The organism is Halalkalicoccus tibetensis, assembly GCF_037996645.1.
GTDB classification, from domain to species: domain Archaea; phylum Halobacteriota; class Halobacteria; order Halobacteriales; family Halalkalicoccaceae; genus Halalkalicoccus; species Halalkalicoccus tibetensis.
The window spans coordinates 480,782-536,408 of record NZ_JBBMXV010000001.1 but is presented as its reverse complement, the minus strand read 5'-3'; the positions used below and the strand labels follow the sequence as shown (position 1 = coordinate 536,408).

The 55,627-nt window shown below is 68.4% G+C and carries 56 protein-coding genes, 1 tRNA gene and 1 pseudogene (1 of these 58 only partly in view); 36 read left to right on the top strand and 22 right to left on the bottom strand.

Going from position 1 to position 55,627, the window contains the following annotated elements; genetic code table 11:
• Nucleotides 1-1,156: the 3' portion of an aspartate aminotransferase family protein gene (locus tag WOA58_RS02980; protein ID WP_340602674.1), read on the top strand. Its footprint begins 188 nt before the window's first position; 1,156 of the gene's 1,344 nt are visible here — the last part of the coding sequence; its start codon lies off the left edge, out of view; it ends in the stop codon at nt 1,154-1,156.
• Nucleotides 1,157-1,342: 186 nt separating this feature from the next.
• Here WOA58_RS02980 and WOA58_RS02975 read toward each other — a convergent pair whose 3' ends face one another.
• On the bottom strand, nt 1,343-1,669 hold the full coding sequence (locus WOA58_RS02975) for a hypothetical protein (protein WP_340602673.1): 327 nt from the start codon (nt 1,667-1,669) through the stop codon (nt 1,343-1,345).
• A gap of 52 nt (nt 1,670-1,721) precedes the next feature.
• Nucleotides 1,722-2,482, bottom strand: a pseudogene (locus WOA58_RS02970) (SDR family NAD(P)-dependent oxidoreductase).
• A gap of 249 nt (nt 2,483-2,731) precedes the next feature.
• Here WOA58_RS02970 and WOA58_RS02965 point away from each other — a divergent pair.
• Complete coding sequence (locus WOA58_RS02965) at nt 2,732-3,241, top strand: DoxX family protein (protein WP_340602672.1); 510 nt, start codon at nt 2,732-2,734, stop codon at nt 3,239-3,241.
• Nucleotides 3,242-3,246: 5 nt separating this feature from the next.
• On the opposite strand, the gene WOA58_RS02960 is transcribed toward WOA58_RS02965, so the two are convergent.
• Nucleotides 3,247-4,239, bottom strand: a complete 993-nt coding sequence (locus tag WOA58_RS02960) for an AI-2E family transporter (RefSeq protein WP_340602671.1) — start codon at nt 4,237-4,239, stop codon at nt 3,247-3,249.
• A gap of 109 nt (nt 4,240-4,348) precedes the next feature.
• On the opposite strand from WOA58_RS02960, the gene WOA58_RS02955 reads away from it, so the two are divergent.
• The 15 genes from WOA58_RS02955 (at nt 4,349) to WOA58_RS02885 (ending at nt 20,917) form a co-directional block, all read left to right on the top strand.
• Nucleotides 4,349-5,245, top strand: coding sequence for an HhH-GPD family protein (locus tag WOA58_RS02955; protein WP_340602670.1), 897 nt, complete (start codon nt 4,349-4,351; stop codon nt 5,243-5,245).
• 30 nt (nt 5,246-5,275) lie between these two features.
• Entirely contained in the window at nt 5,276-5,863 is a 588-nt protein-coding gene (locus WOA58_RS02950) for an NADPH-dependent FMN reductase (RefSeq protein WP_340602669.1), read from the top strand.
• Between the two features lie 72 nt (nt 5,864-5,935).
• Nucleotides 5,936-6,523, top strand: coding sequence for a thymidine kinase (locus WOA58_RS02945; protein WP_340602668.1), 588 nt, complete (start codon nt 5,936-5,938; stop codon nt 6,521-6,523).
• Nucleotides 6,524-6,530: 7 nt separating this feature from the next.
• Nucleotides 6,531-7,142: a YIP1 family protein gene (locus WOA58_RS02940; RefSeq protein ID WP_340602667.1), complete on the top strand. Its 612-nt coding sequence runs from the start codon at nt 6,531-6,533 to the stop codon at nt 7,140-7,142.
• Nucleotides 7,143-7,213: 71 nt separating this feature from the next.
• Nucleotides 7,214-9,397 carry an OB-fold nucleic acid binding domain-containing protein gene (locus WOA58_RS02935; RefSeq protein WP_340602666.1) on the top strand — a complete coding sequence of 728 codons (2,184 nt, stop codon included), beginning with the start codon at nt 7,214-7,216 and terminating at the stop codon, nt 9,395-9,397.
• A 45-nt stretch (nt 9,398-9,442) separates the two neighbouring features.
• Entirely contained in the window at nt 9,443-11,098 is a 1,656-nt protein-coding gene (locus WOA58_RS02930; RefSeq protein WP_340602665.1) for a tRNA uridine(34) 5-carboxymethylaminomethyl modification radical SAM/GNAT enzyme Elp3, read from the top strand.
• A 179-nt stretch (nt 11,099-11,277) separates the two neighbouring features.
• Nucleotides 11,278-11,652: a hypothetical protein gene (locus tag WOA58_RS02925; RefSeq protein ID WP_340602664.1), complete on the top strand. Its 375-nt coding sequence runs from the start codon at nt 11,278-11,280 to the stop codon at nt 11,650-11,652.
• 168 nt (nt 11,653-11,820) lie between these two features.
• A complete protein-coding gene (locus WOA58_RS02920; RefSeq protein WP_340602663.1) occupies nt 11,821-12,522 on the top strand; it encodes a DUF4013 domain-containing protein in 702 nt (233 codons plus the stop codon).
• Between the two features lie 53 nt (nt 12,523-12,575).
• Entirely contained in the window at nt 12,576-13,088 is a 513-nt protein-coding gene (locus WOA58_RS02915; RefSeq protein WP_340602662.1) for an HVO_2922 family protein, read from the top strand.
• A gap of 68 nt (nt 13,089-13,156) precedes the next feature.
• Entirely contained in the window at nt 13,157-13,627 is a 471-nt protein-coding gene (locus tag WOA58_RS02910; RefSeq protein WP_340602661.1) for an SHOCT domain-containing protein, read from the top strand.
• Nucleotides 13,628-13,821: 194 nt separating this feature from the next.
• Nucleotides 13,822-16,062, top strand: coding sequence for a glycoside hydrolase family 3 N-terminal domain-containing protein (locus tag WOA58_RS02905; RefSeq protein WP_340602660.1), 2,241 nt, complete (start codon nt 13,822-13,824; stop codon nt 16,060-16,062).
• A gap of 44 nt (nt 16,063-16,106) precedes the next feature.
• Nucleotides 16,107-18,197, top strand: coding sequence for a ribosome rescue protein RqcH (rqcH, locus tag WOA58_RS02900; protein WP_340602659.1), 2,091 nt, complete (start codon nt 16,107-16,109; stop codon nt 18,195-18,197).
• A 37-nt stretch (nt 18,198-18,234) separates the two neighbouring features.
• Nucleotides 18,235-19,167: a DUF4013 domain-containing protein gene (locus WOA58_RS02895; RefSeq protein WP_340602658.1), complete on the top strand. Its 933-nt coding sequence runs from the start codon at nt 18,235-18,237 to the stop codon at nt 19,165-19,167.
• Nucleotides 19,164-19,805, top strand: coding sequence for a DUF4013 domain-containing protein (locus WOA58_RS02890; RefSeq protein ID WP_340602657.1), 642 nt, complete (start codon nt 19,164-19,166; stop codon nt 19,803-19,805). Before WOA58_RS02895 ends, WOA58_RS02890 begins: the two co-directional genes overlap by 4 nt.
• Nucleotides 19,806-19,849: 44 nt before the next feature.
• Nucleotides 19,850-20,917, top strand: coding sequence for an mRNA surveillance protein pelota (locus WOA58_RS02885; protein WP_340602656.1), 1,068 nt, complete (start codon nt 19,850-19,852; stop codon nt 20,915-20,917).
• Nucleotides 20,918-20,929: 12 nt separating this feature from the next.
• On the opposite strand, the gene WOA58_RS02880 is transcribed toward WOA58_RS02885, so the two are convergent.
• Nucleotides 20,930-21,664 (bottom strand): MBL fold metallo-hydrolase, encoded by a 735-nt coding sequence (locus WOA58_RS02880; RefSeq protein WP_340602655.1) that lies wholly within the window; start codon nt 21,662-21,664, stop codon nt 20,930-20,932.
• A gap of 101 nt (nt 21,665-21,765) precedes the next feature.
• On the opposite strand from WOA58_RS02880, the gene WOA58_RS02875 reads away from it, so the two are divergent.
• On the top strand, nt 21,766-24,495 hold the full coding sequence (locus WOA58_RS02875) for an ATP-dependent helicase (RefSeq protein ID WP_340602654.1): 2,730 nt from the start codon (nt 21,766-21,768) through the stop codon (nt 24,493-24,495).
• Here WOA58_RS02875 and WOA58_RS02870 read toward each other — a convergent pair.
• Genes WOA58_RS02870 through WOA58_RS02860 form a run of 3 tightly spaced genes read right to left on the bottom strand, consistent with a single transcriptional unit; the run spans nt 24,492 to nt 28,182 of the window.
• Complete coding sequence (locus WOA58_RS02870; RefSeq protein ID WP_340602653.1) at nt 24,492-24,950, bottom strand: DUF6789 family protein; 459 nt, start codon at nt 24,948-24,950, stop codon at nt 24,492-24,494. The two genes, WOA58_RS02875 and WOA58_RS02870, sit on opposite strands and share 4 nt — an antisense overlap.
• A gap of 30 nt (nt 24,951-24,980) precedes the next feature.
• Entirely contained in the window at nt 24,981-27,710 is a 2,730-nt protein-coding gene (locus WOA58_RS02865; protein ID WP_340602652.1) for an AAA domain-containing protein, read from the bottom strand.
• Between the two features lie 37 nt (nt 27,711-27,747).
• Nucleotides 27,748-28,182 carry an NUDIX hydrolase gene (locus WOA58_RS02860; protein WP_340602651.1) on the bottom strand — a complete coding sequence of 145 codons (435 nt, stop codon included), beginning with the start codon at nt 28,180-28,182 and terminating at the stop codon, nt 27,748-27,750.
• Nucleotides 28,183-28,283: 101 nt separating this feature from the next.
• Here WOA58_RS02860 and WOA58_RS02855 point away from each other — a divergent pair, with 101 nt between their 5' ends.
• From WOA58_RS02855 to WOA58_RS02845, 3 genes are read left to right on the top strand one after another with little or no spacing between them, the layout of a single operon-like run.
• The gene (locus WOA58_RS02855) at nt 28,284-28,832 is read left to right on the top strand and encodes a hypothetical protein (protein ID WP_340602650.1); all 549 of its coding nucleotides are present in this window, start codon (nt 28,284-28,286) and stop codon (nt 28,830-28,832) included.
• A gap of 30 nt (nt 28,833-28,862) precedes the next feature.
• Nucleotides 28,863-29,234, top strand: a complete 372-nt coding sequence (locus WOA58_RS02850) for a nuclear transport factor 2 family protein (protein WP_340602649.1) — start codon at nt 28,863-28,865, stop codon at nt 29,232-29,234.
• Nucleotides 29,235-29,245: 11 nt separating this feature from the next.
• Nucleotides 29,246-29,431, top strand: coding sequence for a hypothetical protein (locus WOA58_RS02845; protein WP_340602648.1), 186 nt, complete (start codon nt 29,246-29,248; stop codon nt 29,429-29,431).
• Here WOA58_RS02845 and WOA58_RS02840 read toward each other — a convergent pair.
• Together WOA58_RS02840 and WOA58_RS02835 are read right to left on the bottom strand one after the other, a co-directional pair.
• Nucleotides 29,428-30,381, bottom strand: coding sequence for a zinc-dependent metalloprotease (locus WOA58_RS02840; RefSeq protein WP_340602647.1), 954 nt, complete (start codon nt 30,379-30,381; stop codon nt 29,428-29,430). The genes WOA58_RS02845 and WOA58_RS02840 overlap by 4 nt on opposite strands.
• A gap of 40 nt (nt 30,382-30,421) precedes the next feature.
• On the bottom strand, nt 30,422-30,832 hold the full coding sequence (locus WOA58_RS02835; protein WP_340602646.1) for a hypothetical protein: 411 nt from the start codon (nt 30,830-30,832) through the stop codon (nt 30,422-30,424).
• A 79-nt stretch (nt 30,833-30,911) separates the two neighbouring features.
• Here WOA58_RS02835 and WOA58_RS02830 point away from each other — a divergent pair, with 79 nt between their 5' ends.
• From WOA58_RS02830 to purF, 4 genes are all read left to right on the top strand, one after another.
• Nucleotides 30,912-31,967: a M20/M25/M40 family metallo-hydrolase gene (locus tag WOA58_RS02830; protein WP_340602645.1), complete on the top strand. Its 1,056-nt coding sequence runs from the start codon at nt 30,912-30,914 to the stop codon at nt 31,965-31,967.
• Between the two features lie 41 nt (nt 31,968-32,008).
• Nucleotides 32,009-32,194, top strand: coding sequence for an LSM domain-containing protein (locus tag WOA58_RS02825; RefSeq protein WP_340602644.1), 186 nt, complete (start codon nt 32,009-32,011; stop codon nt 32,192-32,194).
• The gene (locus WOA58_RS02820; RefSeq protein WP_340602643.1) at nt 32,191-32,367 is read left to right on the top strand and encodes a 50S ribosomal protein L37e; all 177 of its coding nucleotides are present in this window, start codon (nt 32,191-32,193) and stop codon (nt 32,365-32,367) included. Before WOA58_RS02825 ends, WOA58_RS02820 begins: the two co-directional genes overlap by 4 nt.
• 147 nt (nt 32,368-32,514) lie before the next feature.
• The gene (gene purF, locus WOA58_RS02815; protein WP_340602642.1) at nt 32,515-33,966 is read left to right on the top strand and encodes an amidophosphoribosyltransferase; all 1,452 of its coding nucleotides are present in this window, start codon (nt 32,515-32,517) and stop codon (nt 33,964-33,966) included.
• A gap of 7 nt (nt 33,967-33,973) precedes the next feature.
• On the opposite strand, the gene WOA58_RS02810 is transcribed toward purF, so the two are convergent.
• On the bottom strand, nt 33,974-34,537 hold the full coding sequence (locus WOA58_RS02810) for a DUF420 domain-containing protein (RefSeq protein WP_340602641.1): 564 nt from the start codon (nt 34,535-34,537) through the stop codon (nt 33,974-33,976).
• Between the two features lie 205 nt (nt 34,538-34,742).
• On the opposite strand from WOA58_RS02810, the gene WOA58_RS02805 reads away from it, so the two are divergent.
• Nucleotides 34,743-35,981 carry a polysaccharide deacetylase family protein gene (locus WOA58_RS02805; protein ID WP_340602640.1) on the top strand — a complete coding sequence of 413 codons (1,239 nt, stop codon included), beginning with the start codon at nt 34,743-34,745 and terminating at the stop codon, nt 35,979-35,981.
• 118 nt (nt 35,982-36,099) lie between these two features.
• On the opposite strand, the gene WOA58_RS02800 is transcribed toward WOA58_RS02805, so the two are convergent.
• A complete protein-coding gene (locus WOA58_RS02800; protein WP_340602639.1) occupies nt 36,100-37,263 on the bottom strand; it encodes a D-glucuronyl C5-epimerase family protein in 1,164 nt (387 codons plus the stop codon).
• Between the two features lie 292 nt (nt 37,264-37,555).
• Nucleotides 37,556-37,640: transfer RNA gene (locus WOA58_RS02795), tRNA-Leu, on the bottom strand.
• A gap of 124 nt (nt 37,641-37,764) precedes the next feature.
• Between WOA58_RS02795 and WOA58_RS02790 the strand changes: the two genes are divergently transcribed.
• Genes WOA58_RS02790 through WOA58_RS02775 form a run of 4 tightly spaced genes read left to right on the top strand, consistent with a single transcriptional unit; the run spans nt 37,765 to nt 41,328 of the window.
• Nucleotides 37,765-38,262 carry a helix-turn-helix domain-containing protein gene (locus tag WOA58_RS02790; protein WP_340602638.1) on the top strand — a complete coding sequence of 166 codons (498 nt, stop codon included), beginning with the start codon at nt 37,765-37,767 and terminating at the stop codon, nt 38,260-38,262.
• 30 nt (nt 38,263-38,292) lie between these two features.
• The gene (locus tag WOA58_RS02785; protein ID WP_340602637.1) at nt 38,293-39,567 is read left to right on the top strand and encodes an alanyl-tRNA editing protein; all 1,275 of its coding nucleotides are present in this window, start codon (nt 38,293-38,295) and stop codon (nt 39,565-39,567) included.
• 37 nt (nt 39,568-39,604) lie between these two features.
• Nucleotides 39,605-40,723, top strand: coding sequence for an acyl-CoA dehydrogenase family protein (locus WOA58_RS02780; RefSeq protein WP_340602636.1), 1,119 nt, complete (start codon nt 39,605-39,607; stop codon nt 40,721-40,723).
• 53 nt (nt 40,724-40,776) lie between these two features.
• On the top strand, nt 40,777-41,328 hold the full coding sequence (locus WOA58_RS02775; protein ID WP_340602635.1) for an HAD family hydrolase: 552 nt from the start codon (nt 40,777-40,779) through the stop codon (nt 41,326-41,328).
• Nucleotides 41,329-41,336: 8 nt separating this feature from the next.
• On the opposite strand, the gene WOA58_RS02770 is transcribed toward WOA58_RS02775, so the two are convergent.
• Nucleotides 41,337-41,567, bottom strand: a complete 231-nt coding sequence (locus tag WOA58_RS02770; protein ID WP_340602634.1) for a DUF5822 domain-containing protein — start codon at nt 41,565-41,567, stop codon at nt 41,337-41,339.
• Between the two features lie 91 nt (nt 41,568-41,658).
• Between WOA58_RS02770 and panB the strand changes: the two genes are divergently transcribed.
• On the top strand, nt 41,659-42,465 hold the full coding sequence (gene panB / locus WOA58_RS02765; protein WP_340602633.1) for a 3-methyl-2-oxobutanoate hydroxymethyltransferase: 807 nt from the start codon (nt 41,659-41,661) through the stop codon (nt 42,463-42,465).
• A gap of 603 nt (nt 42,466-43,068) precedes the next feature.
• On the opposite strand, the gene WOA58_RS02760 is transcribed toward panB, so the two are convergent.
• A complete protein-coding gene (locus tag WOA58_RS02760; protein ID WP_340602632.1) occupies nt 43,069-43,836 on the bottom strand; it encodes an alpha/beta fold hydrolase in 768 nt (255 codons plus the stop codon).
• 141 nt (nt 43,837-43,977) lie between these two features.
• On the opposite strand from WOA58_RS02760, the gene WOA58_RS02755 reads away from it, so the two are divergent.
• Together WOA58_RS02755 and WOA58_RS02750 are read left to right on the top strand one after the other, a co-directional pair.
• Nucleotides 43,978-44,226: an Hsp20/alpha crystallin family protein gene (locus tag WOA58_RS02755; protein ID WP_340602631.1), complete on the top strand. Its 249-nt coding sequence runs from the start codon at nt 43,978-43,980 to the stop codon at nt 44,224-44,226.
• On the top strand, nt 44,223-46,505 hold the full coding sequence (locus WOA58_RS02750) for a CDC48 family AAA ATPase (RefSeq protein WP_340602630.1): 2,283 nt from the start codon (nt 44,223-44,225) through the stop codon (nt 46,503-46,505). The genes WOA58_RS02755 and WOA58_RS02750 overlap by 4 nt, the downstream gene beginning before the upstream one ends.
• A gap of 16 nt (nt 46,506-46,521) precedes the next feature.
• On the opposite strand, the gene WOA58_RS02745 is transcribed toward WOA58_RS02750, so the two are convergent.
• From WOA58_RS02745 to WOA58_RS02725, 5 genes are all read right to left on the bottom strand, one after another.
• Nucleotides 46,522-47,145, bottom strand: coding sequence for a hypothetical protein (locus WOA58_RS02745; protein ID WP_340602629.1), 624 nt, complete (start codon nt 47,143-47,145; stop codon nt 46,522-46,524).
• Between the two features lie 159 nt (nt 47,146-47,304).
• Entirely contained in the window at nt 47,305-47,805 is a 501-nt protein-coding gene (locus tag WOA58_RS02740) for a hypothetical protein (RefSeq protein WP_340602628.1), read from the bottom strand.
• An 84-nt stretch (nt 47,806-47,889) separates the two neighbouring features.
• Nucleotides 47,890-48,789, bottom strand: a complete 900-nt coding sequence (locus WOA58_RS02735; protein ID WP_340602627.1) for a DNA replication complex subunit Gins51 — start codon at nt 48,787-48,789, stop codon at nt 47,890-47,892.
• 145 nt (nt 48,790-48,934) lie between these two features.
• Entirely contained in the window at nt 48,935-50,107 is a 1,173-nt protein-coding gene (gene priS, locus WOA58_RS02730) for a DNA primase small subunit PriS (protein WP_340602626.1), read from the bottom strand.
• Nucleotides 50,108-50,147: 40 nt separating this feature from the next.
• The gene (locus WOA58_RS02725) at nt 50,148-50,624 is read right to left on the bottom strand and encodes a GNAT family N-acetyltransferase (RefSeq protein WP_340602625.1); all 477 of its coding nucleotides are present in this window, start codon (nt 50,622-50,624) and stop codon (nt 50,148-50,150) included.
• A gap of 80 nt (nt 50,625-50,704) precedes the next feature.
• Here WOA58_RS02725 and WOA58_RS02720 point away from each other — a divergent pair, with 80 nt between their 5' ends.
• Entirely contained in the window at nt 50,705-51,118 is a 414-nt protein-coding gene (locus WOA58_RS02720; protein WP_340602624.1) for an archease, read from the top strand.
• A 7-nt stretch (nt 51,119-51,125) separates the two neighbouring features.
• On the opposite strand, the gene WOA58_RS02715 is transcribed toward WOA58_RS02720, so the two are convergent.
• Nucleotides 51,126-52,355, bottom strand: a complete 1,230-nt coding sequence (locus WOA58_RS02715) for a cation:proton antiporter (protein ID WP_340602623.1) — start codon at nt 52,353-52,355, stop codon at nt 51,126-51,128.
• Nucleotides 52,356-52,445: 90 nt separating this feature from the next.
• Between WOA58_RS02715 and WOA58_RS02710 the strand changes: the two genes are divergently transcribed.
• Together WOA58_RS02710 and WOA58_RS02705 are read left to right on the top strand one after the other, a co-directional pair.
• Nucleotides 52,446-53,033 (top strand): hypothetical protein, encoded by a 588-nt coding sequence (locus WOA58_RS02710; RefSeq protein ID WP_340602622.1) that lies wholly within the window; start codon nt 52,446-52,448, stop codon nt 53,031-53,033.
• An 82-nt stretch (nt 53,034-53,115) separates the two neighbouring features.
• The gene (locus WOA58_RS02705) at nt 53,116-54,753 is read left to right on the top strand and encodes a potassium channel family protein (RefSeq protein WP_340602621.1); all 1,638 of its coding nucleotides are present in this window, start codon (nt 53,116-53,118) and stop codon (nt 54,751-54,753) included.
• A gap of 94 nt (nt 54,754-54,847) precedes the next feature.
• Here WOA58_RS02705 and WOA58_RS02700 read toward each other — a convergent pair whose 3' ends face one another.
• On the bottom strand, nt 54,848-55,141 hold the full coding sequence (locus tag WOA58_RS02700; RefSeq protein WP_340602620.1) for a DUF7521 family protein: 294 nt from the start codon (nt 55,139-55,141) through the stop codon (nt 54,848-54,850).
• Between the two features lie 2 nt (nt 55,142-55,143).
• Nucleotides 55,144-55,551, bottom strand: coding sequence for a helix-turn-helix domain-containing protein (locus tag WOA58_RS02695; protein ID WP_340602619.1), 408 nt, complete (start codon nt 55,549-55,551; stop codon nt 55,144-55,146).
• Nucleotides 55,552-55,627: the final 76 nt, after the last annotated feature.

Genomic DNA, 55,627 nt, shown 5'->3' with positions numbered 1-55,627 from the left:
GAGCCACGTCGCGGCTGCCCCGCTGGGCTACAACAACCCCCTGCTGCGCGAGCGCTTCGCCGAGCTCGACCTCCCCGACCCGACGAAGATCGCCGGCCAGGACTTCTACGCCGGCTCGCCCGGCTCCCCGACCGACCCCGAGTTTCCCGGCCCAACCCAGCTCATGGACCGGCTGGTCGAGATCACGGGCGAGTACGGGATGGACCGGGTCTTCCTCTCGAACTCCGGGGCTGAGTCCGTCGAGAACGCGATCAAGATCTGCTACGACGCTTCGGGAGGAACCCGCGGAATCGTCTTCGAGGGCGGCTTTCACGGCCGCACGCTGGGCGCGCTCAGCCTCAACCGGTCGAAGTCCGTCCAGCGAAAGGGCTACCCCGAGATCTCGGGGCTCACCGACGTGCCGTACTGTTCGGACAGGAACTGTACGCCGGAGACGTGTGGCTGTGGGTTCTTCCGCGAGGACGGGTCGGCGCTCGCGAGCAAGCTCGATCCCGAAACGGGCCACGTTCCCCTGGAGGACCTCGCGTACCTCGTCGTCGAGCCGATCCAAGGCGAAGGGGGCTACCGGATCCCGAGCGAGTCGTTCATGCGCGAGATCCGGGAGGTGTGTGCCGAACACGACGTGCTGCTGATCGCCGACGAGATCCAGACGGGCCTCGGACGCACGGGCGAGATGTGGGGCTCCGATCACTTCCCGATCGAGCCCGACGTGATCTCGTGTGCGAAGGGACTCCGCGTGGGCGCGACGATCTCCCGCTCGGACGTCTTCCCCGACGAGGACGCCCGGATCTCCTCGACGTGGGGTGCCGGCGACGTCGTCGCCGCGATGCAGGGCGCGCTGACCATCGACGCCATCCGCGAGGAAGGGCTCCTGAAGAACGCCCGAGAGCGCGGCGAGCAGACCAAGGAGCTGCTTCGGGACGCCGAGCCCGAGGGAGTCGTCGACGTCCGTGGAAGGGGGCTGATGCTCGCCGTCGAGTTCGATTCCAAGAAACGGCGCGAGGCGGTCATCGAGGCCGCGCTGGAGCGGGGGCTGCTGACGCTGGGCTGTGGCTACAAAACCCTTCGACTGCTCCCGCCGCTCGGCGTCACCGAGCGGGAGATCGAGATCGGGATCGACCTGCTCTGTGAGGCGATCGCGGCCGCCGAAGAGTGACCAATCGAGTCGGATGTGGTCGCGGTGGCCGGCGCGAACGAAGCCGCCACTTCCGGCGGCTTTGTTCGCGGGGCGGGGAAAGGCTGGTCTGTTTAGCGAGGAGTTCGAACCCGAACTCCTCGCAACGCGGCCTGGCGGACATGAAAAGGGCGAGAAATTCGCGCCAGCGAATTTCGAGGGCTTTCGTTAGAACTGGTAGCGCCGCTCCTTGTCGTCGGGCTGGCTCGGCGAGACCCCGCCGCTCATCTCCTCGTAGGTCATCCCCGAGAGGTACTCGTCGTAGGTCACGTCGTAGTTCCGCCGGAGGTGCATGTCGAGCTGGCCGGAGTCCGTCGTCGACTGAAAGAGCAGATGAACCGCCCGGCGCACGAGGTCGTCCGTACTTTCGGGGCCGAGGGTAGCACTCAGAACGGCGAGCTCGTTTTTCGTCTGGCTGTCGAGGCTCACCGACAGCTCGTCGTCGAGCTCCGAATAGGCCGATTCGACGTCGGTCGTGAAGTCGTCGAGGCTCATACCCCCGGTCGGGCCGGTGGCGGAATACGGGTTTCGACTTCCCGCGTGCTCGCTACAGCTCCTGTCGGGTGGGTCGGATCAGCAGCTCGTTGATGTCGACGTGGCTCGGCTGGCTCACCGCGAAGCGGATCGATCGGGCGATGTCCTCCGGCCGCAGCGGCTCCATCTCGTTCATCATCCCTTCGATCATCTCCTGCTGGTCCTCGTCGGGGATGTGTTCCGCGAGCTCGGTGTCGACGACGCCGGGCTCGATCGTCGTGATCCGGATGTCGCTGTCGACGACCTCCTCGCGCAGCGACTCGGAGAAGGCCGTCACGCCGAACTTCGAGGCGTTGTAGCCGCTCGACCCGGCGTAGGCCTTCCGACCGGCGATCGACGAGAGGTTGACGATGTCGCCCGCGCCCTCCTCCTGCATGTGACCGAGGGCGGCCTGCGAGGCGACCATCAGCCCCTGGACGTTGAGATCGAGCATCCGCTGCCAGTTGTCGGGGTCGGCCGTCGCGACCGGTTCGAGCAGCATGACGCCCGCGTTGTTCACGACATGTCGAGCCCGCCCAGCTCCTCGACGGTCGTGTCGACCATCTCGCGGACCTGCTCCTCGTCGGTGGCGTCGGTCGGCACGACCAGCGCCTCCCCGCCCTCGTCCTCGATCTCGTCGGCGAGCTCCTCGAGGCGCTCCTCGCGACGGGCCGCAAGCGCGACCGAGGCCCCCTCCTCGGCGAGCGCGCGTGCGGTCGCCGCGCCGATGCCCGAGGAGGCGCCGGTGACGAGCGCGGCCTGTCCTGCCAGCTGACCGTCAGAAGTGGTTGCCATCGCCCGGGATAGCGCACTGCGACGTAAACGGGGCCGGGTCGAAGCAAGGCTGTCCGTTTTCGCTCGCTCGACGCCTCCCTCTTCGGCGAGGAGCCGATCCCGCCGTGTCTCCAAGAAACCATACATTCGTGGTCGGGGCCAGTGATCCCCCGAACCGAGTCACCATCCCTGAAAACGCTTCGGGTACTTATCGGACCATAGGAACCGTGCCGCCCCTCTATTTTATCCGCGCACCCAGGTGAAAACGCAATGGACCTCAGAGAGCTGTTCCGAACCGAGACGTCGCCGTGGGCGTTCCTGATCCGCTTCGCGGTGGGGTTCGTCTTCCTCACCGAGGGGCTGAACAAACTCATCAATCCTGCGGAGCGTGGGGTTGGTCGGTTCGAGGGACTCGGCCTCCCCGCCCCGGAACTTTTCGCCGGTGGCGTCGCGGGCATCGAGATCGTCGCCGGGACGTTGCTCATCGCGGGGCTGTTCACGCGGGCGGCTGCGCTCGTACTGGCGGGGGTCGCGCTCACCGCCATCGTCCTGACGAAGCTCCCCGTGTTGCTCGGGACGGGGTTCCTGACGTTCGGGGGTGTGGACGCGAGCTTCTACGGCCTCTGGGGGTTCCTCTACGAGTGGCGTCTCGACTTCGCGATGTTCGTGGGGTCGATCTATCTGGTCCTCGCCGGCCCGGGCAAGGGCTCGTTCGACGAACGCCTCTTCGGTCAGGATCCGGTCCTCGATCGGGTTCGGAACGCGGTGCGAACCACCTAGTTCCGTCAGAGTCGGCTGTAATCGTTCGTGAACGTCGAGAGGGTCGCGCCCAGGATCCCGAGGACGATCGGGCCGACGAACAGGCCGACGAAGCCCAGTGAGTAGATTCCGCCGAAGACGCCGACCAGCACCACGCCGGGGTTGAGGCTCGCGCGCGAGTCGATGACGATCGGGCGGACGTAGTTGTCGATCATGCTCACGACGACGACCCCGTAGACGAGCAAGAAGAGTCCGGCGGAGGGGTGGCCGACGAGCAACAAGTAGACGCCGGCGGGCGCCCAGACGAGGAAGGCCCCGATCAGCGGCAACAGCGCGAGCAACACCATCACGGCCGTCCAGAAGACGGGGCTGGGGACGCCAGCGATCAACAGCCCGATCCCGCCGGCCATCCCCTGGACGAACGCAACGAAGATGTGCCCGACGATCACCGCCCACGTGGTCGCGTCGATCCGGCAGTAGAGCCGGTCGGTCACGTCCGGGGGCAGCGGCGTCGCCTCCTTCAGCCAGGCGACGAAACACGCCCCGTCCTTCAGGAGGTAGTAGAGCAAGAAGAGCACGAGCGCGAGCCCGAACGTCGCCTTGAGCGCCACGCTGAACAGCTCGGAGAGACCGTTGAACGTCGCATCGAAGACCGTCTCCGCCCCGGCCATCGCCAGTCCCTGGAGGTCGACCGAGCGCCCGGTGTAGGCCGCGATAGTTCCCTCGACCTCGTCGATCCGGAGGCCGCTCTCGCCCGCCGCGATCGCCCGGAGGTCGCGCACGAGCGCGGCCGACACGAGGGCGAAGGGGAGGACGATCGCCGTCCCCGCGAAGGCGATCAGCGCGATCGGGGAGAGGCGCGGCCCGAGCCGGGGGACGAGACGGACGTGTAGGGGATGGAGGGCGTACGCGAGCAGGACCGCCGCCAAGACGTACTCCGCGAAGGGCAACACGACGTATAGCCCGAGCAGGCCCGAAAGCCCGACCGCGAGGAGGAGGAAGCCCCGTTGTTTGTTCATACACATTATTATATCTCAACAAACATATATTTTATTACACTATTTGGCGATACGAATCGTGGCGATCGGGATCGCGGGGACTAAACTGCGCGGGGGCGTTTCCCGGGTGATGAGTGGGTCGGAAGCGCTGCCAACGGAGCTCGGGGAGGTACGCGAGTCGCTGATCGGGTGGTACGAGGCCGACCATCGGGAGTTCCCGTGGCGACGGACCGACGACGCCTATGAAATCCTCGTCAGCGAGGTGATGAGCCAGCAGACGCAGCTGGAACGGGTCGAGGAGGCCTGGAGCGAGTTCCTCGAGCGCTGGCCCGACCCGGAGAGCCTCGCGGCGGCCGACCGCTCCGAGGTCGTGGGGTTCTGGACCGACCACAGCCTGGGCTACAACAACCGCGCGAAGTACCTCCACGAGGCCGCCCGGCAGGTCGTCGGGGAGTTCGACGGGGAGTTCCCCGAGGAGCCCGAGGGGCTCCAAGAGCTCCAGGGCGTCGGCCCCTACACCGGAAACGCGGTGGCGAGCTTCGCGTTCGACAACGGCGACGCGGTGGTCGATACGAACGTCAAGCGCGTGCTCTACCGCGCGTTCGACGTGCCCGACGACGACGCGGCCTTCGAGGCGGCGGCGCGGGAGCTCATGCCCGCCGGCGAGTCGCGCGTCTGGAACAACGCGATCATGGAGCTGGGCGGGGTCGCCTGCCGGAAAACGCCGAAATGTGACGAGGCGGGCTGTCCCCTCCGGGAGTGGTGCTCGGCCTACGAGACCGGCGACTTCACCGCGCCGGACGTGCCCACCCAGCCGAAGTTCGAGGGCTCGCGCCGGCAGAAACGAGGGCGGGCGATTCGGGTGCTCAAGGAGTACGAGGAGCTCCCGCTCGACGAGCTCGGTCCCCGGGTACGGGTCGACTACGGCGGCGAGGACAGCGAAGAATGGCTCCGCGGGCTCGTCTCGGACCTCGCCGACGACGGGCTGGTCGAGATCGAGGGCGACCGGGTGCGCCTCAGACGGTAGTTTTTCTTCGGCCTCGCCCCTCGGTTCGGTATGGCGGATCCACCACACGTCGCCGCGGTCGTCGGCAGCCTACGCGAGCGCAGCCACACGCGGATGGCCCTGAACGAGGCGCTCCGCGGCGTCGAGGAGGCCGGGGGAACCGGGGAGCTGCTCGACCTCCGCGAGTACGACCTGCCCGTGTTGAACGTCGACGACGAGGAGACCGAGGACGTCGAGGCGTTCACCGAAGCGGTGCGAGAGGCCGACGCCGTGATCCTCGGAACGCCGATGTACCACGGCTCGTACTCGGGCGTGCTGAAGAACGCGCTCGACCACTGCGGCTTCGACGAGTTCGAGGACAAGACCGTGGGACTGCTCGCGGTCGCCGCCGGGAGCTTCCCGATCACCGCGCTCGAACACCTTCGATCCGTCTGTCGGGCGCTCGACGCGTGGGTCCTCCCGCATCAGGCGGCAGTTCCCCGGGCGAGCAGCGCCTTCGAGGACGGCGAGTTCGTCGAGGAGAAGAGCGCAGAGCGGGTGCGCGTGCTCGGCGAACGGGCGGTGGAGTACGCGAACATCGAACCGGATCCGAACTGTTTGGAGAGCGAGCAGAACGTCGGGGCGAGGACCACCGACTGAATCCGACGGGACCGGATCACACACCCGCCGGGATGAGAAACGGTTTTACTCGCCGGCCGAGCCCCTAGCGCCGTGCACGCGATAACCCGTAGCGGCTGGGTGGAGGTGATCGCCGGCTGCATGTTCGCCGGCAAGACCGAGGAGCTCCTCCGGCGGCTGCGCCGCGCGGAGATCGCGGGCCAGGAGGTCGCCGTCTTCAAACCCGCCACCGACGACCGCTACGGCGAGGCCACGGTCGGCACGCACAACGGTCGCCAGTGGGACGCCGACGTGATCGAGACCGACGCCGAGGGGGTCCGGGGGATCCCCGACCGACTGAACGGCGAGCAGGTCGTCGCGGTCGACGAGGCGAACTTCTTCCCGCCCGCGCTCGTCGGCGTCTGCGAGGAACTGGCGGACGACGGCCGCCGAGTGATTGTCTCGGGCACCGACCAGACGTTCCGGGGCGAGCCCTTCGAACCCCTACCACAGCTGCTCGCGATCGCAGAATACGTCGAGAAGCTCCAGGCGATCTGTTCGGTCTGTGGCGAGCCCGCGAGCCGGAACCAGCGGCTGGTCGACGGCGAGCCCGCCCGCCGCGAGGACCCCACGATCATGGTCGGGGCCGAGGAGTCCTACGAGGCGCGATGTCGCAACTGTCATGTCCTGCGTGGCGACTAGTCGGGACGTGACACAGTGGGTGGCCGATCCGAAGGGCGGGCGCGATCGCGGGCCACGGGCGGTCGCCCGCGCGTGGGTCGAAGTGATGGTCCGTCCCCGTCGGTTCTACCGGGCGGGGGTCGCCCCGGGCGATCAGGCGCCCGGCTTGTTGTTCGCCGTGGGCGTGGTCTCGCTTGCCTCCCTGCTGCGGCTCGCGCTCTCGGGCGAGACGGTCGTCGGCGCGCCCTATCCCACGTTCGGCGACCAGCGGCTCCTCTCGGTCGCGCTGGTGTTCTCGGTGATCGTCGCGCTGGTCGCTCCCCTGGTCCTCCACCTCGTTGCGGCGCTCCAGACGCTCCTGTTGCTCCCGTTCGCCCCCGACCGGGCGGGCGTCAGCGAGACCGTCCAGGTGATCGGCTACGCCACCGCGCCCTGCGTGTTCGTCGGCGTGCCGGTACCGACGGTGCAGGCGTTGGCGGCCGGCTACGGGGCGGCCCTGTTCGTCATTGGGGCGAGCGTGGTCCACTCGGTCTCGCTCCCGCGCGCGGCGGCGCTCTGTGCGCTGCCGGCGGCGGCGACCTTCGGGATCGGGTTCGGCGGGTTCGAGGCGGTAGAGACGCTGTTCTCGGGCGGCGTCTGAGGACCCGGCCAGCGCCGGGGCGAGCGACGTTTCGACAACCGTTTTAGTGCGGGACCACTCTGGCCTCGTAAATGGGTCAATGTATCATCTGCGGCACCTCGGTCGACGGGGTCGTCTGCCGTTCGCACCAGGAGGACGTCGCGTTCCGATTCACGGGGAACCGCCCGGAGCAGCTCACCAACGGCCGTTTCTACGAGGGTAGCGTCGACGGGTTCGCCGACTTCGGCGTCTTCGTCGACATCGGCGACTCGGTCACCGGCCTGCTGCACCGAAGCGAGCTCGACCGCCGCCTCGAGAGCCTCGACTGGGACGAGGGCGACACCGTCTACGTCCAGGTCACGGGCGTCCAGGACAACGGCAACGTCGATCTCGCGTGGTCGATCCGCCAGTCCCCGCGGGAGTTCCGCGGCGAAGTGATCGACAGCCCCGAGGGGGATCACCTTCCGGATGACGAGGGAAACGGGAGCGGGGCGACCGAACCGGAGCCTGAGGAGGCGCCCCCCACCGAGGTCGACGACGAGCCGGCGGCCGAGCCCGGCGACGAACCGGAGGCCGAAGCCGACGTAGAAGCCGGTGGCGAGCCGGAAGGCGAAGTCGAAACGGATGACGAGGCCACGGTCGAAGCCGACGACGAACCAACCGCCGAACCGGAATCCGAGTCCGACGGCGAACCGGCCGACGCTTCGGCCAACGGCGGGACGGATTCGGTCGGCTCCGCCTCGACGACCGCCGAGCCGATCGAGACGGGTCCTCCCGAGCGGGTGACCGTCGAGGGGCTCGAGGAGTCGATCGGCGAGCGGATCCGCATCGAGGGGCGGGTCGTCGACGTCCGGCAGACGGGCGGCCCGACCATCTTCGAGGTCCGCGACGAGACCGGCGTCGCCGAGTGCGCGGCGTTCAAGGAGGCCGGCGTCCGGGCCTACCCCGAGGTCGAGAGCGGCGACCTGATCCGTCTCACGGGGGAAGTCGAACGCCGCCGTGGCGGGGTCCAGGTCGAGACCGAGTCGCTCAAGCCCCTGGTCGAGGCCGACGCCGAGGCAGTCGTCCAGCGCCTCGACGACGCGCTGGACGCCGAGGCCCAGCCCGACGGGATCGAGGTCCTCGCCGAGGACCCGACGGTGGCTGACCACCGCGAGGAGATCGCCGACGCTGCCGGCGCGATCCGGCGGGCCGTCATCGAGTCCCGGCCGATCGTGCTGCGCCACAGCGCCACCGCCGACGGCTACGTCGCCGGCGCGGCGATCGAGCGGGCCGTCCTACCGCTGGTCCGCGAGCAACACGACCGCGACGACGCGGTGTATCACTACTTCGACCGCCAGCCCCTCGAGGACGAGGACTACGACATGGGCGCCGCAACCAGCGACGTCACCCGAATGCTCGACAACCGCGAGCGCCACGACGAGAAGCTCCCGCTCGTGGTGCTGGTCGACACCGGCAGCACCGCCGAGTCCCGCGACGGGATCGAGCTGCTCGACGTCTACGACGTCGAACACCTGGTGATCGACGCCGACGCCGGCTTCGAGACGAGCGATCTCACCGAGGGCGTCGTCCCCGGGGCGGACGACGACCGGGTCACGACGACCGTGCTGGCGGCGAACGTCGCCTGCGGCGTCGGCGACGTCCGTGAGGAGATCGCCCACCTGCCCGCGGTGAGCTACTGGGAGGAGGCCCCCGAGGCGTACGCCGAGCTCGCGAGCGAGGCGGGCTACGACGCCGACACCGCCCGCGAGCTGCGCGAGGCCGTCGCCCTGGAGGCGTACTACCAGTCCTACGAGGACAAACGCGAGCTCATCGCCGATCTGCTCTTTGCCGGCGACGACGACGTCCGCAGCCTCGCTTCGCACGTCAGCGAGCAGTTCCGCGCGAAGCTCGACGAGGAGCTCGAGACGGTGCGCCCGCACCTCGAGACCCACGAGCTCGAGGGGATCACCGTCGCGACCCTCGATACGGATGCCTTCACCCACCGCTTCGACTTCCCGCCGACCGAGCTGCTGCTCGACGCGCTGTTCCGCGACCTGCATGGGGAGGCCGACCGGCTGGCCGTCGTCGGGCTCGACGAGGCCGACCTCCAGGTCCGAAGCACCGAGACGATCGACGTCCGCGAGCTGGGCGAGCGGGTCGCCGAGCGCGTCCCCGAGGGCGGCGTGCTCACCGCCGGGGTCCGCCGCGGCCGGCTGTCCTTCCTGATCGGCGAGCGCGAGTCCGTTCGCGAGGCGACCGTCGAGGAGGCCGCCGCGCTGGCCGCCGACGCGTAGGCCGACATCCTTATTCCGTCCAACCGCCGACGTTCCGACGATCGAATGAGTACCGACGTCGAGCCCACGGAGTCCGAGGCCTTCGAGCGTGTCTGCGAGGAACTGATCTCCCGCGTGCTCTCGGGCGAGCTCGAGCGCGAGGACGTCGAGTCCGCGAAGCTGGAGGTCTGTTCGGAGTTCTCCGCGCCGAAGGTGCCGACCAACGGCGAGATCCTCGCGCAGGCGCCCGACGACCGCCGCGAGGAGGCCGAGGCCGTCCTTCGCAGGAAGCCCGTCCGCACCGCCTCGGGCGTCTCGCCCGTGGCGATCATGACCTCGCCGCACATGTGCCCCCACGGGAAGTGTCTCTACTGTCCCGGCGGGCCCGCGAGCGAGTTCGACAGCTCCCAGAGCTACACGGGCCACGAGCCCGCCGCCGCGCGCGGCCAGCAGAACGACTACGACCCCTACGGGCAGGTCACCCTCCGGCTCGCCCAGCTCAGAGAGATCGGCCACCCCGTCGACAAGGTCGAGCTGATCCTGATGGGCGGGACGATGACCGCCCGGAGCCACGACTACCAGGAGCACTTCGTCAAGCGGGCGCTGGAGGCGATGAACGACTTCGATCCAGAGGATCCGCCGGAACCCGTCGAGGGCGAGAGCTTCGCCCAGAGCGAGGAGGAGTACGAATTTTCGTACTTGGAGGACGTGATCGCCGAGAACGAGACGAACGACGTGCGGAACATCGGCACCACCTTCGAGACCAAGCCCGACTGGTGCGATCCCGAGCAGATCGACCGGATGCTCCGGCTGGGCGGGACGAAGGTCGAGGTCGGCGTCCAGACGACCTACGAACGCATTAATAGAGAAATGCACCGCGGGCACGGCGCGGGGGCGAGCATCGACGCCAACCGGCGGCTGCGCGACGCGGCGTTCAAGGTCGGCTTCCACATGATGCCGGGCCAGCCCGGCATGAGCCTCGACATGTGCGAGGAGGACTTCCGCCAGCTGTTCGAGGACTCGAACTGGCGGCCCGACTACCTCAAGATCTACCCGAACATCGTCGTCCGGGGCACCCGAACGTACGACCAGTGGCGCCGCGGGGAGTTCGAGCCGCTGACCAACGAGCAGGCCACCGAGCTAGTCGCGAAGGTCAAGTCGATGCTCCCGAAGTACGTCCGTCTCCAACGGGTCCAGCGGGACATCCCCGCGGATTTCATCGACGCGGGCGTCTGGAAGTCGAACCTCCGCCAGCTCGCGCGACAGCGCATGGAGGAACACGGCTGGAGCTGTGACTGCATCCGTTGTCGCGAGGTCGGGATGAACGACACCGAGCCCGAATCCGTCGAGCTCGACGTGATGAGCTACGAGGCCGCCGGCGGGACGGAGAAGTTCATCAGCTTCGAGGACCCCGACAACGACCTCCTGATCGGGTTCTGCCGGCTGCGGTTCCCCAAGGACCCGGTTCGCCGCGAGCTCGAGAACGCCGCGCTGATCCGCGAGCTCCACGTCTACGGCAACGAGCTCGGCATGGGGATCGCGAGCGACGCCGACTGGCAGCACAAGGGCTACGGCCGCCGACTGATGGAAACTGCCGAAGACCTCGCCGCCGATGCCGGCTTCGGGAAGGTCAGCGTCATCTCAGGGATCGGCGCCCGCGAGTACTACCGGAACAAGCTCGGCTACCGCCAGGACGGCCCGTACGTCTCGAAGCAGCTCTGAGTGGTTTCGATACTCCCTGGTGTCCGACCGAACCAACGTTCCGTACCACGGGTTTTTGGTGCAGGTTTTTACGAGCGTAGCGAGGAAAAAGTGCGACTGGCCCGTACGTACCGAATCATCTCGGAGGTTGCGAGTTCCGGGCGCGTGCTTTTGAGTCCGTAACCGCTACGTGCAAGTATATGATCAGCCGACGACGAACGCTCGAACTGACCGGAGCGGCGCTGGGAATCGCGCTCGCGGGCTGTACCGACGAGGGCGAGGACGAGGAGCCCGGAACGGGCGAGGGAACCGAGAGCGGGGACGAGCCCGACGAGCAGGACTACGTCCCGGAGGACTCCGACGGCAACGGGGGCGGAACCGGTGGCGGCACGCACGACGACGGCGAGGGCCCCGATGACGAGGCCGAAGGGGAGCCCGGCGCCACGGAAGGCGACGCCGACGAGGAAGACGAGCAGGACCCCCACGACCAGTTCGAGGACGGGGACGAACAGCCCGACGAGGAAACCGGGGAGGGCGAGGACAACGAGGACGACGGGGAAGAGACCGACGGCTGAAGGCCCGAAGGAACAAATTTCAGATATTTTAACGTGCAATTAGTTAAGCTCCCGGAGAGCGAGTAGTAGATACTGAACTCTCACTCCGTGAGCGGTCAGTGGGGAAACCATGACGAAAACGACGACGATCGATAGTGGGTATTGCGATCCGAACGGCGGTGACTGGCGGTGATCTCGGAGGCGGTCGGCTATCTGAAGGGGAGCGACGACGCGGTCACCACGGTGATCCTCGGCGCGGTCATGACGCTCTTTGCGTTCCTGATCGTGCCGTTGTTCGCCGCGATGGGCTACATGGTCCGCGTACTGGATCGCACGGCCCGGGGCGACGGCGAGCCGCCGGTCTTCGAGGACTGGGGCGAGCTGATCGTCGACGGTGCGAAGGCCACGGCCATCGCCTTCGTCTACGCGCTGATCCCGACGGCCGTCCTAGTCGCGTTCGTCGTGAGCGGCGGGCTGCTGGGTGCGAGCGGTAGCGACCTGCTGGGTACCATCGGCGGGATCGGGATCTTCGTCGGGTTCGTGGTCTGGCTCGCGCTGACCCTGGCCGTCGCCTACGCCGTGCCCGCGGCGCTCGCGAACTTCGCGGAGACCCGCCGTCTGGGCGCGGGCTTCGACTGGGCGACCATGCGCCGTGCGCTGGCCGACAGGGCCTACGCCACCGGCTGGCTGACCGCCTTCGTCATCGTCGTCGCCGGCGGGGTCGTCGGCGGGCTGCTCAACGCGGTGCCCGTCATCGGGTTCATCGCGAGTGCCTTCGTGGGCTTCTACACCGCCGTGGCGGCGTACTACGTGATCGGCCACACCTGGGGCGAGCTCCGGCACACCCCCGTCACGGAACGGCCCGTCGTCGACGGCCAGCCCGGTATCTGACCGGCGACGCGATCTGAACTGCCTTTTTGTACGTCCCTCGCCTACCGATAGCCATGACAGAGGACACCCTCTTCGAGTTCGAGTCCGAGCGCGAGCGCGGCGAGATCGCGGCCTACCTCCGGGCGCTCGCCGGCGAGCTGGACGGCGACGGCCCCGTGACGTTCCGCGACGGCGAGTACGCCGTCGAGGTGACGCCGCCCGAGCGCGCGGAGTTCGACGTCGAGGTCGAACGCGACGGGGAGGATGACGGCGGCGAGCTGGAGATCGAGCTGGAGATCGAGTGGTCCGAGGTCGAGGGGGCGGACGCAGAGCGGATCGAGGAAGCCCCGGAACCCGACGTGGGGATCCAGTTCGCGCCCGGTTCGAAGGAGGTCCCCGAGCCGAGCCAGGGCCGCTTCGAGGTCTACCGGGACCGGGCCGACGAGTGGCGCTGGCGGCTCGTCCACCGCAACGGCAACATCATCGCCGACGGCGGGGAGGGGTATTCGAGCAAGCAGAGCGCGATCAAAGGACTGCGGAGCGTTCAGCACAACGCCCCCGGCGCGCGGGTCGAGGAGCTCGAATGAGCGGGCTCGCCGGCTCGGACTCGGACCCAGGCCCGAAGGGTTTTGACACCTACCGACGGAGTGAGGACATGAGCGCGGACAGCCCGAGGGAACGGCTCGAGGAGAACGCCGTCGGCGTGGCGTCGCTGCTCGTTACCGGCCTCGGACTCCTGGCACTGTTCGCCGGGGCGAGCTGGTTCTGGCTCGTCTTCCTCCTCGGCTTCATGGTCGTCGTTCCGCTGGTCGCCTTGCTGTTCGGCGACGAGGAGGAACGCGCGGAGTGGTGGGACGACTGGTGGGGCGACGAATCCGACTGGGAGGAGTGGTTCGGGACGAAGGAGGACTGGCTCGGGTCCTCCTCCGACGAACCCGAAGCTGAGCCCGAAGCCGCTCGGGAGCCCTCGAACCGCGACGCCCTCGCTACCCTCCGCTATCGCTACGCGCAGGGCGACCTCACCGACGAGCAGTTCGAGCGCAAGCTCGAGCGGCTGCTCGAAACCGAGACCATGGAGGACCTCGAGGACCGCGAACGAGCGCGCGAACGGCTCTACGAGCGATAGCCACAGCCCGATTTCTTTTGTCTCGATCCTACATAATGAAGCGGTGATAGTACATAGTATTACGCCTAACCACCCGGCTCTACCGCCTCACGAATCATTAACTATCTTTGTGGTGATTTCGGATCGTGGCGACGGGCCACGGATACGCGATGGAAGGAGATCACACCACGATAGACGGTTCGCGGCGACGGTTCATGCAGCTCACCGCCGGCATTGCGGGGGCAGCGGCGGTCGGCGGCTACGCCGCCGCGGACACGGAACTGGACGACGAAACGAACGAGGAGATCGACGAGCGGGTCGCGGGGATGAGCCTCGCGGAGAAGGTCGGGCAGATGACCCAGCTCGACCTCGCGCGCCTCTCGGGCGAGGACCCCTGGGACGGGGGCGAACTCAACGAGGAGCTCCTCGAAACCGCCTTCGAGGAGAACCACGTCGGGTCGATCCTCAGCGGCGGGGGCTCGACTCCGGTCGAGAACACGCCCGAGGCGTGGGCCGAGACGACCAACGAGATCCAGGAGTACGCGATCGAGGCCACCGGCGTCCCGATCATCTACGGGATCGACGCCGTCCACGGTCACAGCAACGTCGTCGACGCGACGATGTTCCCCCACGCAGCCGGCGTCGGCGCGACCTGGGAACCCGAGTATGCGGAGGAGATCGGCGATCACACCGCCGAGGTCGTACGCGCGACCGGCATCCACTGGAACTTCGGGCCGGCCGCGGACCTCGCGCGGGACCTCCGCTGGGGCCGCTACTACGAGTCCTTCAGCGAGGACCCGGTCCACACCTCGATCATGACCGCCGCCGAGACCCGCGGGCTCCAGGGCGAGGACGGGCCCGACGGCGACTCGATCGCGGCGACGGTCAAACACTTCACGGGCTACTCCGAGCCCTTCGGCGGGCTCGATCGCAACCCGGCACACATCCCCCAGCGGCGGCTCCGCACCCAGCACCTCCCGCCGTTCCAGGCCGGCCTCGACGCCGGCGCGGCGACGGTGATGATGAACAGCGGCTCGCTCAACGGCGTGCCCGCCCACGCTTCGGAGTACCTGATCCAGGAGCTCTTGCGCGAGGAGATGGGCTTCGACGGCGTGATCGTCTCGGACTGGGAGGACATCCACCGGCTGCGCTCGATCCACGAGGTCGGCGAGTCGATCAAGGACGCCGTCCGGCTGGTCATCGGCGCGGGCGTCGACATGTACATGGTCCCCTACGAGATCGACGACTTCGTGCCGAACCTCATCGAGCTCGTCGAGGAGGGCGAGATCCCCGAGGAGCGCATCGACGCCTCGGTTCGCCGGATCCTGAAGCTGAAACACCGCCTCGACCTCTTCGACGACCCCTACGTCGACCCCGGGGTGGCCGAGGAGGCGGTCGTCGGCGCGGACCGCGACCTCGCACACGAGTCGGCCGCCAAGTCGATGACGCTGCTCGAGAACGACGGCACGCTGCCGCTGTCGGGCGAGGAGTCGCTGCTGGTCACCGGGCCGGCCGCGACCGACGTCGCGATCCAGATGGGCGGCTGGACCGTCGAGTGGCAGGGCCTCGACGACGCGGAGGAGGAGCCACCGGCAGTGACCGTTCTCGAGGGCCTCGAGGACGCGGCCGGCGACGTGACCCACGTCCCGTGGGACCGCGAGGAGCCTGGCGACGAGGACGAGCTCGAGTCGGCCGCCGAAGGCGCCGACGTCGCGGTGGTCTGTGTCGGCGAGGGCTCCTACGCCGAGGGGCCCGGCGACGACCAGTCGCCGAGCCTCGCCGATGCGCAGGCCGACCTGATCGAGCAGGTCGCTGGGACCGACACCCCCGTGGTCTGCGTGATGCTCTCGGGGCGGCCGCTGACCCTGGAGGGCGTCCACGAGCACATCGACGCGTTCGTCATGGGCTACCTGCCGGGCACCGAGGCCGGCACCGCGGTCGCGGACGTCCTGCTGGGCGAGGAGAACCCCGGCGGGCGCCTGCCCTTCACCTGGCCGCGCCACGTCGGCCAGGCGCCGATCTACTACAACCACTACCCCGGCGAGGGCGAGTTCGACCCGCTCTACGAGTTCGGCGACGGCGAGAGCTACACCGACTTCGAGTACGAGATCGCCTCGGTCGACCCGGGGACGGTGAGCGATCCCTCGCCCGACTCGACGGTCGAGCTCACCGTCGAGGTCGACAACACGGGCGAGCACGACGGCGACGACGTCGTGCTGGTCTTCGGGGACCGGGAGTTCACCAGCGGGCCGCTGATGCTGCCCGACCGCCAGCTGCTCGCGTTCGAGCGGTGTCACGTCGAGAGCGGCGGCTCGACGACCCTGACCCTCGAGGTACCGCTCGGCCCGCTCGCGCTCGTCTCGGGTGACGTCCCCGACGACGGCGAGCGCTACGTCGAGTCCGGCGAGTACCGGCTGTTCGTCGGCGAAGAGACGACGGAGTTGCACGTCGAGTAGGGCCGAACGACAACGCCTTTTTCGCGGGGCCTGCGAGTAGCGTCATGGACCAGAAACGGGAGCTGACCAGCATCGATCTCGCGGCGCTGGTCGGCGAGCTGAACGAGTACGAGGGCGCGAAGGTCGACAAGGCCTACCTCTACGGCGACGACTTCCTGCGCCTGAAGCTGCGCGATTTCGACCGCGGACGGGTCGAGCTGCTGATCGAGGTCGGTGAGGACAAGCGGGCCCACGTCGCGACCCCCGAGCACGTCCCCGACGCGCCGGGCCGACCGCCCGATTTCGCGAAGATGCTTCGCAACCGGCTGTCGGGCGCGGACTTCGCCGGCGTCTCCCAGTACGAGTTCGACCGCATCCTCAGCTTCGAGTTCGAACGCGAGGATCAGAACACCACGATCATCGTCGAGCTGTTCGGCGAGGGCAACATCGCCGCCTGTGACGAGACGCGCCACGTGATCGACTCGCTGGAAACGGTGCGATTGAAGTCCCGGACCGTCGCGCCCGGCTCGCGCTATCAGTTCCCCGACTCGCGGGTCAATCCTCTCGAAGTGGACGAGGAGCAGTTCGTCGCCCTGATGCGCGACTCGGACACCGACCTCGTGCGGTCGCTCGCGACCCAGCTCAACCTCGGCGGGCTCTACGCCGAGGAGGTCTGTTCCCGGACGGGCGTCGAGAAGACCGTCGCCATCGAGGACGCCGACGACGACCAGCTCGAGCGGCTCTACGACGCCCTCTCGCGGCTCGCGAGCGAGGTGAAGGGAAAGCAGTTCGACCCGCGGATCTACCGGAACGACGACGGCGACCTCGTCGACGTGACGCCCATCGCGCTGGAGGAACACTCGGGCCTCGAAAGCGACTCCTACGAGCGGTTCAACGAGGCGCTCGACGACTACTTCTTCGAGCTCGATACGACAGAGGACGAGGAGACCGACACCAGTCCCGACTTCGAGGAGGAGATCGCGCGCAAGGGCCGGATCATCGACCAGCAGGAGGGCGCGATCGAGGGGTTCGAACGGCAGGCCGAAGAGGAGCGCGAGCGCGCCGAACTCGTCTACGCCAACTACGGGCTAGTCGACGAGGTGCTGACGACGGTCCGGAACGCCCTCGAGGAGGGTCGGAGCTGGGACGAGGTCGAGGAGACCTTCGAGGCCGGCAAGGAACAGGGGATCGACGCCGCGGAGCGCGTAACGGGGTTCGACCCCGAGAACGGCATGGTGACGGTCGAGCTCGACGACACGTCCGTCGCGCTCGACGTCCAGTCGGGCGTCGAGAAGAACGCCGACCGCCTCTACACCGAGGCAAAGCGCGTCGAGGAGAAGAAGGCCGGCGCCGAGGAGGCGATCGCCGAGACCCGCGAGGAGCTCGAGGCGCTTCGCAAGCGAAAGCGCCAGTGGGAGGAGGGCGACGTCGAGGAGGAGGAGAGCGACGACGAGCCAGAGGAGATCGACTGGCTCTCGCGGGCGTCGATCCCCGTTCGCAAGAGCGAGGAGTGGTACGAGAACTTCCGCTGGTTCCACACGAGCGACGGCTACCTCGTGATCGGCGGGCGGAACGCCGACGAGAACGAGGCACTGGTGAAGAAGTACCTCGACCGGGGCGATCGCTTCTTCCATACCCAGGCCCACGGCGGTCCCGTCACGGTGCTGAAGGCGACGGGACCGAGCGAGCCCGCGAAGGAGGTCGACTTCCCCGAGTCGTCGATCCACGAGGCCGCGCAGTTCGCGGTGTCGTACTCGTCGGTCTGGAAGGAGGGCCGCTTCGCCGACGACGCCTACTCCGTCGACCCGGATCAGGTCTCGAAGACGCCCGAGAGCGGCGAGTACATCGAGAAGGGCGGGTTCGTGATCCGTGGTGACCGGACCTACCACCGGGACACCGAGGTCGGCGTCGCCGTCGGCATCGTCTGCGAGCCGACCACGCGCGTGATCGGCGGGCCGCCCTCGGCGATCGTCCCGCGGGCGGAGACGGCGATCGAGGTCGAGCCCGGCCGCTATGCCCAGAACGACATGGCGAAGATGCTCTACCGGGAGTTCCGCGAGCGCTTCGCCGACACCGCGTTCGTCCGGAAGGTCGCGAGCCCCGACCTGATCCAGGAGTTCCTGCCGCCCGGCGGCAGCCGGATGGCCGACGAATGATGGCCGTGAACACTGATCCCGTCGACACCGCCCGACGATGTTAGGCGACGCGATCGAGTACCCCGCCCGGGGCGAGGACGCGCTGACGACGGTGCTCGTCGGCGGACTGTTGCCGGTGCTCGCGACCCTGATCGGACTCGTCGGGCTCGCGCTCTCGGTGCTCCTGGTCGGCTTCGCGATCCTCCCGCTGGCGCTGGTGCCGGGGCTCGCGCTGTTCGGCTACTACGTCGCCGTCCTTCGGAGCACGGTCGCGGGCGATCCCGATCCGCCGCGGTTCCGAAACTGGAAACGCCTGCTCGTCGACGGCCTGCGGTTCGTCGCCGTCAGCGTCGTTTATGCGGTCCCGTTCGTCCTTCTGGTGGGGACGTTCGTCGCGGTGGTGGCCGCGAGCGAGGCGGCCGTCGGCGACCCCGCCGCGGAGACGGTCGCCGCCGTCGGCGCGGCCGTGACCGCCCTGCTCGCGGCCGGCTCGCTGCTCGCCTACGCCTACTTCCAGCCGCTCGCGCTCGCGAACCTCGCGCGCGAGGACCGGCTGGGCGCCGCCTTCGATCTCGGGACGCTCCGGACGGTCGGACTCACCAAGACCTACGCGGTCGCCTGGCTGCTCGCGGCCGTCGTCTGGCTCGTCGGCGGCGCCATCGAGGGGACGCTCTGGATCGTCCTCGTCGGCCTGTTCGTCGGCTTCTACGCCGACGTGGTCCGCTACTACCTCTACGGGCGCGGGCTGCGGCGGGCGCTCGGGATCGACTCGGACCCGGAACCGGCGACCGCCCCGGACCGGGACCCACGGGACGCCGAACCGACCCGCTCCGGCGATCCGACCGCCTCCTCCCGACCCGCGACCGAACGGCCCGCCGAGCCCATCGAACGGGGCACGATCCCGCGGATCGAGGAGCCCGCGGAGTTCGCGACCCGCACCGGGAGACGCGACCGCGAGCGGGGCTGGCCCGACTGGGAGACCGACGGATGAGAGCGCGCGATCGCCTCGCCTATCTCCGAGGGGAACACGCCGAGGAGGCCCTGCTGGTCGGCTGGATCTGCCTGCTCGCCCACACGCTTTTCCTCCCGGTGCTCGCGCTCGTCCCCGCGCTCGGCTACCTCGTCGCGACGGCACGGGCGGTGATAGGCGGGGAAGAGGCCCTGCCGCCGGTCGAGTTCCGTGCACTGTTCTCGGAGGGCCTCGCTGCGGGCGCGATCTGTCTCCTCTACGGGCTGATCCCGGCGACGATCGGCGCGGTCACCGTCTCGCTGGCGACCGAGACGGCGATCGATCCCCAGGACGGGGCGACGCTGTTCTTCCTGATCGGCTCGACGACGACGCTGTTCGTCGTTCTCGCGGGGCTGTACGCCCTCCCGATCGCGCTGTGTCGCTACGCCGTCGGCGGGATCCGCGACGCGCTCCCCTCGCGGGCGTTCCTCGCCGTCGGAACCCACGCGGCGTACTTCATCGGGTGGACGAGCGCGCTGCTCCTGCTTGCCGCCGGCGGGCTCGGGGGCGGCGTCATCGAGATCGTTCCCGTGGTCGGCCCGATCCTCGCGGCGCTGGTCTGGTGGATCACGGCGATCGTCGCTGCCCGACGGCTCGCGGCCGCCTACCGGACAGTTTGAGACGGGTTCGGGAGGACTATGGCCCGCGAGCGCCGACTCCGGGTATGCAGATCAAGGACCGCCACCGCGTCGAGGGCGGCAAGGAGCGCCTGACGCTCGTGCCCGAGCACCTCGACGACCTCTGGCATCTCACCTACGTCCTCGAACCCGGCGACCTCGTCTCGGCCGACACCACCCGCCGGATCCAGCGAAACGACGACCAGATGCGCGACACCGGCGGCGAGCGCGAGCCCATGCGCGTGACGATCGCCGTCGAGGACGTCGAGTTCCACAAGTTCGCGAACCGCCTCCGGGTCGGCGGCGAGATCACCTGGGCCTCCCGCGAGGACCAGCTCGGCCACCACCACACCCTCAACGTCGAGGAACACGACGAGATCGAGGTCGAGAAACACCTGAAGGCCGACCAGCGAGAGCGCCTGGAGGAGGCCGAGGAGTCCGCCGAGAACCCCGACGTGGCGATCGCCACCGTCGAGGAGGGCGAGGCCCACATCCACACCGTCGCGCAGTACGGCACCGAGGAACGCGCCACGTTCACGGGTCCGAGCGGCAAGGGCGAGTTCGCCCGGGCGCGCTCGGAGCTGTTCGGGAAGCTCGCCGACGCCCTCTCCCGGATGGACGTCGACGCGATCATCCTCGCCGGACCGGGCTTCACCAAGCAGGACGCCTACGACTACATCGAGGAGAACACCCGGGACGTCGCCGAGCTGATCACCATGGTCGACACCTCCGGCGTCGGCGACCGCGGGGTCCACGAGGTACTCAAACGCGGCGCGGTCGAGGACGTCCAGGCCGAGACCCGCATCGCCCGCGAGGCCGAGCTGATCGACGAGCTGACCCGCCGGATGGCCGAGGGCGCGAAGGCCGCCTACGGGATCGACGAGGTCGCGGAGGCCGCGGAGTTCGGCGCGATCGAGACGCTGCTGATCACCGACGAGCGCCTGCGCGAGGAGCGGGCGGGCTCCGGCGACTGGAGGATGGACGTCAACGACCTGATCACGACCGCCGAACAGAAGGGCGGCGACGTGGTGGTGTTCTCGAGCGAGTTCGACCCCGCCCAGCAGCTCTCGAATTTGGGCGGCGTTGCGGCGCTGCTTCGGTATCGCCTGCAGTGACACTGCCGAACGTCAGCGGATCGTCACGCTGCGGCCGTCCTCCGCGAACCGGACGTCGCCGTCGTAGACCTCGCCGATCGACTCGAGCATCCCCTCTTGGTTGCCCTCCGTGTGGGGATACAGGTGGGTGAGGTAGACCCGCCCGATCTCACGGCCCGAGAGCGCCTCTCCGAGTTCGGTCGGCGTGGGGTGGCCGTCGACCTCGACGTCGTCGGGGAACGAGCAGTCGTGGAGCAACACCGCGGAGCCCTCGGCGAAATCCGCGAGCCCCTCGAAGGCGTCGCTGTCGCCGCTGAACGTGAAGCGATCGTCGAACCGGTAGGCCAGACAGTACATCGAGTGGCGCGTCTCGTACCCCTCGACGTCGAAGCCCGCGACCTCGAACTCGTGGGGACCGACCTCGCGGATCGAGAGGTCGAGACGGTCCTGCATGTAGTCGTGAACCTCGAGCAGGCCGTCGACCAGCGACTTCGTCCCCTGCGGGCCGACGATCTCCAGATGTTCCTCGCCCGCGAGCCAGCGGGCCTTCATCAGCGGCATGAGGTCCGCGACGTGGTCGAGGTGGTGGTGGGTCAGCAGCAGCGAGGAGACGCCCTCGTAGCCGGCGTCCGTCCGTGCGAGGCCGTGGAGCGCGCCGCTGCCACAGTCGACCAACAGGGTTCGGCCGTCGTCTTCGAGCAGCAGGCCGGTCTGGAACCGCTCGCCGGTCGGCATGGCGCTGCCGGTGCCGAGGAAGGTGACTCGCATACCGAGAGGGCGAGCGCCAGCGCCGAAACCCCTTCGGTCGCCGGCTTCACTTCCGGCGCGGTAGCCGAACGCACTTGTAGCGCCGCTTCCAACAGCGGGCGATGGGTGCACGCGAGCGGCTCGCCGCTCGAGGGGTCGACGCCGACAGCGTGGGCGACGCCGACGTCCTGAAGTCGTTCTCGCCGGTCGTCCAGGAGTGGTGGATCGACCGGTTCGGCGAGTACGTCCCCGAGAACGGCGGCGTCTTCACCCCGCCACAGCGCGAGGCGATTCCCCTGGTTCGTGGGGGCGAGAACGCCCTGATCTGTGCGCCGACCGGGTCGGGCAAGACGCTCGCCTCGTTCAGCGCCGTCATCGACGACCTGATCGAGCGCGACCGCGAGGACGACCTGGAGAACTCCGTCTACTGTCTGTACGTCTCCCCGCTGAAGTCGCTCGCGAACGACATCGGCCGCAACCTCGACGTCCCCCTGAGCGAGATCACCGACCGGCTGGCCGAACGCGGCGAGGACTGCGAGGTGCGCCACGCGATCCGCCACGGCGACACGCCCGAGGGCGAGCGCCGGAAGATGCTCGAGGAGACGCCCCACATCCTCAACACCACCCCGGAAACGCTCGCGATCCTGCTCAACTCCCCGAAGTTCAAGGAGAAGCTTTCCACCGTCGAGTACGTCGTCGTCGACGAGATCCACTCGTTGGCGGCGAACAAACGGGGGACCCACCTCTCGGTGAGCCTCGAACGCGTCGAGGAGCTCGCGGAGAACTCGCCCACCAGGATCGGCTGTTCGGCGACCGTCGAACCCCTCGATACGATCGCGGAGTTCCTGGTCGGATGCGAGGACGGCTCCCCGAGGGAGTACGAGATCGTCGACACCCGCTTCGTCCGTGAGTTCGACCTCGAACTCGCCTGCCCGACCGACGATCTGATCCACACGCCGCGCGAACTCGTCCAGGACCGCTTTTACGAGCGGCTCCACGAGCTGATCGCGGACCACGAGAACACGCTCGTCTTCACCAACACCCGCTCGGGTGCCGAGCGCGTCCTCCAGAACCTCCGCGAGCGCTTCGGCTACGACGAGACGGACTCGGGCTGTCACCACGGCAGCCTCTCGACGGAGGCCCGCCAGTCGGTCGAGGAGGGGCTGAAGGCCGGCGAGCTCGACGTGGTGACGACCTCCACCAGCCTGGAGCTCGGGATCGACATGCCCCACGTCGACCTCGTGGTGCAGGTCGGCTCGCCCAAGTCCGTCGCCTCGCTGCTCCAGCGCGTGGGGCGGGCGGGCCATCGGCTCGGCCAGACGGTCACGGGCCGGGTGATCGCGCTGGATCGCGACGAGCTGATCGAGTGTGCGGTGATGCTCGAGAAGGCGCGGTCGGGGTTCGTCGACCGGGTGTTCGTCCCCGAGGGCGCGATGGACGTCGCCGCCCAGCACGTCTACGGCATGGCGATCAACGGGGTACGACCCGAGCGCGAGCTCCGCGCGACCCTCGAACGCGCCTACCCGTATCGGGAGTTCTCCGACCGCGAGTGGGAGTCGCTGATGGCCTACCTCACCGCCGACTACGAGGGGATGGAGGAGAAGAACGTCTACGCGAAGGTCTGGCGCGACACGAACGACCCGCCCGACGGCGAGCACCACTACGAGGCGTACCCCGTGGGCGAGCACCTGATCGGGAAACGTGGCCGGCTCGCCCGCGTGATCTACATGACCAACATCGGGACGATCCCCGATTCCTTCACCTGCAGCGTCTACACCCGCGGCGAGAACGAACGCGTCGGCGACCTCGACGAGAACTACCTCGACACGCTCGACCCGGGCGACGTGTTCGTCATCGGCGGCCGACAGTTCGAGTTCCGCTATCGGAGAGGATCGAAGGTCTACGTCGACCATACGAGCGCGCGGCCGACGGTACCGACGTGGTTCTCCGAGCGCCTGCCGCTCTCCTACGATCTCGGTCGGGAGATCCTCGCGTTCAAGCGCGACCTGCTCGCGCGCTACGAGTCAGGGGGCCCGGCCCGGGTGCGAAACTGGCTGCGGGGGTTCCCGATCGACGACGACAGCGTCCGCGCGCTGGCGCGGATGTTCGACGAGCAGCTCCGCTACGCGGGACCCGAGAGCGTCAGCACCGACGCCCGGCTCGCCATCGAGGAGGAGCGCGACCGAACCGAGTACAAACGGCGCTACTACGTCCGTTCGAACTACGGTCGACGGTTCAACGAGGGGTTCTCGCGGCTGCTCGCCTACCGCTGTGCCCAGGAGGCCGACGCCAACGTCACCGTCGCGGTCGCGGACAACGGCTTCACGCTCGCGATGCCGCTCAACCGAAAAGTCGACCTCCGGGGGCTCATCGAGGGGACCGACCCCGACGAGGTCCGCGATGTCCTCCGGGCGGCCCTCGAGGGGACGGACCTCCTCCAGCGGTATTTCCGGATCAACGCCACCCGGTCGCTGATGATCCTGAAACGCTACAAGGGATACGAGAAGAGCGCGAGCGAACAGCAGGTCTCGAGCGAGATGCTGCTGGGGTTCGCGGGCGAGTTGGAGGACTTTGCGGTCCTCGAGGAGACCTACCGCGAGATACTGGAGGACAAACTGGCCGTTGGGGCGGTCGCGGACGTCCTCCGCGGGATCCGTTCGGGGGAGATCGAGCTCGCGATCGACCGGGTCGACTCGCCCTCGCCGCTCTCCTTCGGGCTGGCGACGCTGTCGGCCAGCGACGTCGTGCTCGCCGAGGACGAGAGCGCGGTACTGAAGGAGTTCCACGAGCGCGTCCTCGAGGAGATCGGCGAGGACGGGCGGGCCGGTGGCGCGTTACCGGTCGAGGACTAGACGGCCGCGGAGGACGAGAGCTCGGACCCGCCGAGCTTGCGATAGCCGCCTCCGAGGATCGCGCCGTAGACCAGATGGGCGATCAGCGTCACGATCAAGTAGATCACCAGGCCCATGCCGTCCTCGATGAAGGCGGGGGCCAGCGCCCCGGTCACGCCGCCGGCGAACCCGGGGGCGAACCCGACCCAGAGGATCGCGGCGAGCGCCATCCCCCGTGTCGGTCCCGTCCCGGGGAGGAACTGCCCGAGTGAGATGTAAAGCATCGGCCACATCAGTGTTCCGCCCGCGAAGAAGAGGATGAGCCCGGGCACCGGGCTCTCGGAGCCGAACAGGGTTGACAGGGTCTCGAAGACGTGAAGTCCGAATCCGACGGTCATCTCGGTCAGTCCCAAGACGAGAACGATTACGATCGTTCCTGCCGTTCCGGCACCGATGGCGCTGATCGTGTCGTCCATATCGAATGAAGGGTCGGCGAATCCAAAACGCTACTGCCTGCTAGCCCAGTCGACCATCCGGCCGTAGAGCGGGTCAGCCGTGAGCGCGGTGTGCGTCCCCACGAGCACCAGCGACTTCTTCGCCCGCGTGAGCGCGACGTTCAGCCGGCGGTAGTCGTCGAAGATCGGCCCCTCGAGGTCGGCGGGTGTAGTGGCGACGAAGGAGACGAGGATCACCTCCTTGCTCGAGCCCTGAAACCGATCGACAGTGTCGACCGCGACCCTCTCGCGCACTCGTTGGGAGATCGTCGCGACCTGGGCGCGAAACGGCGCGATGACGCCGACGTCCTCGGGATCGACCCCCGCATCGACGAACTGTTCGACCAGACCGGCGATCCGTGTGGCCTCCTCGTCGTCGGTGTGGACCCCCTCATCGCCCGCACAGTCGACGAACGCGACCGGATTCCGAAGTTCTTCGGACAACGTGTCGGTGGAGACACCTTCGAGGCCCCCGATCCGCTGGGCGGCGACGGCTCCCGTGGCGGGCCTGAGCTTCCCGTCGTAGAACTCCCCCGAGGAGAACGCCTGGATGCGCTGGGCCATCCGGTACTGGCGTTCGAGCATGACGCCCGCCTCGGGATGTTCATCGATCAGGCGCTCGAACAGCGAGCGCGAGAGGTCCGCGGCGTCCTCGCTCCCGTCGCCTTCGTCCTCGCTTCCCTCGCCCTCGGACCGGACCACCGGCGGGAGCTGGTGGTGGTCGCCTACCAGCACGAACCGATCCGCCCGGTTGATCGCCGCGAGCGTCGCGGGCTCCGTCAGTTGGGAAGCCTCGTCGACCAGCGCCACGTCGAAGGACTGCTCGCGCATGACCCGCGAGCCACAGCTGGAGGTCGTCGAGGCGACCACGGGGGCTTCCCGGAGGGTCCCCGCGAGCTCGGCGGGGTCGCCGCGGCCGTCAAGCCGGTAGGGCTGCATGTCCTCGCGCACGCCGTGTTCGGTGCCGACGCGGACGAAGTCGGTGAAGCCCTGATCGGAGAGGGCCTCTAGAGCGTTGTCGACCGCGCGGTTCGTGAACGCGGAGAGGAGGACGCGCTCGCCGCGCTCGACCAGTGCACGGATCGTCCGGGCGATGGTGTAGGTCTTGCCCGTCCCGGGCGGCCCGTGGATCAGCGCGAAGTCCTCGGCCGCGACGGCCCGCGAGACCGCCCCGTTCTGGGCGGCGTTGTTCGGGATGAACTCCCCGTCGACCGTCCCGAACTCGGGGGTCGCGTCGCCGAACAGCAGCTCCTTGCGGCGCTTCTCGCCCTTCAACAGCGCGTCGTGCAGCGCCGTGAGCATCCCGTCGGCGCTCATGTCGGAGGGATAGACGTCGAGCCGGCGCAGCTCGACGGGCTCGTCGGTCGATACGACGATTTCGCTTCCCAGTCGTTCGACCCGCGCGAGTTCGGCGTGGCCGTTCACCGGATCGCCGTCGCTCGCCAGCGCCACGTCGCCCTCGCGGATCTTCGAGACCGCGCCGTCGTACCGGGCGCGAAGCTCCCAGCGCCCCTCCTCGCGGGGTTCCTGACCCGCGGGTTCGAGGCCGATCAGCGCCCGGTCGTCGTCGGCGCGCTCCTCCGGCGTCTGCTCCCAGAGCTTCGCGTACTCGCGGTGGGCCGCCCGGCGCTCGCGTTCGATCGCCTCGTAGGTGCGGTCGAAGTACGCCCGCTCGCGCTCGGGGATCGCGCTGCCAATGGCCCCGGCCTTCGACTCCTGATCCAATCGGCCCGAGACCACCATACAGGTGTCGCGCTCGAAGCAGTACTCGCATTTGGCGTTCGACTCGTAGCCCGTGGGCACCCCCGAGTCGAACTCCATCGCCGCGATCTCGTTTCTGGTGCGCACGACGAACTCCAGCAGGCCCGAGCCGATCGAGAACTCCTTGGCCGGCGAGAGGTCACCCGTCTCCTCGTTGCGGTCGAGGGCGGTGTTCTTCGTATACAGGAGGGTCCCGGTGTCGGGCGCGCCGCCGTCGGTCGCCGCCGTCTCGTCGCCGACGCCGCCCTGCTCCTCGAGCAGGAGCGCGTAGCAGGCCGCCTGGATCTTGTCCTGAAAGCGCGGCTCCCGATTGGTGTTCTTCCCCGTTTTGAGCTCGACGGGCATCCCCCGGCGAAGGGCGTCGGCCCGGCCCTTGATCCCGAAGCGCTCGCTGATCAGCGTGTACTCCGAGCGCCAGGAGTCGTCCTCCGAGAGGGTGCCCTGTGAGAGCCAACCGTCGATCGCACGCGCGTTCTGGCGGACCTCCTCCCGTACTGCCTCGGGATCCCGGTCCAACAGCCCGAGTTCCAGCCCGGCCTCCTCGACCCGGTCGTCGATCGCCGCCTCGAACTCGGCCCCTCGGAGGAGGTCGCCGAAGACCTCGTGGACGATCGTCCCCTTCACCACGGGGTAGTTCAGCGGGACCCCCGAGAGCTTGTTGAGGTAGTACATCCGGGGACACTGCACCCACGAACGGACGTCGGTGACGTTCACCAGGAACCCTGGTTCGACGATCACGTACGAGTCGCCGCCGGTCGCATAGCCCGTCTCGCCCTGCCATTCGGTCTCCTCGGCGTCGGTGACGACCAGCTCCATGCCCGCCTGGAGGTAGTCGGCGGTCTCGGCCCACTTGCCCCAGAGGGTGACGGAGACCTCGCCGTCGGCGGTCCGCACCAGCGGCTCGGCGAGTTCGCGCTCGCCGTAGCGGGTGCTGACCGTTCTGGTCTCGCCGGGGTCGAGGACCGTTCCGCGCAGCTGCACGGTCGAACCAGGCCTGCGCGGCGAAAAACGCTGTCGGTTACTCGACCAGCGGGACGTATGCGTCCATGCCGGCGGCCAGCCCCGAGGAGAGCGGCAGCGGCGACCAGGACAGTTCGTACACCAATCCGTCGTCCTCGCCGCCGCCGGTCACCTCGTGGTCCCACCCGTCGCGGGACTCCTCGACGGGGAAGTGAAAGAAGTGGCGGGCGACGCGCTTGCCGTCGTCGCGCCGGTAGCGGTCCGACGCGACGTGGTAGACGGGCCGGTCGTGTTCGAGCCCGGCCTCCTCGCGGAGCTCGCGCCTGACCGCCCGGCAGGGAGCCTCCCCGTCGTCGATCCCCCCCTTGGGGACCTGGATGCCGGCGTCGGGGTCGGCCCGCTCGCGAAAGACCAGCAGCTCCCGTCCGTCGCCGTTTGCCCTCGTCACATAGGCGTAGGCCTTCTGGCTGTAGGTCGCTCCCGGACCGTACATACCTTCCCTCTACTCGGGGCCGGATATAAACTGTTTCGGGGGTGTCACGAACTGTCACGGCCGACCGATACGTACTTTCGCGCCGCCCGGCAAGGGCGGGTATGCGGATCCGCGAGTGGCAGGACATCCTGCGCGACGTGACCGAATCGGGGGCCGACCCCGAGGGCTGGCGGGCCATCGCCGGCGACCGGTCGGGAGGGCTGGGCGAGGACCTCTATCTGGGCCACCCGAACGCCGGCGTCTACCAGCTCAAGACCTACGCGAAGAACCCCTTCGCGGTGCGGGGCGTCGGGGCGCGCGTTGCCCGCCGGCTCGACGACGAGATCGGGAGCTACCTCCCGGAGGAGGACGAGGGCCGCTTCGCGGTCCGGTCGGCGCCCGAGGGCGAGGACGCGGCCAAGGAGCGGGCCAAACGGCTGGAGGAGACGATCAAGGCCCACGCGGACGCCCCGACGACGCCCGACGCGCTGTTCGAGGACGTGATGGACGCCGTCGAGAGCCCCGCGTTCGGCCCGATGGAGTACGACTCCTACGGGCGGCCCGAGAACCTCGACCGGCTCGCGGCGGACTTCGAGGAGACCGAGGAGCTGTTGAACGCCGAGCTCGACGAGCTGATCGGCGGGGACGACGTCGACCGCGGCTTCCAGTAGGTTAAGGGCCGTTCGGACCAACGGCGGGGTATGAGCGCCGAGACAACGGTCGAGAAGTACTACGACGCCCTGCGTTCGGACGAACCGCTGGTCCCGTACTTCGCCGAGCGCGAGGAGCTGGTGAAGGTCGGGATATCCGAGCGGCTCGTGGGTCCCGACGCGGTGGCGGAGGGGCTTCGCGAACAGAGCGAGACGACGAGCGACTGGACCGTCGAGAGCCGCGACCTGCGCGTCACCGAGCGGGAGTCGGTCGCCTGGTTCGCCGACGAGGTCCGGATGGCCTGGAGCACGGAGGACGGCGACGACCACGACTTCGAGGCGCGCTGGAGCGGCACCCTCGAGCGGGAGGACGATGAGTGGCTGTTCGTCGGGATGCACGTGAGCGCCCCCCAGGAACTCTGATGGTCGGTCCGATGAGCGACGAGGAGCGGCGGGCCGGTTCTCAGCGCCTCTACACCGGCTTCGTCGTCCTCGTCGGGGCCTCGGCGGGGATCATGGCGCTGTCGGGCGGGGCGACGCTCGTCCAGACGGCGCTCGTGACGGCGGCGGGGCTGGCGCTGGGCGGGGCGTTGATGTGGTGGCTGCTCTGGATCGCCTAATCGACGCGGGCGAGCCACTCCGCGGGGTCGTCGAGCTCCTCGCTCGTGGGGAGCGTCTCGGGGGACTCCCAGACGACGCTCGCGCCCTCGATCCCGCGGGCGTCGGCGACGGTCTCGAAGAAGGCCTTGCCGCGTTCGTACTGGCGGCGCTTGAGGCCGAGCCCGAGCAGCCGGCGCATGAGCCGGGCGAGCGGCCCGCGGCCCCGACGGCGCTGGTCGACCTTCTCGCGGAGGTCGGCGTACTCGTCGTCGAACGCCCGGTCCATGATCAGCTCGGCGTAGCCCTCGACGGCGGTCATCGCCGCGTCGAGCTCGCGGAACGCCTCGCGGTCGAACGAGCCGTTCGCGAGCGCCTCGACGCCCCGCTCCATCCCCGACTCGAGGTAGTTCGAGAGCCACGGCGCGGCGCCGAACTCGGCGGCGTGGGCGACCTCGTGGAACGCGATCCATCGTCGGAAGCGCTCCTCGTCGACGTCGAGCTCCGCCGCGACCCGGCGGATGTTCGGGTGAACGAAGTAGAGCGCGTGTTTCGCGTCGCCCTCGGCGAGCAGGAGGGGGTCGTACTGACCCAGCACGTTCCGCCCGAGAAAGGAGAGCATCAGCGTCGTCGAGCCGGTGTTGAGGACCCGCGAGACGTCGGGGAAGACGACGTCGGTGTGGGCCTCGACGGGCGCCATTACCCGGCGAAAGGTCGAGACGTTGGCGTCGATCCAGTGGTGGCGGTTCTGGATCTCGACCGTCTCGGGCAGGTCGAAGGAGACGGCGGCGACCTCACGGATGGATCGGCGGGCGGCCCTGACGTCCCCGCGGTAACCCTCGATCTCGGCCTCGCTCAGCTCGACCGACCCGGGCGTAGTGGCGTCCTTTGCGGCCGCCCCGACGGCGGTCCAGTCGACGGGGCCGTCGCCCGAGGCCCGCGAGATGGTGTGGAGGCTGCGAAGGGGATTCACACGGCCGTGTTGGGGCCGCGCGGACAAAATGGTTCGGAACTCAGTTCTCGTACTCCGAGAGCTCGACCTCCTCGTACTCCTCGGTCTCGCCCTCGACGACGAACTTCTTGGCGGCCGCGGCGACGACCAGCAGGAACAGCAGGCCGATGACGAGCGCGATGGGGCTGCCCGACTCCTCCTCGGGCTCCTCGACGTCGACGTCCGTCCCTTCGGTCTCCTCGAGCCCCTCCGCGTCCTCGAGCTCGTCCTCCGACGACTTCCGCGAGAACAGCCCGCCCGAGGACTCCTCGTCGCCCTCGTCCTGCGCTTCGGAGCCGAACAGGCCGAGCTTCGAGCCGGTTCCTTCGAGCTCCTCGACGGTCTCGGCGAGCTCGTCGCCGAAGCGGGGACTGGGGCTGAACTCGAAGTTCTCGACGTTGATCTCGAACAGCGTCTTCTTCTTCTCTCCCATGGCCCAATGTGGGCCGACCGAACACTTAGCCGTTGTGGACGGTCGCAACGTTGATGGGCGGCTGGCCGACAGACCGACCATGGACGACCGTCGCCGCGAGTTCCTCGAGGAGCTGCTCGCCACGCCCTCCCCGTCGGGGTTCGAGATCGAGGGCCAACGCGTCTGGACCGAGTACGTCGAGGGGTTCGCCGACGAGGTTCGAACGGACGCCTACGGCAACGCCGTCGCCGAGGTTGAGGGCGGCCCGACGGAGATCGCGATCGTCGGCCACGCCGACCAGATCGGCTACATCGTCCGCCGGATCGACGACGAGGGTTTTCTGCACCTCGGGCCGATCGGTGGGGTCGACAAGACGGTTTCACGGGGCCAGTACGTGGTCGTCCACGCCGACTCCGGCCCGCTCGCGGGCGTGATCGGCCAGACCGCGATCCACCTGCGCGAGGGCGACGACGAGCACGACGAGATCAACGAGCAGGCGGTCGACATCGGCGCGGCGGACGGCGAGGCCGCCCGGGAGCTCGTCTCGGTCGGCGACCCGATCACCGTCGAATCCCGGGTCCGCGAGCTACAGGGGACGCGACTGGCCGCGAGCGCGCTCGACAACCGCGTCGGTACCTGGACCGCCGCGGAGGTCCTGCGGGCGGTCGCCGACGCCGACGTCGAGCCGACCGTCTACGCCGTGAGCACGGTCCAGGAGGAGCTCGGCGTCCGGGGCGCGGAGATGGTCGGGTTCGACCTCGCGCCCGACGCCGCGATCGCCGTCGACGTGACCCACGCGGGCGACGGCGCGGGCGCGCCGAGCGACCGCGGCGGCGACATCGACCTCGGGGCGGGTCCCGTCATCGGGCGGGGCAGCGCGAACCACCCCACGCTCGTCGACGCTTTGCGGGACGCCGCGGACGAGGAGGGGATCGACGTCCAGCTCGAGGCCCGCGGGATTGCGACGGGCACCGACGCCGACGCCTTCTACACCGCCCGCGGCGGGACCCCCTCGCTCAACCTCGGGATCCCCAACCGGTACATGCACACGCCGGTCGAGACGATCGACACCGGGGACCTGACCGGCGCAGTCTCGCTGCTCTCGGCGTTTCTGGAGCGCGTCTCACCCGACGAGCGGTTCTCGGTCGAGGTGTAAATTCCGGTACCCTTAAGTGAGAATCGGGTGCGGATAGGGGTATGAGTGGACGACCGCTTGACGTACTCGAGGCCGCGATCGGCGACGACGTGACGGTGCGTCTGAAGGACGGCGAGGAGTTCGTCGGCACCCTGACGGGCTACGACCAGCACATGAACGTCGTCGTCGAGGACGACGACAACACAACCATTATACGCGGCGATAACGTCGTTTCGATAACTCCATGACTGGCGCAGGTACCCCGAGCCAGGGTAAAAAGAACGTCACCACCCACACCAAATGTCGGCGCTGTGGTGAGAAGGCGTATCACACGAAGAAGAAGGTCTGCTCCTCGTGTGGCTTCGGCAAGTCGAAGAAACGCCGGGGCTACGAGTGGCAGGGCAAGACCGGCGACAACTGATCTCCTTTTCTCCACGTCTCTCTCGATCCGATAGCGGCCGCTCCGTCCGCCGATATCCTATACACGAACGTGTATAACATCGGCAGCCGGGATCGTCGCTGATCCAGCTACGTGAGCTTTTTACTGCTGGGGACGCATTCGACTGATATGCATACGGGGCAGGCCGTCGACGGCCCGACGGAGAAATGTGGCGTCGTCGGCGTTTCCTTCCGCGAGCGCGAGGCCGCACGGCCGCTGTACTACTCGCTGTACGCGTTACAACACCGCGGCCAGGAGTCGGCGGGGATCGTCACCCACGACGGCTTCCAACAGCACAGCCACGTCGGCATGGGGCTGGTCGGCGACGCCTTCGCCGAGGAGGACCTCGACGGCCTCAACGGCCGGACGGGGATCGGCCACGTCCGGTATCCCACCGCGGGCAGCGTCGACTCCTCCTGTGCCCAGCCCTTCTCGGTCTCCTTCAAGAGCGGGTCGCTCGGGCTCTCCCACAACGGCAACCTCGTCAACGCCGATGAGATCCGTGACGAGCTCGCCGGGATGGGCCACGCGTTCACGAGCGACGGCGACACCGAGGTGATCGCCCACGACCTCGCGCGCAACCTGCTGAACGAGGACCTCGTTCGCGCCGTCAAACGCACGATGGGTCGGCTCCACGGCTCGTACTCGCTCGCGATCTCCCACGACGATACGGTGCTGGGACTCCGCGACCCCGAGGGTAATCGCCCGCTCTGTATCGGGAAACTGGAGGACGGGTATATGATCGCCTCCGAGTCGGCGGCGATCGACACCCTAGACGGGGAGCTCGTTCGGGACGTGCGTCCCGGCGAACTGGTCGTGCTCTCGCCCGACGGCTTCGACTCCTACCAGCTCGTCGAGCGCGAGAACACGGCCCACTGTTTCTTCGAGCACGTCTACTTCGCCCGGCCCGACAGCGTGATCGACGAGAACCTCGTCTACGAGGTGCGCCGCGATCTCGGGCGAAAGCTCTGGGAGGAGAACGGGATCGACACGGACGTCGTGATGCCGGTGCCCGACTCGGGGCGCGCGTTCGCCTCGGGCTACGCCGAGGCCTCCGAGGGCGTGGAGTTCGCCGAGGGCCTGATGAAGAACCGCTACGTCGGACGCACCTTCATCATGCCGACCCAGGACGAGCGCGAGCGCGCGGTGCGCCTGAAGCTCAACCCGATCAAATCGACCGTCGAGGGCAAGTCCGTGACCCTGATCGACGACAGCATCGTCCGGGGGACGACCTCCAATCAGCTGGTCTCCCTGCTCCGGGAGGCCGGCGCGAGCGAGGTCCACATGCGGATCGGCGCGCCGCCGATCACCGCGCCCTGCTACATGGGGATCAACATGGCCACCCGCGAGGAGCTGATCGCCGCCGGCGGGTCCGTCGAGGACGTCCGCGAGGAGATCGGCGCCGACAGCCTCGCCTACCTCTCGATCGACGCGATCGCCGCGGCCCTCGACGAGGGCCACGACGACCTCTGTCTGGGCTGTGTGACGGGCGAGTACCCCTACGAAATCGAGGGCGAGGAGACCGACCGCGACGTCGAGCGCCCGACCATCGAGGACCGGGGCCTGCCGGCCGACGACTGATCCCCGGTCAGTAGACGCCGTGAAGCAGGAGGTAGACGACGACTCCGAGGCCGAAGGAGACCATCCATAACGACGCGGCGACCCGGCCGACGGCCGCGTGACGCGTCCGCGGTAGCTCCCCGATCGAGTACGAGAACGCCAGCAGCAGGGCGTAGTACACGAGCGGGATACAGACGATCGCCAGCAGTATATGCACCCCCAAAAGGGGCAGGTAGACGAACCGATAGACCGTTTCGGGCCCGGGGAACGGTTCGGGACCGCCCAGGAGGATCAGCCGGTAGAGATAGAGAACGAGGAAGCCGGCGAACAGCACGGTCGAGGCGATCATCGCGAGGCGGTGTTTCTCGACCGCACCGGCCCGGATCCAGTACCAGCCGGCCGAGATCGACGCGATCGCCGCGAGGCTGATGGCGACGTTGAGGTGTGGGATCGCGGCCACGACCCACTCGGGGGCCGCGGGGACGAGGGCGTTCGGGATGTAGCCAAGGACGGCGCCGAAGACGAGCGCGAGCGAGACGGCGGTCAACACACCCGTCAGCGCGGGGACGTGTGCGCGAACCTGCTGTTGCATACCCGGAGATGGGCCCTGGGGCGTATAGCCGTTGTTACCCACGTCCGAAACACATAATCAATCCGTTATGAAAAGGTTAATAGGATTTAAGCACCGTATTAGAAAGAGTACACCGTACGGAGTACACACTGGCATGAGAAACCCACTATCCCGCCGCACCTTCTTGGGCACCGTTGGCGCGTCCTCCATCGCACTCGCTGGCTGTATGGACGACAACGGTAACGGGGACGAGAACGGCAACGGCGACGAGACCGAGAACGGCAACGGGGACGAGAACGGCAACGAAAACGGAGACGAGCCCGAAAACGGCAACGGGAGCGAGGCCGCGGAGGCCGCCACGACGGACATCGGCGAGTCGCTCGACGACTTCCAGGACGGCGGCAGCTGGTACGCCCTTCGGGACGAGCAGCTGACGCCGGACGACGGCGAGGCGGTCGTCGGCGACCAGTCGCTGCTGGTCGAGTCCGACGACAACGTCTCGACGATCGCGTGGGCGCCCGCCTCGCCGCTCGACCTCTCGGATCAGTACCTCTCGCTGGCGGTGAAGGTGACCTCGCCGGTCGGCGGGCAGATGGCGATGCACGTCCGGGCCCCCGGGGGTGACGACTACGTCACCGCCAGACGGCGGCTGCCGAACGGCGTCGACGAGTGGTTCCGGATCGACTTCGGCTACACCATCGGCTACGGCAGCCCTGACTTCGAGTCGGTCCAGGAGCTTCGCATCGAGATGGTCGCCCCGGAGGGCGACCCTATCGAATACCGGGTCGACGACCTCCGGACGACGCCCGCACAGGACGAGAGCAACGTGATCCTCGCGTTCTACGGCGGGCTCGAATCCCACTACGAGACGGTCTTCCCGCTGCTCGAGGAGCGCGGCTGGGTCGGCACGCTCGGGATCTCACAGGACCTGCTCAACCGACCGGGGCGCCTCGATATCGACCAGCTCCGGGAGATGCGCGACGCCGGATGGGAGATCTGTTCGTACCCCGTCCACGAGGGCGACCTGACCAGCCTCAACGAAGACGGGATGCGCCAGGTCGTCGAGAGCAACCGGGACTACCTCGCGAAACGCGGCTTCGAGGACGGTGCACGGCACTTCTTCACGCCGCGAAACCGGATGAACACCGACCTGCTGAACGTGCTCCGCGACACCCACGAGACCGCGTTCGTCTTCGGCGCCGGCTCCAGCGGCATCCCGCCGACGGGCCGCCACACCATCTCCGCGATCAGCGGCAGCGACTACGACAGCAGTCGCGCGCCGATTCTCCGGGCCGACCAGCACAACCAGGTGGTCGTCCCCTACTTCGAGGAGGTCGGCGGCGACGGGATGAGCGTCGACGACTTCGAGGCACAGCTCGACCGGATCGCCGACGAGGACGACGACACCGCCTACGGCGACGGTCTCGAACCGATCACGCCGTCCCAGCTGCTCGAGTACTACTGACGCCCGGACGCCGGCTCGCATCCGAACGGGTCCACGAACACCCACGGACATCGATTTCGACGACGGTAACTCCCCTCTTTCGACCGTCGGGCGGCGGGGACGAACCCCGTTCGCCCGATCAGGCCCAGTCGGGTCTGTCCGGCCGGTACTCCTCGTAGGCGCTGTCCTCGCGGAAGGTATCGGCCATCTCCGCGAAGTACTCCTCGTTCGAGAGCTCGGCCAGGAGCTCCAGCTGGTTGATGTGGGTGCTGTGGTAGTGTTCGTTACCCCGGTAGGCCTCCGCGAGATCGTACCAGCTCACCTCGCCCGGGACGCGGTACTCCTCGAGGTGGTCCTCGATCGTCGTGATCGCGGCACACAGCGGGTCGTAGCCGGCCTCGCGGTCGACGTGGAGCCAGTAGTCGTACAGCCCGTAGAGCCCGACGCCGAACCCGTTGAGTACGTGCTGGGGCGGCTCGACGGGGTACTCCTCGATCCAGAAGTACTCGGGATCGTCGCCGTCGTCGGGCATTTCCGTCGCCGGCGAGACGATCGTCGTCCAGACGTCGCTCGCGACCTGCTGGACGTTCGTGAAGCTCCGGAAGACGCCGTCGGCGGCCTCGCGGTGGTCGTCGTCGCCCGTCAGCTCGTAGAGGTGGGCGTACGCCGAGAGGATCGTCCCCTGGGCCATCCCGCCGTACCACGGCGCCTCCATGAACCGGTCCCCGCCCTGGCTCCCCCAGTCGTAGCCGTAGGGGACGTAGATCGCGTCGTCCTGCTCGATGGCGATGTCGAGCATCGCCTCGCCGATCGATTCGGCCTTCTCGAGGTAGCGCTCGTCGCCGCCGTCGCGATAGCAGTGGATCAGCCGCATCGCCGTTCGGGAGGTTCGAAGCGGGTGGTGGCCCTCGTCGTTCTCGACGTCGAACAGCGTCACGGTGTTCATCCGGAGGTCGGGGATCTCGTCGTCGACCGCGCTCGCATTGGGGTACTCACAGTACGGCGGGAGGACCCGGTCCTCGCCGTACTGGGGCCAGCGCTCGTGGGGTAGCTCGGCGAGGTCGTACTCGTTTCGGTGGACCGGAACCCCGCGTATCTCGGCGACGCCGTCCCGGTCGGCATCGTCGTCCTCGTTCTCGTTCCCGCTTTCTCCCTCGCCGTCGTCGGGGGCAGGTTCGTCGTCGTCGCGGTCCGACGGCGCCTCCTCGGCCCCGTCGTCGCCCGTACAGCCGGCGACGACGACGGCCGATGCCACGCCGGCGGTCCGGAGGAAACGACGACGGCGGACCCGTCTCGCGCACATGTAGCACACGATACATGTGAAACACTGTAAAACTGTTCCCGATGAGGGGGCCGATGTGCCGACCGATCGCGACCGAACGACGGACGAGCGGTAAACGAACTGGTCGACGGGGTACTCGGTAGGCGTGACGTCGGACGGGGCGGCGCGGTCGCTGTCCGGTGTCGGTCTCCGAAGGATTATGCGTGGGTGATGTCCACGAAGGGACCATGTCGGGCGAACCCGACTGGCCGACGGAAGCGAGCTCCCGTCGATATCACCTGCATCGTCTGTGGCGGGAAACCCGCCCGTGCGATGCGTGGGACCGGATTTGAACCGGCGGACCCCTACGGGACAGCGCCCTCAACGCTGCGCCGTTGGCCTAGCTTGGCTACCCACGCTCGCGTGCTCTTTGCACCCGACCCTATTCCACCTCCGATAAAAGGGCTTTCGCTTCGCCCGCCCCCTGTCCCGGAGTGACACCCCGAGCGGGGTATTCAAATGGCCGGGTTGCGTAGGGGCCTCATGGCGAAATACTCCACCGGCGGCTCCTCCGGCGGGGGCGAGAGCGACTCCTGTGAGCTCTGTGGCGCCTCCTCCGGGTCGCTCCAAACCGCGAGCATCGCCGGGGCCACCCTTCAGGTCTGTTCGGCCTGCGCGCCCCACGACGATGCGCCGAAGAAACGCGACGAGGGTGGCTCGGACGACCGCGAGCGAAAGCAGCGCGCGGCGCGCAAGATCGCCGAGATGCGCGACGCCCAAGGGGGCGATTCGAGCCACTGGGAACAGGAGGGGACCAGCTACGACGACGACCCCCTGCCCTATCTGGTCTCGGGTTACGACGACCGCCTCGAGGCGGCCAGACAGGACGCCGGACTCCAGATCAACGAGCTCGCCGAGACCCTCGGCGTGCCCGAAGAGCAGGTCATGGCCGTCGAGCAGGGCCGAGCCGCCCGCGCGGGCGTCGGCGGATCGTTGATCGCCGACCTCGAGTCCGAACTCGACGTCGAACTCGCCGAGTAGGTTTTTGACCCCTCGGCCGACAGCCCCTGCATGCACTCGCTTGCGGCACGCGAGCCGTACACGACCGAGTTCGAGGCGCGCGTCGAACAGTATGACGGCCAGGAGGCCGTCCTCGACGACACGTATTTTTATGCCGAGGGTGGCGGTCAGCCCGCCGACCGGGGCGAGATAGCCGGGGCCGAGGTCGTCGACGTACAGTCGCGCGACGGACGGGTCGTCCACACGCTCGCCGAGGACGCGGAGCTCGGCGCCGAGGTCGGTGCGACCGTCGACTGTTCGATCGACGCGGCGTTCAGGAGCTACTGCATGCGCACCCACACGGCCAGCCACGTCCTCTACGGGGCGGGCCGCCGGCTGCTCGACGATCTCGGATACGGCGGGTTCGACATCGACGAGCGCAAGGCCCGGATCGACTTCGAGACGACCACCGCGATCGACGACGGGGTGCTGATCGAGCTCGAGCGGCTCGCGAACCGCGCGGTCTGGGAGGGCCGATCCGTGGAGTGGGGGACCGTCCCGGCCGAGGAGGCCCGCGCCCGCGAGGGCGTCGCGTTCAACACGAGAACCGAGGAGGGCGTCTTCAGAAACGGCGAGGGCGTTCGGGTCGTGACGATCGGGGACACGGGCGATTCGCCCGGGGGTTTCGAGGACGAGGACGGCGCGAATCGGAATTCCACCGAGCCCACGGCGGGAGAGTGGGACGCCGCCGCCTGCGGCGGGACCCACGTCTCGAACACCCGCGAGATCGGCTTCGTCTCGGTTCTCGGCCGGTCGAACCCCGGCGAGGGGCTGACGCGGGTCGAGCTGGCGGTCGGCCCCGCGGCGATCGAACACCGCGCCGAGACCCGGCGGGCGGCGCTGTCGGCGGCCCGCGGGCTCGGGGTCGGCGTCCCGGACCTCCCCGAGGAGATCGAGCGCCAACGGGGGGAGATCGAGCAACTGGAGGACGAACGTGACGCGCTGCTCGATCGGCTGGCCGACGCGCAGCTCGAGGCGCTCCCCGACCCGGTCGAACGGGAGGGCGAGCGCTGGCTGGTCGCCCGCCTCTCGGGGGTCGACGGCGACACCCTCTCGGAGCGGGCGCGCGGGCTGGCCGGCGAGGATTGCGAGGTCGCCGCGCTCGTGAGCGACGAGCGGCCGGCGACGGTCGTCGTCGCCAGCGCAGGCGAGGCCGACGCCGGCGCGGTCGTCGACTCTCTCACTGACGCGCTCGGCGGCGGCGGTGGCGGCGGCCCCGAGTTCGCACAGGGCGGCGGGATCGACGCCGACCCCGACGAGGTTGTCGCCCGGCTCCGGGGGCACTGAACCTCATCTTTTTTCCTCCGCGAATCGAGGGGGTCGTATGGAACTCACCGCGGAACAGCGGGCGATCCGGGACGTGGTCCGGGAGTTCGCCGCCGAGGAGCTCGAGCCCCGGGCGGCCGAGGCCGACCGGACCGAGACGTTCCCCGAGGACGTGTGGGACGCGCTCGCGGAGCTCGATCTCACCGGGTTGACGGTTCCCGAGGAGTACGGCGGGTTCGGCTCGGATCGGACGACCTACAGCGTCGTCAACGAGGAGCTGGCCCGCGGGCATCTCTCGGTGGCGACCGCCCTCTCGGTGCACTGTCTCGCGACCTCCTGCATCGCGGAGTTCGGAAGCGACGGGATCAAGGAGCGCTGGCTCCCCGAGATGGTCTCCGGGCGGCCCGTCGGCGCGTTCGCGCTCTCGGAGCCCGAGGCGGGCTCGAACCCCGCGGAGATGTCGACGCGCGCGGAGCGCGACGGCGACGAGTACGTGATCGACGGGGAGAAACAGTGGATCACGAACGGCTCGCGGGCGGGCGTGGTGATCCTCTTCGCGAAGACCGGCGAGGACGAGATCACCCAGTTCCTCGTGCCCGCCGACAGCGAGGGGCTCGAAGTCGGGAGGAAGGAGGAGAAGCTCGGGCTGCGCGCGAGCGACACGACCGCCCTGTCGTTCGACGGCGTGCGGATTCCCGCGGGGAACCGCCTCACCGAGGAGGGTCGCGGGCTGAGCGCCGCCCTCTCGATCCTCACGGGCGGGCGGATCGGGATCGCGAGCCAGGCGGTGGGGTTGGCCCAGGCCGCGATGGACGACGCGCTCGCATATGCGGGGGAGCGCGAGCAGTTCGGCGGCCCCATCTCCGACATCCAGACGATCCAGCACAAGCTCGCCGACATGGAGACGCAGCTCCGGGCCGCCCGCCTGCTGACCCGGGAGGCCGCCCGGAAGGAGGACGCGGGCGAGGACCCGCGACTCGACGCGAGCATCGCGAAGTACTTCGCGAGCGAGGCGGCGATGGAGGTGACCAACGAGGCCGTCCAGATCCACGGCGGCTACGGCTACACGACCGACTTCGACGTCGAGCGCTACTACCGGGACGCGCGGATCACGACGATCTACGAGGGAACGAGCCAGATCCAGAAGAGCGTGATCGCCCGTGAGCTGTTGAAGTAGCGCGAGCGCGGCGATTCGATACGCTGTTGATCCGTCGCTCCGTACCCCCGACGATGTCAGACGGGCCACGTCGGATCGACGACGGCTGGGACGCGATCGTCTACGACCTCGACGGCACGCTCGTCGATCTGGCGGTCGACTGGGACGAGGTCGCGACCGCGGTCGTCGGGACGTTCGCCAAACGCGGGGTCGACACGAGCGGCAACCTCTGGGACCTGCTCGAGCGCGCCTCGAAGGTGGACCTCCGGGGCCAGGTCGAGGAGACCATCTCCGAGTACGAACGCGGCGGGGCCCACCGCTCGGAGCGCCTTCCCCTCGCCGATCAGGTCGTCGCGGAGGAGCGCCCGGTGGCGGTCTGCTCGCTCAACTGCGAGGAGGCGTGTCGGATCGCGCTCGCGAAACACGGTCTCGAGGAGCACGTCGACGCCGTCATCGGTCGGGACTCGGTCTCGAAGCCCAAACCCGACCCCGAGCCGCTCGAGGCGGCCGCCGAGGCCCTGGAGACGCCCCTCGATCGGACGGTGTTCGTCGGCGACACCGACCGGGACGCGATCACCGCCGAGCGCGCCGGGACGGGCTTTCTCTACGTCCGCGACCTGATCTGAGACGGCCCTTACACCCGCCTGCGCGCGTAGAGAAACGTCGTGAGGCCGATGGCGATCCAGACGACCGATCCCACCCGGACCGTGAACTCGAGGCGGGAGCCCCACGTGGGGAGGTCGACGCCGGTCGAGAGCAGCGCGACGACGGGCGCGCCGACGACGATGGTGAGCACGAACGTCACCTGCATCACCCAGCCGTAGTCGACGCCCTCGGGATCGTGGCTCTCGACGCGGGACGGCACGCGCTGAGGTGGGGGCGGCGCGGTCGTAAGCCTGTGGATTCGTCGCGTCCGAACCGCGGGCGTTTAGGTCGGGTGGCCACAACCCCTCCTCATGCCGACCGTCGCGGACATTCGCGCGGCCGAGGAGACGATCACGATGCTGACCGCCTACGACGCCCCGACCGCCGAGCTCGTCGAGCGGGCCGGGATCGACGCCATCCTCGTCGGCGACAGCATGGGCAACGCCGTCCTCGGCCACGACACGACGCTTCCCGTCACGACCGAGGAGGTCGCGAGCCGTACGGCCGCCGTTTCCCGCGCGACCGACGAGGCGCTCGTGGTCGCGGACATGCCGTTTCTCTCCGTCGGCGTGAGCGAAGCGGAGAGCATCGAGAACGCCGGCCGGATGGTCAAGGAGGCGGGCGCGGACGCAGTCAAGCTCGAGAGCGGCCCCCACACCGTTTCGTTGACCGAGCGGCTCGTCGAGCTGGGGATCCCCGTGATGGCCCATCTCGGGCTCACTCCACAGCGTGTGAACCAGCTGGGCGGCTACGGCCGCCAGGGGACCACCGAGGAGGCCGCCACCGAGATCGCGGAGCTCGCGGTCGCCCACGAGGAGGCCGGCGCGTTCTCGCTGGTGCTCGAACACGTCCCCGCGAACCTCGCGGGCGCGATCACCGACGAGCTTTCGACCCCGACGATCGGGATCGGCGCCGGGTCGGACTGCGACGGACAAGTACTGGTGATCACCGACGTTATCGGACTTGGCGACTGGTCGCCGCCGTTCTCTCGGCAGTTCGGCGACGTCCGCGGCGAGATCACGTCCGCCGTCGAAGCGTACAAGGAGGCCGTCGAGTCGGGCGAGTTCCCCGCCGAGGAGCACTCGGAGACGGTCGAGGAGGTCGAGGACGTCTACTGACCGAGGGCTTCCCGAAGGAGGACGATCCCGGCACCGATCGCCATCGCGCCGCCGATTACCGGGAAAGTGTACACTGCGGCGTGTATTCCTTCGTCTCCGACTGCGGAGAGAAGCGGCCCGGAAAGCAAGATCAGAAGACACCCAACGGCGGCCACCAATCCGGCCTGTCTGTGTTTTTTCATACGCAGTCTACGGGGTAGGCGAGGCCATCCGGTGTCGGAGAGGTGATGCTAGGATACGCTATACGGGTTCCGGTTTGGGTGATTTCGCAGCTACCCACGATATGATCGTCCAAGAGATCAGCGACCTCACGGCCACCGGAGAGAACAGTAGATATACCGACGGTTCCCACAGCCGTCGAACTCGGTTCGGGCACCAACATGAGGACACCACCTGCAATCACCGTGATCCCTTGGAGGAACCTACACGCTGGTTCACCCAGTAATTTCAGTAGTTTTATTCTATTGAATTTTTCATGAAACAGACCACTCAGGATAGATAATAAGCTTCCTCATTTATTATCATTCCAGTACTCACTAGCCGCTCGTGGTACAATCGTAGTACTACGATGGGAGATTAGATCGGACTGACGGACTCGATCGTCTACCGATCCAAAAACCTCGAAACAGCGTCGTTGAACGCCTCCGGCCGTTCGAGCATCGCCAGATGTGCGGCGTCGTCGATCGTCGCGAGCTCGCAGTCGGGGATCTCCTCGGCCAGATACTCGTGGTACTGCGGGGGCGTGAGCCGGTCGTATTCGCCGTAGACGGCGAGCGCCGGGGCGTCGATCCGGTCGAGCTCCCCGCGCACGTCGAAGGCGTGACAGCTCTTGAAGTCGCGTTCGACCACCGCGCGCCCACACGATTCCATGCTCTCCCTGGAGAGGGCCACGAGCTCGTCGTCGGCGTCGTAGAAGAGGTGCTCGGGTTCGTGGAGGAACTCGACGGCGCGCTCGAACTCCTCGGCGAGCCACGCCAGTAGGTCTTCGAGGACGGCGAGTCGTGCGCCGGTACCGGCCAGCACGAGCGCCTCGGGTTCGAACTCGCGGTAGAGGGCGATGTGGAGGGCGACGGCTCCGCCCAGCGAGTTGCCGACGAGCACCCTCGAACCGGTCTCCTCGGCGACCGCGAGCACGTCGTCGGCGTACGCTGAGAGGGTGCTGAAGCCCGCGTCGGCGTCGATGTCGTCGCTGTCGCCGTGGCCCGAGAGGTCGAGCGCGACGACGGGGCGTTCGTCGGCCATGCGGGCCTGGGCCTTCCAGACGCCCCGCGACCCGCCGCTGCCGTGGACGCAGAGCGTCGGCGCACCGTCGCCGCCCCGGTCGTGGTACTCGTAGGCGGTGTCCCGACCGTGGTGTGAGACCGTTCGCATACCCACGGTTCGGTCGCTCATCTGATAAAGCTCATCACCCTGAACCGCAATACGACCGACTAGCCCGAGACCGGCCGTCGTAGTGCTACCGTTGCCGATATGCTTATATACTCTTGTAACTAACGTAGAGTTAGTATCATCATGTCCCCACAACACATCGCGGACGGACGCGACGTCTTCGCCCGGCGCTACGAGTACGACGACGAGGCCGTGATCGCGCTCGACCTCGGCGTCGAGGCGAGCGACGCCAGCGTCGACGTCGTCGACGGCACGGCGATCGTCGTCGTCGAGACTCCGGAGGGCGAGCGCCAGGAGGAGTTCGACCTCCCGAACGAGCAAGCACGAGCGTTTATCAGAAACGGCGTCCTCACCATCGAGGTGAACGCATGAGCGCGAAACTCACCGTCAAGCCGCTGAAGCAGAAGGACGCGGGCCGCGGGCTCGCGGCGGTCGACCGTGGCTCGATGGAGGAGCTCGGCCTCGAGAACGGCGATTACATCCTCATCGAGGGTGGCGACGGCGACCGCGCCGTCGCGCGAGTCTGGCCGGGCTACCCCGAGGACGACGGCCAGGGCGTGATCCGCATCGACGGCCGCCTGCGCCAGGAGGCCAACGTCGGGATCGACGACCGCGCGACCGTCGAGAAGGCCGAGGTCGAACCCGCCACCGAGATCACCATCGCCACCCCCCAGAACCTCCGGATCCAGGGCAACATCGGCCCGCTGGTCCGCGACCGTCTGAGTGGCCAGGCGATCACGCAGGGCCAGACCGTCCGCGTGGGCTTCGGAATCGGCCCGATGTCCGGCGGCGGCCGCGAGATCCCGCTGAAGATCGCGGACACCTCGCCGTCGGGCACGGTCGTCGTCACCGACGCCACCGACATCACCATCAGCGAGAAGCCCGCAGAACAGATCCACGAGGGGGCCGGCGCGGGCGGCCAGGCCGGCGGCGAGGGCGCGCCGAACATCACCTACGAGGACATCGGCGGGCTCGACCGCGAGCTCGAACAGGTTCGAGAGATGATCGAGCTGCCGATGCGCCACCCCGAGCTGTTCCAACAGCTCGGCATCGAGCCACCGAAGGGCGTCCTGCTGCACGGCCCGCCGGGCACCGGCAAGACCCTGATGGCGAAGGCCGTCGCCAACGAGATCGACGCCAGCTTCCACACCATCTCCGGCCCGGAGATCATGTCGAAGTACTACGGCGAGAGCGAGGAGCAGCTCCGCGAGATGTTCGAGGAGGCCGAGGAGCAGGCCCCCGCGATCGTCTTCATCGACGAGATCGACTCGATCGCGCCGAAGCGTGGCGAGACCAGCGGCGACGTCGAGCGCCGCGTCGTCGCCCAGCTCCTCTCCTTGATGGACGGTCTCGAGGAGCGCGGCGAGGTCATCGTCATCGGCGCGACCAACCGCGTCGACGCGATCGACCCCGCACTGCGCCGCGGCGGCCGGTTCGACCGCGAGATCGAGATCGGCGTCCCCGACAAGGAGGGACGGCGCGAGATTCTCCAGGTCCACACCCGCGGGATGCCGCTCGCCGACGGGATCGACCTCGAGCAGTACGCCGAGAACACCCACGGGTTCGTCGGCGCGGACATCGCCACGCTGGCGCGCGAGGCCGCGATGAACGCCCTGCGACGCATCCGCCCCGAGCTCGACCTCGAGAGCGAGGAGGTCGACGCCGACGTGCTCGAACGGCTGCGCGTGACCGCCGAGGACTTCAAGAGCGCCCGCAAGGGGATCGAGCCCTCGGCGCTCCGGGAGGTCTTCGTCGAGGTGCCCGACACCAGCTGGGAGCAGGTCGGCGGCCTCGCCGACACCAAGGAACGCCTCCGCGAGACGATCCAGTGGCCCCTCGACTACCCCGAGGTGTTCGAGTCGATGGACCTCGACGCCGCGAAGGGCGTCCTGCTCTACGGCCCGCCGGGCACGGGCAAGACCCTGCTCGCGAAGGCCGTCGCCAACGAGGCCGAGTCGAACTTCATCTCGATCAAGGGCCCCGAGCTGCTCAACAAGTTCGTCGGCGAGAGCGAGAAGGGCGTTCGCGAGGTCTTCAGCAAGGCCCGCGAGAACGCCCCGACCGTGATCTTCTTCGACGAGATCGACTCGGTCGCGGGCGAGCGCGGCCGCCAGTCGGGCGATTCGGGGGTGGGCGAGCGGATGGTCTCCCAGCTCCTCACGGAGCTCGACGGCCTCGAGGAGCTCGAGGACGTCGTCGTGATCGCGACGACCAACCGGCCCGACCTGATCGACTCGGCGCTGCTGCGCCCCGGCCGGCTCGACCGACACGTCCACGTGCCCGTGCCCGACGTCGAGGCACGGCGGGCGATCTTCGAGGTCCACACCCGCGAGAAGCCCCTCGCGGACGACGTCGATCTCGACGAGCTCGCCGAGGAGACCGACGGCTACGTCGGCGCCGACATCGAGGCGGTCTGCCGCGAGGCGTCGATGGCCGCGACCCGGGAGTTCATCCACAGCGTCGGCCCCGACGAGGCCGCCGACAGCGTCGGCAACGTCCGGGTGAGCCGCGAGCACTTCGAGCAGGCCCTCGAGGAGGTAAACCCGAGCGTCACCGCCGAGACCCGCGAGCGCTACGAGGAGATCGAACAGCGCTTCGATCAGGGCGGGGCGGAGCTCGAGGAGGACAACGTCAGCCGGACGTTCCAGTAGACCACTCGGATACTTTTCAACTAACCGTCGCCGCCCGAAACAGGGTCGTCGAGTAGCGATACATCACGAGACTTGCTCCGAGAACGACGGCCGCGACAGTACAGACGAGACCGACTCTCGCTGCGAACGTTGGTGTCGATCGGGAGAGTGAACCGAGCACGGTCGGCGCGTAGACGGCGACGAGACCGACGGCGCCGGCAGTACTGACTGCCCCCGCGTGGCCGACTATCGCCCCGAAGCTCGGCGTGATCACCTCACTTTTCGTCGTGGCGATCGGCTCGAACCGAGGGAGTGTAACTCCGACCACAGGAGCGACGGCTGCACTGAACGCACAGAGCGAAACAACGAGGATCGCGAGAAGCGTCGTCGTCCCCGGCTCGAACCGGCCGACGATACCCCCAAGGACGACGCCCGAGAGCGCGAACACTGTCCAGGGGAGTCCGGCGAGAACCCGCGCGCGGACGAACCGCTCGCCGCCGGGCGTCGAGAGCACGGCAGGGAGGGCTTTTCGCTCGTCACCGAGCGGGTTCAACCCGAAGGCCGCACCGGCAAAGAGGACCCCGAGCGCCGGGAGGACGACCGCGGCCAACGAGGGGATCCGGGAAGGATCGGAGATACTGTCGAATACGAGCCAGAACAACGGGAACGAGTAGTACAGCAGATGCGTAAAGCGCGACGGGGCGCGCAGTCCTCTGAGCCAATACCACCAAGCCAACCAGCCGGCCGACCCACGAGCGAGTCGGGCGGGCGGCGTGCGCGCGCTGGTACGTCCGACGGCGCTTCCTTCCGACCCACCGAATCAGAGTGCTCGCGCGAGTCGGTGATCGAGGACGAACAGCAGCGGGATCGAACCGAAAACGATCACGACCGCCACCGCCGTATCGGACCCGAACGACGCTTCCAACGGCGTTCCCAGTGCGAACAAGTCGACGTAGGCGGCGATAGGAACGACGGCGAGTATGGAAGCGAAATCGAGTGAGAGGCCAAGCGTTTCGCCCCCGCCGACTACCAAAATCGGTGCCAAGCCGACAAGTGCGCCGATAACCAGCCCTGCCACCGTCCGAAGCCACCCGAATCCGCTGATCCGGCTGCTGAAGATCTTCGCAGCGATGCCGGTGACGTGACCGAGCAGGACAACGAACACTAGACGAAAAGGATCCGAACAGGTAGCTGATTCCACCGAGAAGCAGCGTCCAGCCGGCGAAGAGACATAATCCGAGCCCGACCCCGACCAGCGTCCAGCGATCGACTGCCGAGCGCCAGCCCCGCCGGAGCTCGGTTCGGGCGATCCGAATGGCATGACGAAACTCCTGCCGGAGAGCCATGCTCCGCTATCGATAGGCGGGACTAATCAATTACACGATCAGTATGGGGGAAACAATCCTTACTCCAGACGTTCCGCGGCCTCGCGCTCGACGAGCGCGCCGGCATTTGCCTCGGGCAGCGTCACCACGTCGTCGGTCGCCAGATCGTACTCGCGATCGTCGACGCCGACGATCTCGCCGACGTCACGGGTGATCCTGAGGGTCGCCCGCCCGACCCCGTCGGACTCGCCGGGCTCCGGCTCCGCCGATGTCTCCTCGTCCGAACCGTCGTCCGCTGACGGTTCGGAGGCCGTGCCCGCGGTCGTCCCGGCGTCGTCGGTCACCGCACCCGCGTTCGCGGGCATCGCCTCCTCCGTCTCCGAGCCGTCGCCCATGAGGTCGGCGGCGCTCACCGACGTCTCCCCGTCGGGTTCGGGGACGTTCTCGGGGCCCGGTGCCGGCTCGTGTCCGGGGTCGGGCTCCGGCTCCACCGGGTCCGCCGACTCCGGCTCCGACTCGGGTTCCGGGCCCGCGGGCACGTCCGCCGTCTCCCCCGCCTCCGTCGGGGCCTCCCCGTCGGTCTCGGCGTCGACCTCGCCGGCGAGCACGTCGAGCACGTGCGCGCGGTTCTCCTTGATCCGGGCGACGAGGTCCGAGAAGAGGTCGCGTTCCTCGCTCGTCAGGCCCTCCTCGTCGGCGGGCATGTCCGCAGCCGCGAAGCTCGCGAGCTTGACGAGCTTGCCGACCCGGCGCTCGTAGATCGACTCGACGACCTGCTCGGTCGAGTCGATCTCGCCCGTCAGGCGCTGGACCTCGGGATCGTCGAAGGGGTCGTCGGTCGCCGCGGCGCGGTCCTTCCTGTCCTCTTTCAGCGACTCGATGTGCTCGGCGACGTCGGTGTAGAACGAGTCGGGGAGGTGCTGGAGGCTGTCCTTCTCGCGCTCGGTGTCCTTGACGGTCTGGAGCTCGTCGAGGTCCACCTATCGGCTCACCCCCTCGACGGAGGGACCGCCGGACGCGGCGGGTCGTGCGGGACCGTCGACGACTCCCGAGAAACGCCCGCGACCGTCCGCGTCCGACAGTCGGTGCATACCCCGGACTGACTTCCCCGATCCTCTTAAGCGTTTACTCGCGGCCCTTCTCGGCCCAGCCCCGCGCCATCAGGAAGATCCCCGCGTACTCGGGTAGGGTGTGGCTTCCGGGGTCGAGCGAGCGCGAGAGCCCGCCGAGCTCCACGCGCCGGGACTCGGGGAGCTCGACCGTGATCTCGTGGTTCCGGAACGTCTCGGGGACGGCATCGATCAGCGGCTCGAACGCCTCGAGCTCCTCGCGGTCCAGTCGCTGTACCGCGAGCCCGCTGCCGCCGTGCAGGCTCCCCGGGAGGCGGATCAGCCGGTTGGTGTCGGTCGTCACCGGCTCGTCTATCGGCGCGTTGTCGCGCTCGACGCTCTCGCTCGCGATCCGTTTGGCGAGGCTGAAGAAGGCCGGATGGACGTCGACGTTGCCGGCCTCGATCCCGTCGCGGTTCTCGCGCATCGCCCGCAGCGCGGCCGTCGCCTTCCCCTCGCCGATCCCGTCGAACTCCCGGAGCCGATCGATCGCCGCCTCGTCGTTCATGTCGACGACCTCCTCGACGAGCGCGACGACGTGGGCGTGGGCGCGCTTCGACCAGCCGCCGCGGACGTCGAGGGTGCGCTTCTCGGCGGGCGTGCGTCGCCCGAGCCCGGCGACCGTCTCGCGGACGATCAGCTCCTCGAAATCCAGCCCGATCCCGCGGACGTAGTCGACGATCTCGCGGCGCGCGTCGCGTTCGAGCTCCTGGACGGCCGGATCGCGGACGTGGACGTGATAGCCCCGTCCGCCCGAGAAGACGACCGTCAGCTCCTCGAAGCCGAAGTCCCCGTCGAGAAAGGAGAGCAGCTTCACTAGCGCGTCCTTGCAGCTCGCGAGCATCTCCTCGTAGGTGTCCTCGCCCGGGGTAACGCCGGGCAGGTGGTCGGCGTCGAGGTCGAAGATCAGGTCCGAGCCGCGCCACCCCTTCTCGCCCATCGAGCCGGCGCCCGGATCGTCGTAGCGGCCCGCCGAGAAGTAGACGTGCCGCGGGCGTTCGCGCGCGAGGAAGTCGCCGAGCTCGCCCAGGTCGAACAGCGAGCGGTGGCGGATCATCGTGGTACCGCCGGCGCGCCAGGGGATGTACCCCCACTCGCGCTCGTTCGCGCTCGGCGGGGGCGTCACCGACGTCCGGCGGTAGTGATCGCGAAACCGCCCCCGCAGGTAATCGCGCGTTCGCTCCTCCATACCCGAGTGGGTCTCGGCCGCGTCGATATAGGGCTAGCGATCAGCGATGGAGATACGAGGAGAGCCGGTCGGTGAGCCCCTCGTTTTCGCCGCGCTTGAGGTAGAAGGAGTCCCCGCCGTCCTCGTAGTAGTCGTTGATCCGGCGGACGATCTCGAAGCCGAGATGCTCGTAGAAGGCCAGCGCTTCCTCGTTGGTCGTCCGGGCGTGACAGGTCACCGAGTCGTGTTCGTCGGCGATCAGCTCGATCAGCCGTTCGCCGAACCCCTGGCCGCGGTACTCGGGGTCGACCGCGAGAAAGAGCAGGTAACCGTCGCGGCGCGTCGCCGCGAAGCCGATCAGCCGGCCGTCGATGAACAGCAGGTGGGCCTCCGAGCGCCGGTAGGCGTCGGTGAAGAAGCCGCGGCGCTGTTTGAGGACCCCCTCCCTGGTCCGGATCTCCTCCTTGAGCCGCCACGCGGTATCCACGTGGCTGTCGTCGCCGGGCCCGACGACCTGCAGATCGACGTTGACACTCACTACCAGTAGTAGTACGAGCCCCATTATAAGTTCACTGCCCGTAACGACGCCTTTAGGCGCCGCACTACCCCACACACGGTATGGACGCCCGATACGAGCTCCGCGATCACACCGCCGACGTCGCGGTCGCGGCCTTCGGCCCCGCGCTCGATTCGGTCTTCGGCGCGCTCGGGGACGGGCTCTCGGCCGCCCAGTGCGACGAGATCCCCGCCGACGGCGAGCGGTTCTCGTTTTCACTGGCTGCCGAGGGCCGCGAGGCACTGTTGTTCGACTACCTCGATCAGCTCATCTATGAACGCGACGTCCGCGCGGTGTTGCCCGCGGACAACGAGGTGAGCGTCAACCCCGGCGAGGAGTGGCGCCTCGAGGCCAGCGCGCGGGGCGTTCCCCTCGCCGAGGTCGAGGCCCGCGAGGTGAAAGCCGTGACCTACTCCGAGATGCGTATCGAGGAGGGCGAGGACGGCTGGGAGGCGTACGTCGTGCTCGACGTCTGAGGATCCGTCAGTGGAGCCGGTTCATCACCGGCGTCGCCGCGACGCCGTGGAGCACGACGGAGACGAGGACGATGGTCCCGACGACCGCCCACAGCAGGTCGGCGTCGGCGAAGGCCGCCTCGTTCAACCCGTGAGCGAGGTAGTAGAAGGATCCGATCCCGCGGATCCCGAAGAAGGCGATCGCGCCCCGCTCACGCCAGGGCAGATCGAAGCCGGCGAGCCCGACCACCCCCGCGAGCGGGCGGACGAGGAAGACGATCGCGAGCGCCGCGAGCAGTCCCTCGAGGGTGAGCGGGCCGAGCAACCCGCCGACGATCGCCCCGCCGAAGAAGACCATGAGAAGCGCCATCAGCGTCTGTTCCGCGAGCTCCGCCGTCCGGTGGAGCGACTCGTTGTACTCGTGATCGCGCTCGTAGTGGCGGATCGTGAGCGCGGCGACGAACACCGCGACGAAGCCGTAGCCCCCGACGACCTCGGTCAGCCCGTAGACCAGGAGCGTCCCCGCGATCGCCTCCAGGCCCTGAACCGACTGGGCGATCCGCGTCTCGGGGGCCGACGCGAAGATGAGCCGCGCGAGGACGGCCCCGAAGACGATTCCCAAGAGGGTCCCGAGGCCGATCCGGTAGCCCACGTCGACCAGCAGCCACTCGCCGAGCCAGTTGCCCGGCGCGAGCCCCACGAGCGCGATCGCGATTGCGAGGTTGGTGAAGGGGAAGGCGAGCCCGTCGTTGAGCCCGGCCTCCGAGGTGAGCGCGAAGCGGGTCTCGGAGGGTTCGTCGTCCGTCCCGCCCTCGCCGGGCTCCTCGACCTGCACCTCGCTCGCCAGTACGGGATCGGTCGGCGCGATCGCAGCACCCAGCAGGATCGCGGTCGGGACGAGGAAGCCGACGAGCCACCACCCGAGCAGCGCGGCCCCGGCGATCGACAGCGGCATCGTGATCGCGAGCAGTCGCCAGGTCGATGCCCACGCGCGCAGCCCGGGCGGGCGATCCAGCTTCAGCCCGACGCCCATCAGCGCGACGATCACGACCAGCTCGGCGAAGTGCTCGGTGAGCACGCCCTGTTCGAGCGGGTCGGGCGCGGGGACGATCGGCAGCCAGAAGACCAGCGCGCCGAACGCGACGAAGAAGACCGGCAGCGAGACCGGCCGATCGGCGATCAGCAGGGGGAGGACGGCGACGCCGAGCAAGGTGAGGCCGATCACGATCAGCCCGACGTCGTACAGTTCGATCGCCATACTGCCCGGTCGCTCGGGTGGGCCAAAACGGTTGAGCCTGCACGCCGCTGCCGGCCGCGGAGTCATGTCGCCGGCCGCCGTACCCGACCCATGGACGAACGCCCCGTCCCGCGCCGGGCACTGCTCGCGCGCGGAGCTGGCGCGCTTGCGGCCGTCTGTGGGCTGTCGGGCTGCGTCGAGGAGGTCGGCGAGCAGTTCCCGCCCAACCGACGCTGGCCGACCAGCGAGTACGCACCCGACCTCCCGGTCGGCGGGCGTTCCGCCGTCGTCGAGGAGGGGATCGAGGCCTTCGCGAGCGAGACGATCGAGGACGAATCCGGCTTCGAAGGGGCCCTCGAGTCCCACGGCGTCGCCGTCGAGTCCGTCGAGCGCAAGCTGAGCGCGCTCACCATCGAGTACGAGACCACCGACCTCGGGGAGGGTGGGAAGCTCCACGACGTCGGCCCGATCGCGGGGGCCTACGCCGCACTGGTTCGCTCGGGCTACGACGCGGCGTTCCTCGAGGTGACGATCCTCGATACGGAGTCCTCGTCGTTCGGGGCCGCCGAGGTCGACACCGAGTGGGCCCGGAAGTACGTGGCCGGCGAGTACACCGTCGGCGAGTACGGCGAGCTCGTCGCCGGCACCGTCGAGTCCCAGCGCCACCCGCCCGACGTGGGCGCGACGCCAGAGGAGTGAGGTCCCAGATGCGTAACGGACCATCGCCGTTCGGGCGGCGGTACGAAGTGCTTATCGGGAACTGGGATCAAGTGCTCCGATCATGAACGGTTGGTGGCGACGGATCTCGCTCGCGCTGACGGTCGTGTTCGCCATCGTCGTCACCTACGCGTCGATATATCGCTGGGGGATGGCGACGTTCGAGGGGGAGTCGGTCCCGTTCGTTCAGGCGACCCAGAAGGTCGTCGAGTCGCTCACGACGGCCGGGTTCGGCGGGCACGCGCCGTGGTCCTCCCTCGAGATGAACCTCATCGTCCTCGGAATGAACCTGACGGGCGTGCTGCTGGTCTTCCTGGCGCTTCCCGTCTTCGCCATCCCGATGTTCCGCCAGGCGGTCCAGTCGACACCCCCGACGTCGAGCGACCTGACCGACCACGTGATCATCTGCTCGTACACGTCGCAGGACGAGGTCCTGCGAGCGGAGCTCGACGCGATCGGCGTCCCGTATCTCCTCGTCGACCGGGATCCCGACGTCGTCACCGATCTCGTCGACGACGGGGCCGAGGCGATCCACGGCGACCCCGAGCGGATCGACACGCTTCGGGCGGCAAACGCCGGCGAGGCCCGCGCGCTCGTGGCGGACGTCGACGACGAGACGAACCCGACGGTGATCCTCTCGGCCAAGCGGGCCAACCCCGACCTCCGGGTCGTCAGCGTCGCCCGAGACCACGAGGTGGCGCCGTACCACGAGTACGCGGGCGCCGACGAGGTGGTCCAGTCGCGCCAGCAGCTCGGGACGAGCCTCGCGATGCGGGCGATGACGTCGTTCTCGGAGAAGCTCCGCGGGACGATCGGCATGGAGTCGAACGTCGAGGTGACCGAACTGCTCGTCGAGGAGGACAGCGATCTCGTCGGACGGACCCTCGAGGAGACCGACGTCTTCGATCGGAAGGGCGCAAGCGTCATCGGCGCGTGGCTCGGCGGGAAGTTCGTCGTCGCGCCCGGCCCGACGACGACGATCGAGGAGAACATCATCCTCCTCGTCACGGACCGATACGACGACTTTCAGGAACTGCAGGCCCGTCCGATCCCGACCCACCGGGGCCACCCCTCGCGGGTGGTCGTCTGTGGCTACGGCACCGTCGGGTGGGTCGTCGCCGAGGAGCTCAGGAAGGAGGGGGTCGACGTCGACGTGATCGATCTCGAGGAGGGAAGCGGCGCCGACATCGTCGGGGACGTCACCGACCCGGAGACGCTCTCGGAGGCCGACCTCGAGAACGCGCGGACCGTGGTACTGGCGCTCGACGAGGACGTCCCGACGATTTACGCGACGCTCGTCCTCAAACAGCTCGCCCCCGACGTCGAGATCGTTGCACGCGCCGACGAGGCGGAGAACGTCTGGAAGCTCTACAACGCCGGCGCGGACTTCGTGCTCTCGCTGCCGACGGTGGCCGGCGAGATCCTCGCCTCCGATCTGATCGACGAGACGGAGATCCTGACGGCCAGGACGGAGTTTGAGTTCACACGGACCGACGCCCCCGCCCTCGCGGGTCGAAGCCTCGGGGACGTCGACGTCCGGGCCGAGACGGGCTGTACGGTGGTCGCCGTCGAACGCGACGACGAGCTGCTGACGGACCTCGGCGCCGAGTTCGTCGTCAGGGAGGACGACGAACTCGTGGTCGCGGGTACGGAGGCGGCGATCGAGCGGTTCGAGGGGCTGACTCACGAACGCTCCCGATGAGGCGATCGGCCACCGACGAGGTCGGCCGACGGGGTTTGAGGCCCGAACGCCGTTCGCCCGTATCGACGCGTCGTCGGGGACGGAGCGCCGACGGTCAGTGCCGCAGCACCGAGTATGCGATGCTCGCGAGCCCGAGGCCGACGAGCAGCGACTCGATCGTGTACAGCATCAGCAGCTGGCCGGTGGTGAGCCAGTGTCCGCCGCCGATCCCCGGCGCGTAGACGGCCTCGACGAGGCTACTGATCGTGATCAGCGCGAACCCGAGCGTCGTGTATCGGAGGTTCCGCTGACCGAGACGTCGTTGTGCCTTGTAGCTGAGCATCGTGAGCGTCCCCCCGACCAGAAGGACGAGCAGGTTGCTCGCGAGGAACAGCGCCAGTTCAGACACGACTACTCCTCCGTGATGTCCGAGAGGTCCACCGATTCGTCGCCCGCTTCACCGCCCCGTCGACCTTCCCCGAGGTCACGAAACAGGTCGCCGAACTTGTCGACCGCGTCCTTTCTGATCTCGAGGTTGACGTTGAACCCGCCGTCCTCGACCCTGATATTGATCTCCTCGAGGTCGGTCGTGTACTGCATGTACTGCTTTCCGCTGGAGTCGACGAACTGCTCCTCCGAGAGCAGCCCGTAGTCGAGGAGGACGTTGACGCGTCGATAGATGGTCGGAAGCGATGCATCACAGACCTGTTCGAGTTCCCGCGCGGACAGCGGTCTGACGCTTGCGGCAGCCAGGATACGACGGCTGTCCTGGCTCGCCAACACCTCGAAGATACCGTCCGGGTCCCATTGACTCGTCACGGCTCACTCCCCGAACCATCTCACGGCCGTCCTCCGTCGTCTACGCGTATCGCGATCCCGTGGGCACTCATCACCT

Excerpts from the sequence above, each read along its gene's own strand:
- panB (WP_340602633.1), top strand. The coding sequence starts at position 41,659 with ATGCCGACCGTCGCGGACATTCGCGCGGCCGAGGAGACGATCACGATG.
- WOA58_RS02925 (WP_340602664.1), top strand. The coding sequence starts at position 11,278 with ATGATCAGCCGACGACGAACGCTCGAACTGACCGGAGCGGCGCTGGGA.
- WOA58_RS02820 (WP_340602643.1), top strand. The coding sequence starts at position 32,191 with ATGACTGGCGCAGGTACCCCGAGCCAGGGTAAAAAGAACGTCACCACC.
- WOA58_RS02965 (WP_340602672.1), top strand. The coding sequence starts at position 2,732 with ATGGACCTCAGAGAGCTGTTCCGAACCGAGACGTCGCCGTGGGCGTTC.
- WOA58_RS02895 (WP_340602658.1), top strand. The coding sequence starts at position 18,235 with ATGTTAGGCGACGCGATCGAGTACCCCGCCCGGGGCGAGGACGCGCTG.
- WOA58_RS02830 (WP_340602645.1), top strand. The coding sequence starts at position 30,912 with ATGGACGACCGTCGCCGCGAGTTCCTCGAGGAGCTGCTCGCCACGCCC.
- rqcH (WP_340602659.1), top strand. The coding sequence starts at position 16,107 with ATGGACCAGAAACGGGAGCTGACCAGCATCGATCTCGCGGCGCTGGTC.
- WOA58_RS02790 (WP_340602638.1), top strand. The coding sequence starts at position 37,765 with ATGGCGAAATACTCCACCGGCGGCTCCTCCGGCGGGGGCGAGAGCGAC.
- WOA58_RS02905 (WP_340602660.1), top strand. The coding sequence starts at position 13,822 with ATGCAGCTCACCGCCGGCATTGCGGGGGCAGCGGCGGTCGGCGGCTAC.
- WOA58_RS02875 (WP_340602654.1), top strand. The coding sequence starts at position 21,766 with ATGGGTGCACGCGAGCGGCTCGCCGCTCGAGGGGTCGACGCCGACAGC.
- WOA58_RS02910 (WP_340602661.1), top strand. The coding sequence starts at position 13,157 with ATGAGCGCGGACAGCCCGAGGGAACGGCTCGAGGAGAACGCCGTCGGC.
- WOA58_RS02750 (WP_340602630.1), top strand. The coding sequence starts at position 44,223 with ATGAGCGCGAAACTCACCGTCAAGCCGCTGAAGCAGAAGGACGCGGGC.
- WOA58_RS02880 (WP_340602655.1), bottom strand. The coding sequence starts at position 21,664 with ATGCGAGTCACCTTCCTCGGCACCGGCAGCGCCATGCCGACCGGCGAG.
- WOA58_RS02740 (WP_340602628.1), bottom strand. The coding sequence starts at position 47,805 with ATGCCATTCGGATCGCCCGAACCGAGCTCCGGCGGGGCTGGCGCTCGG.
- WOA58_RS02975 (WP_340602673.1), bottom strand. The coding sequence starts at position 1,669 with ATGAGCCTCGACGACTTCACGACCGACGTCGAATCGGCCTATTCGGAG.
- WOA58_RS02810 (WP_340602641.1), bottom strand. The coding sequence starts at position 34,537 with ATGCAACAGCAGGTTCGCGCACACGTCCCCGCGCTGACGGGTGTGTTG.
- WOA58_RS02850 (WP_340602649.1), top strand. The coding sequence starts at position 28,863 with ATGAGCGCCGAGACAACGGTCGAGAAGTACTACGACGCCCTGCGTTCG.
- WOA58_RS02890 (WP_340602657.1), top strand. The coding sequence starts at position 19,164 with ATGAGAGCGCGCGATCGCCTCGCCTATCTCCGAGGGGAACACGCCGAG.
- WOA58_RS02955 (WP_340602670.1), top strand. The coding sequence starts at position 4,349 with ATGAGTGGGTCGGAAGCGCTGCCAACGGAGCTCGGGGAGGTACGCGAG.
- WOA58_RS02785 (WP_340602637.1), top strand. The coding sequence starts at position 38,293 with ATGCACTCGCTTGCGGCACGCGAGCCGTACACGACCGAGTTCGAGGCG.
- WOA58_RS02845 (WP_340602648.1), top strand. The coding sequence starts at position 29,246 with ATGAGCGACGAGGAGCGGCGGGCCGGTTCTCAGCGCCTCTACACCGGC.
- purF (WP_340602642.1), top strand. The coding sequence starts at position 32,515 with ATGCATACGGGGCAGGCCGTCGACGGCCCGACGGAGAAATGTGGCGTC.
- WOA58_RS02705 (WP_340602621.1), top strand. The coding sequence starts at position 53,116 with ATGAACGGTTGGTGGCGACGGATCTCGCTCGCGCTGACGGTCGTGTTC.
- WOA58_RS02720 (WP_340602624.1), top strand. The coding sequence starts at position 50,705 with ATGGACGCCCGATACGAGCTCCGCGATCACACCGCCGACGTCGCGGTC.
- WOA58_RS02825 (WP_340602644.1), top strand. The coding sequence starts at position 32,009 with ATGAGTGGACGACCGCTTGACGTACTCGAGGCCGCGATCGGCGACGAC.
- WOA58_RS02710 (WP_340602622.1), top strand. The coding sequence starts at position 52,446 with ATGGACGAACGCCCCGTCCCGCGCCGGGCACTGCTCGCGCGCGGAGCT.
- WOA58_RS02935 (WP_340602666.1), top strand. The coding sequence starts at position 7,214 with ATGGGTCAATGTATCATCTGCGGCACCTCGGTCGACGGGGTCGTCTGC.
- WOA58_RS02755 (WP_340602631.1), top strand. The coding sequence starts at position 43,978 with ATGTCCCCACAACACATCGCGGACGGACGCGACGTCTTCGCCCGGCGC.
- WOA58_RS02800 (WP_340602639.1), bottom strand. The coding sequence starts at position 37,263 with ATGTGCGCGAGACGGGTCCGCCGTCGTCGTTTCCTCCGGACCGCCGGC.
- WOA58_RS02805 (WP_340602640.1), top strand. The coding sequence starts at position 34,743 with ATGGACGACAACGGTAACGGGGACGAGAACGGCAACGGCGACGAGACC.
- WOA58_RS02885 (WP_340602656.1), top strand. The coding sequence starts at position 19,850 with ATGCAGATCAAGGACCGCCACCGCGTCGAGGGCGGCAAGGAGCGCCTG.
- WOA58_RS02715 (WP_340602623.1), bottom strand. The coding sequence starts at position 52,355 with ATGGCGATCGAACTGTACGACGTCGGGCTGATCGTGATCGGCCTCACC.
- WOA58_RS02930 (WP_340602665.1), top strand. The coding sequence starts at position 9,443 with ATGAGTACCGACGTCGAGCCCACGGAGTCCGAGGCCTTCGAGCGTGTC.
- WOA58_RS02960 (WP_340602671.1), bottom strand. The coding sequence starts at position 4,239 with ATGAACAAACAACGGGGCTTCCTCCTCCTCGCGGTCGGGCTTTCGGGC.
- priS (WP_340602626.1), bottom strand. The coding sequence starts at position 50,107 with ATGGAGGAGCGAACGCGCGATTACCTGCGGGGGCGGTTTCGCGATCAC.
- WOA58_RS02915 (WP_340602662.1), top strand. The coding sequence starts at position 12,576 with ATGACAGAGGACACCCTCTTCGAGTTCGAGTCCGAGCGCGAGCGCGGC.
- WOA58_RS02870 (WP_340602653.1), bottom strand. The coding sequence starts at position 24,950 with ATGGACGACACGATCAGCGCCATCGGTGCCGGAACGGCAGGAACGATC.
- WOA58_RS02860 (WP_340602651.1), bottom strand. The coding sequence starts at position 28,182 with ATGTACGGTCCGGGAGCGACCTACAGCCAGAAGGCCTACGCCTATGTG.
- WOA58_RS02775 (WP_340602635.1), top strand. The coding sequence starts at position 40,777 with ATGTCAGACGGGCCACGTCGGATCGACGACGGCTGGGACGCGATCGTC.
- WOA58_RS02780 (WP_340602636.1), top strand. The coding sequence starts at position 39,605 with ATGGAACTCACCGCGGAACAGCGGGCGATCCGGGACGTGGTCCGGGAG.
- WOA58_RS02950 (WP_340602669.1), top strand. The coding sequence starts at position 5,276 with ATGGCGGATCCACCACACGTCGCCGCGGTCGTCGGCAGCCTACGCGAG.
- WOA58_RS02760 (WP_340602632.1), bottom strand. The coding sequence starts at position 43,836 with ATGCGAACGGTCTCACACCACGGTCGGGACACCGCCTACGAGTACCAC.
- WOA58_RS02855 (WP_340602650.1), top strand. The coding sequence starts at position 28,284 with ATGCGGATCCGCGAGTGGCAGGACATCCTGCGCGACGTGACCGAATCG.
- WOA58_RS02835 (WP_340602646.1), bottom strand. The coding sequence starts at position 30,832 with ATGGGAGAGAAGAAGAAGACGCTGTTCGAGATCAACGTCGAGAACTTC.